Genomic DNA, 43,335 nt, shown 5'->3' on the forward strand with positions numbered 1-43,335 from the left:
GGGCCGGGACGGGCGCGTGCCCGCCGCCGGCGCCTCGGGCCCGCTCCCTCCCCGGCCCCGCCGCCTACGCCCCGCCACCCCCGAACTCGTACGCCTCCACCTCCGCCAGACACCTCTCCCGCCGCCCCTCGTCGTCCTCCAGGAACGACGCCAGGAAGGAGTTCCGGGCCAGCTCCCGGAGCTGGTCGTCCGTGAGGGCGAGCGCGGTGCGGACGCCGTCGTAGTTGTCGCCCGCGTAGCCGCCGAAGTAGGCGGGGTCGTCGGAGTTGACGGTGACGAGGAGGCCCGCCGCCATCATGGCGCGGAGCGGGTGGTCGGCGAGGGTGTCGATGACGCGGAGGCGGACGTTCGACAGGGGGCAGAGGGTGAGCGGGACCCGCTCGCGGGCGAGGCGGGCGACGAGGTCGGGGTCCTCCATGCAGCGCAGGCCGTGGTCGACGCGCTCGACGCCGAGGACGTCGAGGGCCTCGCGGACGTACGCCGCGGGCCCCTCCTCGCCCGCGTGGGCGACGCGGCGCAGACCGAGCCGGGCGGCCTCCTCGTACACCTCGCGGAACTTGGCCGGCGGGTGGCCGACCTCCGCCGAGTCGAGGCCGACGCCGGTGATCCGGTCCAGGTACGGCTTCGCGGCCTCCAGGGTGGCGAGGGCCGACTCGGCGGACTCGTCGCGCAGGAAGCACATGATGAGCCGGGTGGAGATCCCGTACCGCTCCTCGGCGCGGTCGAGGGAGGCGGTCAGGCCCTCGATCACGGTGCCGATCGGGACGCCGCGGGCGGTGTGCGCCTGCGGGTCGAAGAAGATCTCGGCGTGCCGGACGCCCTGGGCCGCGGCCCGCTCCAGATAGGCGTCGGCGAGCTCGGTGAAGTCCCCGGCGGTGCGCAGGACCGCCATCAGGCCGTAGTACAGGTCCAGGAAGGACTGGAGGTCGCTGAAGCGGTACGCCTCGCGCAGGGCGTCGGTGTCCGCGTACGGCAGGGTGACGCCGTTGCGCGCGGCGAGCGCGAAGGCCAGCTCGGGTTCGAGGGTGCCTTCGATGTGGAGGTGCAGTTCTGCCTTGGGTACGGGCATGTTCACGTTCGTTTCGGTACGGGGACCCTCATCAGGTCCTGGGCAATGCTCAGCTCGCCGTCGAACCCGGCCGCCCGCGCCTGCCGTTCGAACTCGGCGGGGTCGTGGTAGCGCTGCGAGAAGTGGGTGAGGACGAGGTGCCGCACGCCCGCGTCGCGGGCGACCGCGGCGGCCTGTCCGGCCGTGAGGTGGCCGTGGTCGGTGGCGAGGCGGACGTCCTCGTCGAGGAAGGTGGACTCGATGACGAGCATGTCGGCGCCTTCGGCGAGGGCGTGCACGCCGTCGCAGAGCCGGGTGTCCATGACGAAGGCGAAGCGCTGGCCGCGCCGGACCTCGCTGACCTGGTCGAGGGTGACGCCGTCCAGGACGCCGTCGCGCTGGATGCGGCCCACGTCGGGGCCCTCGATGCCGTGCGCGGCGAGCCGCTCGGGCAGGATGCGGCGCCCGTCGGGCTCGACGAGCCGGTAGCCGTACGACTCGACGGGGTGCGAGAGCCGGCGCGCTTCCAGGGTGTAGGCGTCGGTGACGGCGAACGGCCCGTCGGCGGAGACGGGCACCTCGACCAGCTCCACGGTCTCGCGGTAGGCCGTGGCGTACCGCAGCCGCTCGAAGAAGTGCCGCCCGCTCGCCGGGTAGTGGGCGGTGACCGGGTGCGGGACCTGGTCGAGGTTGATCCGCTGGATCACCCCGGCCAGGCCGAGCGAGTGGTCGCCGTGGAAGTGCGTGACGCAGATCCGGTCGAGGTCGTGCGCCGCGACCCCGGCCCGCAGCATCTGGCGCTGGGTGCCCTCGCCGGGGTCGAACATGATGCCCCGGCCGTCCCAGCGCAGCAGGTAGCCGTTGTGGTTGCGGTGCCGGGTCGGGACCTGGCTCGCGGTCCCGAGGACGACCAGTTCGCGTACGGACACGGCTTATCCGGGGGGCCAGGTGAGGCCGCGGCCGCCCAGGACGTGCGCGTGGGTGTGGAAGACGGTCTGGCCCGCGCCCTCGCCGGTGTTGAGGACGATCCGGTAGCCGGTGCCGTCGGTCTTCTCCTGGGCGGCGACCTCGCCGGCCTCGCGCAGCAGGTCGGCGGCGACGTCCGGCGCGCCTGCCGCGAGGGAGGCGGCGTCCGGGTAGTGCACGCGCGGGATCACCAGGACGTGGGTCGGCGCCTGCGGGTTGATGTCGCGGAACGCGACGGTCGTCTCCGTCTCGCGCACGATCGTCGCGGGCACCTCCCCCGAAACGATCTTGCAGAACAGGCAGTCGCTCTGCGGCTCTCCGGCCATGGTCCGGGCCTCCTCGCCTCCGTCGGTCAGTACACGCGCATGCTATCCGCCGCCGCCGACAAGATCGGATCCCGTTTTGCGGATCCCGTTTTGCGGATCCCGTTTTGCGGATCCCGTTTTCCGGAGGGGCCGGGGCAGTCCTTGGGCGCGCGCCGGGTCAGTCCTTGGGCGCGCGCCGGTTCAGGAACGAGCGGCTCACCCAGTACGTGATGATCACGCCCCAGAACAGCACTCCCCCGAGCACGCCGGGCACGCCCGTGTCGAAGGACCAGAGGGCCATGTTCAGGACCGAGTGGAGCCCGAGCAGTCCCACGGCCGTCGCCATGGCGATCACCGGCCGGCAGCCGCGGGCCACGAGCAGCAGCGGGCGGCGCAGCCGGGGCGGCAGCCTCCGGCTCATCCACAGCGCCCAGCCGCCCCAGGCGCCGACGAAGACGGCCGCGCCGATCAGGAACGGGACGACCGCCCCGGCCCCGGTCGCGTCGCCGCGGACGGGGGCGGTGCCGGCCCCGGAGGCGATGAAGCCGAGCAGGGCGACCCAGCGGGCCCCGGCGGCGGTGTTCCAGGCCATGGCCTCCAGGTTGTAGCGGGCCTTGCGGTCCTGGAGGTCGAGCGCGGCGGAGGCGACGAACCCCTCGGCGGCCTGCGTCCACGCCCCGCGCCGGAACCAGCGGCGCCGCAGCCGGAGCAGCGAGAGGTTGTTGTGGGCCTCGCTGCTCTGCGGGTTGAGCCGCAGCGCCGTCTCGTACGCGCGCCGGGCGGTGGCGTGGTCGCGCCGGCGCTGGGCGGTGAGGCCGACCAGGAAGTGGGCCGCGTCCTCCTCGGGCGCGAGGTTCACGGCGGTCCGCGCGGCCTCGTACGCCTCGACGGTACGCGCGGGCGTGCGGGCGCGTTCGCCGTGCTCCGCGAGGGCGGTGCCGAGGGCGTAGTGGGCGCCCCAGTAGTGCGGGGCGAGCGCGACGGCGTGCCGGGCGGTGGACTCGGCCTCCTGGAACCGCTTCTGCGAGAGGAGGATCTGGACGCGCATCAGCCAGGCCCCGAGCAGCTCGGGCTCGGCCCGCAGCGCCTGGTCCACGGCGGCCAGGGCGGCGGGGTGGTGGCCGCCCCGGTGGTGGCAGCGGGCGAGCAGGACGAGGGCCTCGGCGTCCTCGGGATCGGTCGCCAGGTGCTGGGCGACGAGCGCCCCGGCCCGCTCGTACCGTCCGGCCTCGTACAGCGCCTCGGCGCGCCGCAGCGCGGTGCCGTGGGCTCCCCGGGCCTCCGCCTCGCTCACAGCTTGCGCTTCCGCTTGAGGTGGGCGAGCAGGTCGTCGTAGAGGCCGCCCTCGTTGGCGAACATGGCGACGTTCCGGGCGGCGGCGAACCACGGTTCCGTGGACGGCTTGATCTGCTTGGCCGCGCCGAGCAGGTCCTTGGTGGTGATCAGGCGTACGGAGCCGCTGCGGGCGGAGTCGAGGAGCGCGGCCTCGGCGGCCGTCTCGCAGACGTGGGCGAGGTCGGCGCCGGAGAAGTCCTCGGTGGCCTTGACGAGCTTGCCGAGGTCGACGGCCTCGATGGGGCGCTCGCGCAGGTGGTAGCGGAGGATCGCCTCGCGGGCGGCGGCGTCGGGCGGCAGCACGAGCAGGGTGCGGTCGAGGCGGCCGGGGCGGCGCAGCGCGATGTCGACGTCCCAGGGGACGTTGGTGGCGGCGAGCACGAAGACGCCCTCGTTGCCGGCGCCGCTCGCGATGCCGTCGAGTTCGGTGAGGAGCTGGTTGACGACGTTGCGCAGGCCGCTGTGGTGGGTGCGGGAGCGCTTGGCGCCGAGGGCGTCCAGCTCGTCGAGGAAGACGACGCAGGGGGCCTGGCGGCGGGCGGTCTCGAAGATGTCGTGGATGTTCTTCTCGGAGGCGCCGATCCACATGTCGAGGACGTCGGAGAGCGAGACGGTGAGGAAGCTCGCGCCCAGCTCGCCCGCGACGGCGCGGGCGATGAAGGTCTTGCCGCAGCCGGGCGGGCCGTAGAGCAGCAGGCCGCCGCGCAGCGACTTGCCGTACAGCCTGCGCAGTTCGGGGTTGCGCATGGGGGCGAGGAAGGCGGCCTCCAGGCGGTCCTTGACCTCCTCCATGCCGCCGACGTCGGCGAGGCGCACGGAGCCGGGGGCGTCGACGTCCCAGGCGGCCGCGTCCCCGGCGGTCCCGTCGCCGTCGGCGGCCTGCGGGTCCTCCAGGAAGCGGGGTCCGACGAGGTCCTGGACCTGCTGCTCGGCGGCGTTCCAGTCGAAGGAGGGGGCGGGGGCGGGGGCGTTCGGCGCGGGCTCGTCCGGAGCCGGTTCCGGAGCCGGGGCCGGGGCCGGGGCCGGGGTCTCCGCGACGGTCGGTGCGGGCGCCGCGGGCAGCCCCATCGCGCGGACCATCAGGGCGCGGGCGTCCGTGTCCCCGGGCTCGTGCTGGAGGGCGACGGCCGCCTCCGCGACGGCCTCGTCGTTCCGCCCCTCCGCGAGGAGGAGGTCGGCGAAGTGGAGACGCAGGGGCACGTCGCCGGGGGCGGCGGCCACGGCGGCGCGGAGACTGCGGATCAGGGGGGACTCGTCGGCCATGCGGCCACCCTAAGGAGCCCCCGGGGGCGGCCGTCCACCGGGTTGGCCCCCGTCCCTTCGTACACTGCGCCGCATGAGACGGGACGGGGCCCTGCGCGGGCTGACGGTGGACGACGGGACGGTCTGGCTCTGGAACGTCCGGCACCGGCACCCCGACTGCCGGACCGTGCTCGCCCTGCGCCGCGCCGAGCGCCCGCACGCCCTGCTCCGGCTGGTCTTCCGGGAGGCGCCGGGCCGTGCGGTGGCCGGTTTCACCATGGGCCGGCACGAGGTGCTCGCCGTCGGGGGCGGTTGGCTCAACCTCGACGAGCCCGGGGTCGTGCGCCGGTTCCTCGACGCGGCGTTGGCCCGCGGCCTCGTCCCCACCGCGAACGGGACGCGCGAGGAGGACGGCTGGCCGCTCTTCGACGAGCTGACGGCCGACCCGCCCCGGCCTTCGGGGCCCTAGCTCCGGCGGGCCCTGGCTCCGTCGGGGCCCCGGCTCCGTCGGAGCCCCGGATCCGTCGGGGCCCTAGCTCCAGCGGCCCGTCCGCCCCAGGACCAGGGCCGTCGCCGCCGTGCCCGCCGTGGAGGTGCGCAGCACGCTGCGGCCCAGCCGGTACGGCTTCGCCCCGGCCGCCTCGAAGGCGGCGAGCTCCTCCGGGGAGACCCCGCCCTCGGGCCCGACGACGAGGACGACCGACCCCTTCGCGGGGAGGTCGGCGGTGGCGAGCGCGCCGCTGGGGTGGTCGCGGTCCTCGTGCAGGACGGCCGCGAAGCCGGCCCCCGCGAGGAGGGCGGCGACCTGCTTGGTCGTCATCGGGTCCGCGACCTCGGGGAAGCGGGTGCGGCGCGACTGCTTGCCGGCCTCGCGCGCGGTGGACCGCCACTTGGCGAGCGCCTTGAGGCCCCGGTCGCCCTTCCACTGGGTGATGCAGCGGGAGGCGGCCCACGGCACGATCGCGTCCACGCCGGTCTCCGTCATGGTCTCGACGGCCAGCTCGCCCCGGTCGCCCTTGGGGAGCGCCTGGACGACGGTGATCCGGGGCTCTTCCCCGGGGTCCTCGTGGACCTCGGCGACCCGCACGGTCAGCCGGTCCTTGCCCTCGGCGGCCAGCACCTCGCAGGCGGCCCAGCGGCCCCGGCCGTCGACCAGGACGAGCTCCTCGCCCTCCCTCAGCCGCTTCACGGAGACGGCGTGGCGGCCCTCGGGGCCGTCCAGGAGGAAGGTCCCGGCGCCGGGGACGGCGTCGACGACGAAGACGGGTGCGGTCACGAAGTGCTCCTGTGGGCCAGTTCCGAGAGGGCGGTGTCGAGTTCGGCGGCGAGGACCTCGACCAGCTGCCCGGCGGGGAGCGCGCGGGCGAGGCGGTGGCCCTGGCCGGCCCAGAGGGCCATGCCCTGGGCGTCGCCGGCGGTGGCGGCGGCCTTGCGCAGCGGGGCGGTGAGGTGGTGGACCTCGGGATAGGCGGCGGGGGCGTACGGGCCGTGCTCGCGCATGAAGCGGTTGACGAGGCCGCGCGCCGGGCGCCCCGAGAAGGCCCGGGTGAGGGCGGTGCGGGTGAACAGCGGGTCGGTCAGGGCCCGCTTGTGCAGCGGGTGGGCGCCCGACTCGGGGCAGCCGAGGAAGGCGGTGCCGAGCTGGGCGGCGTCGGCCCCGGCGGCGAGGACGGCGGCGATCTGGGCGCCGCGCATGATCCCGCCGGCGGCGACGATCGGGAGGCCGGTGCTCTCGCGGACCTGGGTGACGAGGGTGAGCAGGCCGGTGCCGGGCGCGCCGGGGCCGGGGCCGTCTGCGTCTGGGTCGTCGCGGTACGTCCCCTGGTGCCCGCCGGCCTCGACGCCCTGGACGCAGACGGCCCCGGCCCCGGCGCGCTCGGCGGCGAGGGCCTCCTCGGCGGAGGTGACGGTGACGATCGTGTACGTCCCGGCGCGGGCGAAGGAGGCGAGGGCGTCGGGCGCGGGGCAGCCGAAGGTGAAGGAGACGACGGGGACCGGGTCCTCCAGGAGGATGGCCAGCTTGGCGTCGTAGGCGTCGTCGCGGGAGTCGTCGGTCTCGCCGAGCGGGGTGTCGTACCAGCCGGCCTCTCCGGCGAGCTGGTGCCGGTAGACCTCGACGGCGGCCGGGTCGGCGGGCCGTCCGGTCTGCGGCATGAAGAGGTTGACGCCGAAGGGGCGTGCGGTGAGCCGGCGTACCTGCTTGATCTCCTGGTACAGGCCTCCGGCCGTCTTGTAGCCGCCGGCCAGGAAGCCGAGCGCCCCGGCCTCGCAGACGGCTCCGGCCAGCTCGGGACAGGAGGCGCCACCCGCCATGGGGGCCTGCACGATCGGGATCCGGGAGAGATCGTTCAGTGCGGTGGTGGACATATGGGCATCGTGTCATGCCGCGGAGAGGGGTATGGAAAGGGGCGGTATCCATGTATGGATACCGCCCCTCCCTCTGCGTACAGGCCGGGCTACCGCCCGTTGAACGCGTCCTTCAGACGGGAGAACAGCCCCTGCTGACCGGGCTGGAACTGCCCCGTGGGCCGCTCCTCGCCGCGCAGCTTGGCCAGCTCGCGCAGGAGGCGCTCCTGCTCCGCGTCGAGCTTGCCCGGGGTCTGGACCTCGACGTGCACGATGAGGTCGCCGCGCCCGTTGCCGCGCAGGTGGGTGACGCCGCGCCCGTGGAGCGGGATCGACTGGCCGGACTGGGTGCCGGGCCGGATGTCGATCTCCTCGACGCCGTCGAGGGTCTGCAGCGGCACCTTGGTGCCGAGGGCGCCCGCCGTCATCGGGATCGTCACCGTGCAGTGCAGGTCGTCGCCGCGCCGCTGGAACATCTCGTGCGGGGTCTCGTGGATCTCGACGTACAGGTCGCCGGCGGGGCCGCCGCCGGGGCCGACCTCGCCCTCGCCCGCGAGCTGGATGCGGGTGCCGTTGTCGACGCCGGCCGGGATCTTGACCGTGAGGGTGCGGCGGGAGCGGACCCGTCCGTCGCCCGCGCACTCGGGGCACGGGGTCGGGACGACGGTGCCGAAGCCCTGGCACTGCGGGCAGGGCCGGGAGGTCATGACCTGGCCCAGGAAGGACCGGGTGACCTGGGAGACCTCGCCGCGGCCGCGGCACATGTCACAGGTCTGCGCGGAGGTGCCGGGCGCGGCGCCCTCGCCGGAGCAGGTCGTGCAGACGACCGCCGTGTCGACCTGGATGTCCTTGGTGGTGCCGAAGGCCGCCTCGTCGAGGCTGATCTCCAGGCGGATCATGGCGTCCTGGCCGCGCCGGGTCCGCGAACGGGGCCCGCGCTGCGCGGCGTTGCCGAAGAAGGCGTCCATGATGTCGGAGAAGTTGCCGAAGCCACCGGCCCCGAAGCCGCCCGCGCCGCCTCCGCCGGAGGCCGAGAGCGGGTCGCCGCCGAGGTCGTAGACCTGCTTCTTCTGCGGGTCCGAGAGGACCTCGTAGGCGGCGTTGATCTCCTTGAAGCGTTCCTGCGTCTTCGGATCGGGGTTGACGTCCGGGTGCAGCTCGCGCGCGAGCCTCCGGAACGCCTTCTTGATCTCGTCCTGGGAAGCGTCGCGGCGCACGCCGAGTACGGCGTAGTAGTCCGTGGCCACTTACGACTCCGCCAGGATCTGTCCGACGTAACGTGCCACTGCGCGTACCGCTCCCATCGTTCCGGGGTAGTCCATGCGGGTCGGTCCGACCACGCCGAGTTTGGCGACTGCCTCGCCGCCCGAACCGTAGCCGACCGAGACGACGGACGTGGAGCTCAGCCCCTCGTGGGCGTTCTCGTGCCCGATCCGTACGGTCATGCCCGATTCCTTGGCCTCGCCGAGCAGCTTGAGGAGGACGACCTGCTCCTCCAGAGCCTCCAGGACGGGCCTGATCATCAGGGGGAAGTCGTGTCCGAAGCGGGTGAGGTTGGCGGTGCCGCCGATCATCAGCCGCTCCTCGTGCTCCTCCACGAGGGTTTCGAGGAGGGTCGCGAGCACGGTCGAGACCGTGGCCCGGTCCTCGGGCTCCTCGAAGGACTCGGGCAGGTCCTGCACCAGCTGCGGCACGTCGGCGAACCGGCGGCCGACGACCCGGCTGTTGAGCCGGGCCCGCAGGTCGGCGAGCGAGGTGTCGCCGAAGGGCGCGGGGCAGTCGACGACCCGCTGCTCGACCCGGCCGGTGTCCGTGATGAGGACGAGCATCAGGCGGGCCGGGGCCAGCGAGAGCAGTTCCACGTGCCGGACGGTCGAACGGGTCAGCGAGGGGTACTGCACGACGGCGACCTGCCGGGTCAGCTGCGCGAGCAGCCGGACCGTGCGGCCGACGACGTCGTCGAGGTCGACCGCGCCGTCGAGGAAGTTGTGGATGGCCCGCCGCTCGGGCGTCGACAGCGGCTTGACCCCCGCGAGCCGGTCGACGAACAGCCGGTAGCCCTTGTCCGTCGGAATGCGGCCCGCGCTGGTGTGGGGCTGGGCGATGTAGCCCTCCTCCTCGAGCACGGCCATGTCGTTGCGCACGGTGGCGGGCGACACGCCGAGCTTGTGGCGCTCCGTGAGCGCCTTGGAGCCGACGGGCTCCTCCGTCCCGACATAGTCCTGGACGATGGCGCGCAGCACCTCGAGTCTGCGTTCGCTGAGCATCGTGCGCACCTCCAGCTGTCGTCGGTCGTTCCGGTTGCTCCGCTTTTGGCACTCGCCCTGTTCGAGTGCCAGCGATCCCGGGCCAGTGTACGGCGGCACACGTCGCTCCTGGCAAGGAGGCGGCGCCCCAGCGGTTAGCGTCGGGGCATGGACGTCGACTGGGAAGCACGGGGATGGGAACGGCTCGCGGACGGGGTGGGCCGGCGGCGGCTGCCCGGCTGGGACGCCACGGTGGGGCTCGTCGTGGGCGAGCGGGCGGTGCTGCTGTACGACACGGGGTCGTCCCTCGCGGAGGGTGCGGAGCTGCGGGCGGAGGTGGCGGAACTCACGGGCGGCCGGAGGGTGACGCACATCGCACTGAGCCATCCGCACTTCGACCACGTGTTCGGCACGGCGGCCTTCGCGGGCGCTGAGGTCTTCGGCGCGGTCGGCACGGAGGAGCTGCTCACCCGGGGACGGGACCGGGAGGAGCTGCGGACGGACGGGGTGCGGCAGGGCCTGGACCCGGCGGCGGCCGCGGAGGCCGCGGACGTCCTCGTGGCCCCGCGGCACGTGGTCTCCGGCGAGTGGACGCTCGACCTGGGCGGCCGGCAGGTGCTCCTGGCGAACGTCGGCCCGGGGCACACGGGCCACGACCTGGCGCTCCTGGTGCCCGGCCCGCCGGAGGTGGTCTTCTGCGGGGACCTGGTGGAGGAGTCGGGCGAGCCGCAGGCGGGCCCGGACGCGATCCCGTCCCGCTGGCCGGACGCCCTGGACCGGCTCCTGTCGCTCGGCGGCGGGGACGCGGTGTACGTGCCGGGGCACGGGGCGGTGGTGGACGCCGCGTTCGTACGACGCCAGCGCGAGGAACTGGCGAGGCGCTTCTCCGTCGCATAACGTCGCCCGAATGCGCAGCTACAACCCGGACCTGACGCCCCCCTGGAAGAAGTCGGCGCCCGTCCCGGAGGTCCCGGCCGACCGCGACCTCGTCGTGGAGGAGGTGGCGACGGGCTTCTGCGGAGCGGTGATCCGCTGCGAGGCGGGCACGGTGACCCTGGAGGACCGCTTCGGCAAGCACCGGGTCTTCCCGCTGGAACCGCGCGGCTTCCTCCTGGAGGGGAAGGTCGTGACCCTGGTCCGCCCGGCCTCGGGACCGGCCCGCCCGACCCGCACGGCCTCCGGCTCGGTCGCGGTGCCGGGCGCACGCGCGCGCGTGGCGCGGGCGGGCCGGATCTACGTCGAGGGCCGCCACGACGCGGAGCTGGTCGAGCGGGTCTGGGGCGACGACCTGCGGATCGAGGGCGTGGTCGTGGAGTACCTGGAGGGCGTCGACGACCTGCCGGCGATCGTCGCGGAGTTCGGGCCGGCGCCCGACGCCCGCCTCGGCGTCCTGGTGGACCACCTGGTCCCGGGCTCCAAGGAGTCCCGGATCGCCGCACGGGTGACCTCGCCGGACGTGCTGGTCGTCGGCCACCCGTACATCGACGTCTGGGAGGCGGTGAAGCCGTCCTCGCTCGGCATCCCGGCCTGGCCGGCGGTCCCGCGCGGCCAGGACTGGAAGACGGGCGTCTGCCGCGCCCTGGGCTGGCCGGACAACACGGGCGCGGCCTGGCAGCACATCCTGTCGAGGGTGACGTCGTACAAGGACCTGGAGCCGGAGCTGCTGGGCCGGGTCGAGGAACTGATCGACTTCGTGACGGCGCCCTAGGACGCCGCCGGGCAGGCCCTAGGACACCCCCTAGTCCACCAGGTCCCGCACCACCGCGTCCGCGAGGAGCCGGCCCCGCAGGGTCAGGACCGCTCGGCCCGCCCCGTACGGGCCGGGGTCCAGGAGGCCGTCCTCCAGGGCCTTGCGGGAGGCGGCAAGGCCTGCCGGCTTGAGCAGGGCCAGCTCGACCCCGTCCCGGAGCCGCAGCTCCAGCAGGATCCGCTCCACCCGCCGGTCCTCCTCGGAGAGGAGCTCGCGGCCCGCGCCCGGCGTCTTCCCGGCCGCGAGGGCCGCCGCGTACGTCCCGGGGTGCTTCACGTTCCACCAGCGCACCCCGCCCACGTGGCTGTGCGCGCCGGGCCCCGCGCCCCACCAGTCGGCGCCGCGCCAGTACAGCTCGTTGTGGAGGCAGCGCCCGGCCTCCGAAGTGGCCCAGTTGGACACCTCGTACCACTCGAAACCGGCCCCGGAGAGCACCTCCTCGGTGATCAGGTACCGGTCGGCGTGCACGTCGTCGTCGGTCATCGGCACCTCGCCGCGCCGGATGCGGCGGGCCAGCTGGGTGCCCTCCTCGACGATCAGGGCGTAGGCGCTGACGTGGTCGGGTCCGGCGCCGATCGCCGCGTCGAGCGAGGCCCGCCAGTCGTCGTCGGACTCGCCGGGCGTGCCGTAGATCAGGTCGAGGTTGACGTGGTCGAACCCGGCGGCCCGCGCCTCGGCGACGCAGGCCTCGGGGCGGCCGGGGGTGTGGGTGCGGTCGAGGACCTTCAGGACGTGCTGCCGGGCGCTCTGCATGCCGAAGGAGATCCGGTTGAACCCGCCCTCGCGCAGCTCCGCCAGATAGGCCGGGTCCACCGACTCGGGGTTCGCCTCGGTCGTGACCTCGGCGTCGTCCGCGAGCCCGAACTCGTCGCGGATCGCCCCCAGCATCCGTACGAGGTCGCCGGCGGCGAGCAGCGTGGGCGTGCCGCCGCCGACGAAGACGGTCCGGACCGGCCGGGGGTCGTCGCCGAGGACCTTCCGGGCGAGCCGGATCTCCTCGGCGACCTGCTCGGCGTAGTTGTCCCGGGAGGCGAGCACGCCCCCCGTGCCGCGCAGCTCGCTCGCCGTGTAGGTGTTGAAGTCGCAGTAACCGCAGCGCGTCGCGCAGTAGGGCACGTGCAGGTAGAACCCGAGCGGGCGCTCCCCGGCCCCTTCCAGGGCGTGCGGGGGCAGCGCCCCGTCCTCGGGAACGGTCTCACCATCGGGCAGTACGGAAGGCATGAGCCCATTGTCCCGTACTGCCCGGGGTGGGCCGGCTGCCTGTGGACAACCGGCTCCCGTGCTGGTCGGGCCCCGTGCCGGGGCGCCGGTCAGACCTCGCGCGAGCCCGCGTACATCTCCTCGATGAGGTGCTTGTACTCGCGCTCGACGACCGGCCGCTTCAGCTTCAGGGACGGGGTCAGCTCGCCGTGCTCGATGTCGAGGTCGCGCGGCAGCAGACGGAACTTCTTGATCGTCTGCCAGCGCTGGAGGCCCTCGTTGAGCCGGTCCACGTACCCCTGGACGAGCTTCTCGGTCCGCGGGTCGGCGACGACCTCGGCGTACGACCTGCCCCCGAGGTCGTGCTCGGCGGCCCAGCCGAGGAGGGAGGGCTCGTCGAGGGCGATCAGGGCGGTGCAGAAGTTCCGGTCGGCGCCGTGGACCAGGATGTTCGAGACGAACGGGCAGACGGCCTTGAACTGGCCCTCGACCTCGGCCGGCGAGATGTACTTGCCGCCGGACGTCTTGATCAGGTCCTTCTTGCGGTCGGTGATCCGCAGGTAGCCGTCGGCGGACAGCTCGCCGATGTCACCGGTGTGGAACCAGCCGTCGGACTCCAGGACCTCGGCGGTCTTCTCCGGCAGGTTGTGGTAGCCCTCCATGATGCCGGGGCCGCGCATCAGGATCTCGCCGTCGTCGGCGATGCGGACCTCGGTGCCGGGCAGCGGCTTGCCGACGGTGCCGGTGCGGTAGGCCTCGCCGGGGTTGACGAAGGAGGCGGCGGAGGTCTCGGTGAGGCCGTACCCCTCCAGGACGTGGATGCCCGCGCCGGAGAAGAAGTAGCCGATCTCGGGGGCGAGGGCGGCGGAGCCGGAGACGCACGCGCGCAGGTTGCCGCCGAAGGCCTCGCGGATCTTGCCGTAGACGAGGGCGTCGGCGACCTTGTGCTTGGCGCTCAGGCCGAAGGGCGCGGAGGCGGTGCCGGTGCGGCGGAAGTTGTCCTGGGTGGTCTTCGCGTACTCGCGGGCGACCTCGGCCGCCCACTGGAAGATCTTGTACTTGGCGCCGCCGGCGGCGCGGGCCTTGGCGGCGACCCCGTTGTAGACCTTCTCGAAGATGCGGGGCACGGCCGCCATGTAGGTCGGCTGGACCACCGGCAGGTTCTCGATGATCTTGTCGACGCGGCCGTCGACGGCGGTGACGTGGCCGACCTCGATCTGGCCCGAGGTGAGGACCTTGCCGAAGACGTGGGCGAGCGGCAGCCACAGGTACTGGACGTCGTCCCGGGTGACGAGGCCGGTGGCGGCGATGGCCTTGGCCATGTACGACCAGTTGTCGTGCGGGAGGCGGACGCCCTTGGGGCGGCCGGTGGTGCCCGAGGTGTAGATGAGGGTGGCGAGCTGCGTGGAGGTGATCGCGGAGACCCGCTCCTTGACCGCCTCGGGGTGCGCCTCCAGGTACGCCCTGCCGCGCTCCTCCAGCTCCGCGAGGGTGAGGACCCAGTCGCCGTCGCTCTCGACGCCGGCGGCGTCGACGACGACCACGTGGCGGAGGTTCGGCAGGTCGGCGCGGCGCTCGACGGCCTTGGCGAGCTGGGCCGCGTCCTCCGCGATGAGGACCTTGGACTCGGAGTCCGAAAGGATGAACGCCGACTCCTCGGCGTTGGTCTGCGGGTAGACCGTGGTGGTCGCGGCGCCCGCGCACATCACGCCGAGGTCCGCGAGGATCCACTCGACCCGGGTGGAGGAGGCGAGGGCGACCCGCTCCTCGGACCGCACCCCGAGGTCGACGAGGCCGGCGGCGATCGCGTAGACCCGCTCGGCGGCCTGCCCCCAGCTGAGTGACTTCCAGTCGTCCGGGCCGCTGCCGGACGCGGCGGGGACCGGGTAGCGGTAGGCCTCCGCGTCGGGAGTCCGCTCGACTCGCTCAAGGAAGAGGGTCGCCACGGAGGGCGGCCGGTTCTCGATCTGGGTCTGTGTGTCGCTCACGACGTCCTCCGGGCGGCGGCGGTGCCTTCTGGTGGTTCGTAACTAACTGGCGAGTAACCTTCGAGCCGGGATCAGACTAAAGGGCCGGGGACCGGCGCGTAAGGCCTTGCAGTGCGTCGCTTCATAACGAACGGGTCCACGCGCGCTGCGCACGTGGACCCGTTCGTTGCATGGGGCAGCTACTTCGTCGGGCCCGGCGGCCGACCGCCGGCCCGGCTCCGGACCGCCTCCCGGCGGCTGGTTTCCGCCCCCGCCGCGGCTACTTCTTGCCCTTGCCGGAGGACTCGTCGCTCGACAGGACGGCGATGAAGGCCTCCTGCGGCACCTCCACCGAGCCGACCATCTTCATGCGCTTCTTGCCCTCCTTCTGCTTCTCCAGCAGCTTCCGCTTCCGGGAGATGTCACCGCCGTAGCACTTGGCGAGGACGTCCTTGCGGATGGCGCGGATGGTCTCGCGGGCGATCACCCGGGAGCCGATGGCTGCCTGGATCGGCACCTCGAAGGCCTGCCGGGGGATGAGCTCGCGCAGCTTGGCGACGAGCCGCACGCCGTAGGCGTACGCGGCGTCCTTGTGGGTGACGGCGGAGAAGGCGTCGACCTTGTCGCCGTGCAGCAGGATGTCGACCTTGACCAGGCTGGAGGCCTGCTCGCCCGTGGGCTCGTAGTCGAGGGAGGCGTACCCGCGCGTCTTGGACTTCAGCTGGTCGAAGAAGTCGAAGACGATCTCGGCGAGGGGCAGGGTGTAGCGGATCTCGACCCGGTCCTCGGAGAGGTAGTCCATGCCGATCAGGGTGCCGCGCCGGTTCTGGCAGAGCTCCATGATCGCGCCGATGAACTCGCTGGGCGCGAGGATCGTCGCGCGGACGACGGGCTCGTACACCTCGTCGATCTTGCCCTCGGGGAACTCGCTCGGGTTCGTGACCGTGTGCTCGCTGCCGTCCTCCATGACCACGCGGTAGACCACGTTGGGGGCGGTGGCGATCAGGTCGAGGCCGAACTCGCGCTCCAGGCGCTCGCGGATCACGTCCAGGTGGAGCAGGCCGAGGAAGCCGACGCGGAAGCCGAAGCCGAGCGCGGCGGAGGTCTCCGGCTCGTAGACGAGCGCGGCGTCGTTGAGCTGGAGCTTGTCGAGGGCCTCGCGCAGGTCGGGGTACTCCGAGCCGTCCAGCGGGTAGAGACCCGAGAAGACCATCGGCTTCGGGTCCTTGTAGCCGCCGAGCGCCTCGGTGGCGCCCTTGGCCTGCGAGGTGATCGTGTCACCGACCTTGGACTGGCGGACGTCCTTCACGCCGGTGATGAGGTAGCCCACCTCGCCGACGCCGAGGCCGTCGGACGGCGTCATCTCCGGGGAGGAGACGCCGATCTCCAGGAGCTCGTGGGTGGCGCCGGTCGACATCATCCTGATGCGCTCGCGCTTGTTGAGCTGTCCGTCGACGACACGCACGTACGTCACGACGCCCCGGTACGAGTCGTACACGGAGTCGAAGATCATCGCGCGGGCGGGGGCGTCGGCGACGCCGACCGGCGCCGGGACGTCCCGGACGACGCGGTCGAGCAGCGCCTCGACGCCCAGGCCGGTCTTCGCGGAGACCTTGAGCACGTCCTCCGGCTGGCAGCCGATGAGGTTGGCCAGCTCCTCGGCGAACTTCTCCGGCTGCGCGGCCGGCAGGTCGATCTTGTTGAGGACCGGGACGATGGTGAGGTCGTTCTCCATCGCCAGGTAGAGGTTGGCGAGGGTCTGCGCCTCGATGCCCTGCGCCGCGTCCACCAGGAGGACCGTGCCCTCGCAGGCCGCGAGGGACCGCGAGACCTCGTAGGTGAAGTCCACGTGCCCGGGGGTGTCGATCATGTTCAGGATGTGCGTGCGCCCCTGCTCCGGCCCCTCGGTGGGAGCCCACGGCAGACGAACGGCCTGGGACTTGATCGTGATGCCGCGCTCACGCTCGATGTCCATCCGGTCGAGGTACTGGGCGCGCATCTGCCGCTGGTCGACCACACCGGTGAGCTGGAGCATCCGGTCGGCGAGCGTGGACTTGCCGTGGTCGATGTGCGCGATGATGCAGAAGTTGCGGATCAGAGCCGGGGCGGTACGGCTCGGCTCGGGCACGTTGGTAGGAGTCGCGGGCACGCAGGGTTCTCGTCTCGGGCGATGTTCAGAACGGATACGTAGGCTCCATGGTCCCATGCCCGGCGGCCGACGCCCGGTTTGGGCGGTCGCGGGGGCGGCTGATACCGTGGACAGCTGTGCCTCGTGTGCCCTCTCAGCTCACGAGGCGCTTCCAGAAGGAACATCGAACCTGTAAAGGCTCTTTTCGTGGCGAACATCAAGTCCCAGATCAAGCGGAACAAGACGAACGAGAAGGCGCGCCTGCGCAACAAGGCCGTCAAGTCCTCGCTCAAGACCGCGATCCGCAAGGCCCGCGAGGCCGTCGCCGCCGGCGACTTCGAGAAGGCCACCGTCGCCACTCGTGCCGCCTCGCGTCAGCTCGACAAGGCTGTCTCGAAGGGTGTCATCCACAAGAACGCCGCCGCCAACAAGAAGTCGGCGCTGGCGATCAAGGTTGCCTCCCTCCAGGGCTGAGCTCTGATGTGAACGGCCGTACGGGATCCAGCGGGCCCTCTCTCCCGCTCCCGCCCGGCCACCCCGGACTCGCACGCGGACGCGTTCGCCACGCGGGTGCGAGCCCACTTGCTCGAACGTCGAAGGCCCCGTCGCCTCCTTCCCCAGGAGGCGACGGGGCCTTCGTCTGTCGTACGGGGGCTTCGTCGCACGGAGAGCCTCGTCGTGCAGGGGCTTCGTCGCACGGAGAGCCTCGTCGTACGGAGGGCCTGTGGGCGGGGCCGGTCTTCCGTACCCTCGCCCCGTGGACGACTGCCTGCCGCTGCGCGTGATCGGGGCCGCGCTCGCCGGGACCGTGGGCCTGCCGGCCCGGCTGGCGGTCGTGGTGCGCCGCCGGGGAACGGCGGGTGCGGCGATCGGCGCGGCGACGGCCGCGCGCGACGAGGCCTTCCGGGTCACGGCGCACGAGTCGTACCACGAGATCAGGGCCCAGGCGGAGCGGAAGGCGCCCGTGCTGTCCCCGGACGGCCCGTGGGGCGGCTCCGCGCCCCTCCCCCGGCACCGCGAGGGACACCGGCCGCACCGGAAGAACCGCCCCGGCCGCCGGTCCCGCTTCTCGGCACGGTTGCGACGCGGGTGAAGCGAGCGGGGCGGACGGGGCGGGGCTGCCCGGTCGTCGCCGGTTCGGTCGGGCGCCCCGAGCCGGTCGGGTTTTCCGGACCCCGTCCGGTCGGGCGCACCGAGCCGGTCGGGCTCCCCGGATCCCGTCCGGTCAGGCGCCCCGGTTCATCCTCGCCGCCCGGGCCACCGCGACGACCGCCTTCTCCAAGGCGTACTCGGGGTCGTCGCCCCCGCCCTTCACGCCCGCGTCCGCCTCGGCGACCGCGCGCAGGGCCAGCGAGACCCCGTCCGGGGTCCAGCCGCGCATCTGCTGCCGCACGCGGTCGATCTTCCAGGGCGGCATGCCCAGCTCCCGCGCGAGGTCGGCGGGGCGGCCGCCCCGGGCCGAGGAGAGCTTGCCGATGGCCCGCACGCCCTGGGCGAGCGCGCTGGTGATGAGCACGGGTGCGACCCCGGTCGAGAGCGACCAGCGCAGGGCCTCCAGGGCCTCGGCCGCCCGTCCCTCGACGGCGCGGTCGGCGACGTTGAAGGAGGAGGCCTCGGCGCGGCCCGTGTAGTACCGCCCGACGACGGCCTCGTCGATCGTCCCGTCCACGTCGGAGGTCAGCTGCGCGACGGCGGACGCGAGCTCCCGCAGATCGCTGCCGATCGAGTCGACCAGGGCCTGGCAGGCCTCCGGCGTGGCCGACCGGCCGAGCGCCCGGAACTCCTGCCGCACGAACGTCAGCCGCTCCGCCGGCTTGGTCGTCTTCGGGCAGGCCACCTCCCGCGCCCCCGCCTTGCGCGCGGCGTCGAGCAGGCCCTTGCCCTTGGCGCCGCCCGCGTGGAGCAGGACGAGGGAGATGTCCTCGACCGGGTCGCCGAGGTAGGCCTTGACGTCCTTGACCGTGTCGGCGGAGAGGTCCTGGGCGTTCCGCACGATCAGGACCTTGCGCTCGGCGAAGAGCGAGGGGCTGGTGAGCTCGACGAGCGTCCCGGGCTGGAGCTGGTCGGAGGTGAGGTCGCGCACGTCCGTGTCGGCGTCGGCGGCGCGGGCGGCCGCCACCACCTCCTGGACGGCGCGGTCGAGGAGCAGGTCCTCCTGCCCCACGGCGAGCGTCACGGGGCCGAGGAGGTCGTCGGGGGAAGTCTTTCTGGTGGCCATCGCGATCCAGCATCCCACGGGCCACCGACAGTCGTGCCCGTGCACGAGAATGGCGGGGTGAGTGAACGACACGTACTGGTGCTCCCCGACCGCGACGCCGCCGAGGAGGTCGCCGGGGAGCTTCCCGACCGCTTCGGCGTGGCCGAGGAACCGCAGCTCCTGCGGGACGCCCTGGCCGGGGAGGACGACGCCGAGGACGCGCAGTGGCTGGTGGTCGTCGAGGATCCGGACGGCCGGCTCGACCCGGCGGCCCTCGACGGCCTCGCCGCCGAGTACGAGGGCTGGCTGGAAGCCCCCTAGCTCCCGGCCCCCTTGGGCACGATCTGGACGTCCAGGTCGATGCTGATGCTGGACCCGACGGCCGCGATGCCGCGCGCGAGCAGCGTCTGCCAGGTGAGGGTGAAGTCCTCGCGGTGGAGCTCGGTGGTGGCACGGCAGGCACCCCGGGTCTCGCCCTCCAGTCCGCTCCCGAGGCCCAGGTACTGGGTGTCGAGGGTCACCGTGCGGCTCACCCCGTGGAGGGTGAGCGCCCCGGTGACGGCCCAGCGGCTGCCGCCCCGGTGGGTGAAGCGCTCGCTGTAGAACTCCAGCGTCGGGTACGCGCCGACGTCGAGGAAGTCGCCCGAGCGCAGGTGGTCGTCGCGCATCCGCACCCCGGTGTCGATGGAGGCGGCGTCGATGACGACGTGCATCGCGGAGTGCTCCATGCGGTCGGCGATCCGGACCGCGCCCGCGAAGTCGTTGAACCGGCCGTGGATCCGGGCCAGTCCGATGTGGCGCGCCGTGAACCCGATCTGCGAGTGCGTCGGATCGATCTCCCAGTCGCCCGGCTCCGGGAGCGGGGGCTGCGGGGCGACCTGGAGCAGGACGTCGCCGAGGCCGGTGTGGACGCCCTCGGTGACGACGGCGCCGCCGTGGTGCGGCGTGTAGCCCTCGGCGGTGACCGCGAGCCGGTACTCGCCGGCCGGTACGGTCGCGAGCGCGGTGCCGTACGGGTCGGTCTCCCCGGCCAGCACCTTGCGTCCCGCCGCGTCGCTGACGACGAACTCGGCCTGCCGGACGGGCTCGTGCACGGGGTCGAGCACCCGGCAGCTCAGCACTCCCGCCGAGGACGGGACGGTGAGACCGGCGAGCGGCCCGCCCCGCGCGACGTTCCCCCCGCGCTTCCCGAAGAGACGATCGAACATTCTTCACGCACCCCCGTGCGACTCGTTCACTATGCAACGAATTCGCATTCGATCACCATTGAGTCGTTCGAGGCAAACCGGAGCAAGTGTCGGCAAGTGTTACCGGGAGTCCGAATTGGCGCCCTCGTTCCGTACGGAGGGCTGCGCCACGACGGGCAGCGCGTCGAGTTCGATGCCGAACAGCTCCCGGTACGCCTCCCGCACCTCGTCGTCCCCGTCGAGGATCCGCTCGTCGCGCTCGCCGTGGGCGCGGGTGATCAGCTTGGCGCCGCTGAGGGTGATCCGGCCCTCTTCGGTGAGCCGGGAGCAGACGAGGGAGCGCGGGAAGTGCGAGTCGGGCGAGGTCCGGTGGTACCAGGCCCCGGCCGTGAAGTCGGCGAGTTCGCGCGGCCGGATCTCCATGCGGTACTGGGGCTTCCCGTCCCGCAGCACGTCCAGGTCGCCGTCGGCGGTCTCCGTGATCCGGAAGACACCGCCCGGGTCCTCCTGGTCGTCGCGCGCGTCGAAGGCCAGCGGGAAGTGGCTGTGGTCGCCGAACCCGACGTCGGCCAGCCACCGCTCCCCCTCCACCGTCTCCACCCGCAACGCCATGTGGTCGTACGGGATGCCCAGCTTCCCGCCCTCCCCGACGACCCGCGCCTGGAGCAGCTCGACCCCGTAACCGAGCCCCCTCAGCAGCACGGCGAACGCGGTGTTGATCTCGTAGCAGAAGCCGCCCCTGCGCGCGCCGACCACCTTGTCGAGGAGCGCCTTCTCGTCCAGGACGACGGGCTCGCCGAGGTGGATCGAGAGGTTCTCGAAGGGCACGGTCCGCAGGTGGAGCAGGTGCAGTTCGCGCAGCGCGGCGGCGTCCGCGCGCACCGGCCGCTCCGCCCCGATGCGCCGCAGATAGGCCTCGACCTCGGACGACGCGGGAACGAAGGGCGCGGGCGGGACGGAAGAACCCCGCGGCGCCGGGGACTCGGCCCCGACGGCGGGTGTCGGCTGTGTGGTCATACCGACAGTCTGCCGGGCCGCCGCCCTCCCTCCCGCCCCGACAATCACCGATTCCCCTTCCCCGACAAAGAGTTCACTCCCCCTTCGGTACGGCCACGAGCCCCCTACCCGCGCCCACCACCGCGATCGCCCCGTCCCGATCGGTCCGCAGCACCCGCGCCCCACCGCCCCGCAGCGCCTCCAGCGTCCGGGGCGAGGGATGCCCGTACAGGTTGTCCCGGCCCGCTGACACCAGCGCGAGCCTCGGCCGTACGGCCCGTATCAGCGCCGGATCCTGGTGCGCGGAACCGTGGTGGGCGACCTTGAGGACGTCCACCGGCGCGAGCCCCGGATGAACCCGTAACAGCGCCCGCTGCGCCGGCGGCTCCAGGTCCCCGAGCAACAGCAGACTCAGCCCTCCGGCGGCCCGGACGAGCAGCGTGACACTGGCGTCATTGGGCCCTTCGAACGACCCCCCGGCGTACGGGGCCCGCCCGGCCCTCGGCCACGGCCAGAGCACCCGCCACTCCAGGGTCCCGATCCTCCGCGTCTCCCCCGGCTCGGCGCGGACCATCGGCACCCGGGCAGCGGCCGCCGTCCGCCGCACGAACGCGGCCTGGCCGGGTGGCTCTTCGAGCCCCGTCGTCTGGATCGCCCCCACCGACCGCCCCCGAAGCACCCCCGGGAGCCCGGCCACGTGGTCCGCGTGGAAGTGGGTGAGGACCAGCAACGGCACCCGTCTCACCCCGAGTTCCCGCAGGCAGCGGTCCACCGGTACGGGGTCGGGGCCCGCGTCCACCACGACGGCGGAGTCCCCGCCCGCCGCGAGCACGGTCGCGTCGCCCTGGCCCACCTGGCACATCGCGAACACCCAGTCCGGCGGCGGCCATCCGGTGGCCCACCGGGTCAGCGGCGCCGGGCGCACCACGGCGAGCAGGAGCAGACCGGCGGCGAGCGCGCCGACCGCGCCCCGGTACGGCAGTCCGCGCACCCCGAGGACCACGGTCACGGTGAGCAGCGCGAGGGCAAGCCCGCCCCACCACCCGCCGGGCCAGGCCAGCTCCGCCCCCGGCAGCGCGCTCCCGGTGCGGGCCACCCACGCGATCCACCCGGCCGGCCATCCCGCCACCCACGCCAGGCCCTCCGCCGCCGGCATCCAGAGCGCCGCCAGGGCCAGTGCGGCGAACCCGCACACCGTCGCGGGCGCCACGGCGAGTTCCGCGAAGAGGTTCGCCGGGATCGCGACCAGGCTCACCCGGGCCGCGAAGACCGCCACGACCGGGGCACACACCGCCTGCGCCGCCAGGGCCGCGGCCAGCGCCTCCGCCAACCGGCCGGGCACCCGGCGCCGGCGCAGCGCGTCGCTCCACCGGGGAGCGATCGTCAGCAGCGCCCCGGTGGCCAGGACCGAGAGCAGGAACCCGTAACTCCGCGCGAGCCAGGGGTCGTAGAGCACCAGGACGAGGGCGGCGGCGGCCAACGCGGGGACCAGCGACCGCCTGCGCCCCGTGCCGATCGCGAGCAGCGCGACGAATCCGCAGGCGGCGGCACGCAGCACGCTCGGATCGGGCCGGCAGACGATCACGAAGACGAGCGTCAGACCTCCTCCGGCCACCGCGGTGGCCCGCAGCGACAGCCCGAGCCGGGGCGCGAGCCCACCCCGCTCCGCCCGGTGCGCCCGCCCGGGACGCCCGATCAGCAGAAGGAGCACGATGGTCAGGTTGCTGCCGGAGACTGCCAGCAGATGTGTGAGATCGGTGGCTTCGAAGGCGTCCCTCAGCTCGGGGCCGATCCGGGAGGTGTCCCCGACGACCAGGCCGGGCAGCAGGGCCCGCGCGTCGGGGTCCAGCCCCTCGGTCGCCCTCCGCAGGCCCTCGCGCAACTCCCCCGCCGTCCGTTGCGGCGCGTTCGGCCGGCCCACGATCCGGGGCGGGCCCGATCCGTCGACCTTGAGCACCGCCGCGAACGGTTCGCCCGGGCGCGACGGCGGTGCGAGCCGGCCCCCGACCCGCAGCCGGGTGGAGGGCAGGAGCCGCAGCCACTCCGCTCGCCCCTCCCCCGACGGAACGATCAGCAGGACCGGCGCCCGGGTCCGGTGGACCGAACCGTCCGACCGCTCGACCCGGGTCACCTCACCGTCCAGGACGACCGAGACCGGGGCCATGGCGTTGCCCCGCACCTTGGGCCGGGTGAGCCGCGGGTCGGAGGTCACCGCCACCTCAAGGCGCGCCCGCGCGTACTCCTCGGCCAGGACCGGCACGGGCCCGCGCCGCAGGTCCGCCGCGTGCAACCCCGCCGAGGCGGCCCCGGCCGCGGCACACAGCAGGACCCCGGCCCACGCGGTGGCCCGCAACCGCCGCCCTGCGGCGACCCCCGGCGGGGCCGCACCGTGCCTCCTTCGCCGGGCCGCCCCACGACTCCCCTCGGGGTCTCCGCGCCGCCGGACCGCGCCCCGCGCCAGCAGGACCGCCGCCCCCGCCAGACAGGCCGCGACACCGGTCGCCGTCCACCACCCGGTGACGCCCACGGCACAGGCCGCGGCCGCCCAGGCCGCCGCCGCGAGGGGAACGAGCCGCAGGTCGGTCGGCCCTTCCCGTCGGACCGGCCCCCGAGCCTCCGTCTCCATCTCCGTAGCGATCTCCCCGCCCACTCCCCCGTCCCGCCTCACGGCCGGACCAATGGTTCGAGGTCGGCGAACCGCCGCTCGCCGATGCCGCTGACCTCCCGCAGCTCGCCCACCGACCGGAAGCCGCCGTGTTCCGTGCGGTGGTCGATGATGTGCTGGGCGAGGACCGGCCCGACGCCCGGGAGGGTGTCGAGCTGCTCCACCGTGGCCGTGTTGAGGCTCACCGGCGCCCCCGGCACCCCTCCTGCCCCTGCGGTGCCTCCCGCACCTCCCCCGCCTCCGGGCACGGGCCCGCCCACCGGTGCCCCCGGCACGTCGACCAAGACCTGTTCGCCGTCGGACAGGACACGGGCCCGGTTGATTCCGGTGAGATCGGCGCCGGACCGCACCCCTCCCGCCGCCCGCAGGGCGTCCGCCACCCGCGAACCCGCGGGCAGGGTCAGCACCCCCGGCCTGCGCACCTTCCCGCCCACGTCGACGACGACCCCGGCACCGGAGGGAGCGGGCGACACGGGTGGGGCGGGCGGTGGCGGCCCCACTCCCCGCGGTTCCTGCCGGCCCTCCGGCTCCGCCCCGGCCCGCCCTGCGGGCACGGCCGTCGCGGGGGCGGCACGAACGAGTTCGGGAGCGCGTACCGGCTCCGGCCGCCCCGTCCAGAAGTAGCCGGCCGCGAGCCCCACGGCCACGACCAGGACCATGGCCAGCGCGGCCAGCGTCCTCGGTTCCAGCCCGCACCGGGTCTGCATCCACAGTGGTGTCCGATCCCGGATCCCCGCCACCAGCCGTTGCCGCGCCCCGGGCGGAGAGGCCGGCGAAGCGACCCGTTCCGACCCCTCCGGCGCCTCCTCCACCCCGGGCGCCGCCACCTCGGCGGACGGCTGCTCCGGTGGGGACGCCGTCGGGAACAGCGCGTCCCCCCGTCGCCGTACGACACCCCCGGGCCCTTCGGCGGGCCGCCCGCCGACCCGGGTGCGCCCCCGCCCCCGCCCGGGAGGCGAACCACGCCCTCCGGGGCGACCGCGCCCGTCCGAACCGGCCTCCCGGCCGGGCCCACCCGCCGGACCACCGGCCGCCCTCACGGCTCCGGCCGTCCTCAAAGAGCCAGCCGTCCCCACGGCCCCGGTCGTCCCCACGCTTCCGGTCGTCCCCACGATTCCGGGAACAACCGTGCCCGTGGTTCCGGCGACGGCGGTGGTCGATGCGATGCGTGTACGAAGCGTCATGCCTGTGACCGTAGAGATCACGGATGCCCCGTGCCGGTCTCCCTCACGGTCCGTGGACAGCGGTCCCGCTGTGGAAAACTCCGTCACCCTCACGGGGACGAACGGCACGTGACCAGCACGTAAGCGGTGGTCTCAGCGCGTAAGCGATGGTCTCAGCGCGGTGAGACGACGACCGCGAGGAGCCCGGGCCCCGTGTGGGCGCCGATGACCGCGCCCACCTCACTGACGTGAAACTCCCCGATCCCCGGGACGCGCTCCCGGAGCCGGTCCGCGAGCGTGGCGGCGCGCTCCGGCGCGGACAGGTGGTGCACGGCGATGTCGACCGGCCCGGAGCCGGCCCGCTCCACCGCGATCTCCTCCAGGCGCGCGATGGCCTTCGAGGCCGTCCGCACCTTCTCCTGCAGTTCGATCCGCCCGCCGTCGAGTTCGAGGAGGGGCTTCACCGCGAACGCGGAGCCCAGCAGCGCCTGCGCGGTGCCGATGCGCCCGCCCCGGCGCAGGTAGTCCAGGGTGTCGACGTAGAAGAAGGCGGAGATTCCGGCGGCGCGCTTCTCGGCCGCCGCCACGGCCTCGTCGAGCGAGCCTCCGGCCTCCACGGTCTGCGCCGCCGCCAGGGCGCAGAAGCCCAGCGCCATCCCCATCATGCGGGTGTCCACCACGCGCACGGGCACGGGGGCGTCCTTCGCGGCGAGCACGGCCGCGTCGTAGGTCCCGGAGACCTCTGCGGACAGGTGGAGCGAGACGACGCCCCGCGCACCGGCCTCGGCGGCCTCGCGGTAGGTCTCGGCGAAGACCTCGGGGCTGGGGCGGGAGGTGGTGACGGGCCGCCGCTTCTGGAGGGCCTGGGCGAGGGCTTCGGCCGAGATCTCCGTGCCCTCCTCCAGGGCGCGGTCGCCGATGACGACGGTCAGCGGGACCGTGGTGATCGCGTGCCGCTCCCTCGTCTGGCGTGGCAGGTAGGCCGTGGAATCGGTGACGATCGCGACATGCCGGGACATGAGCGGGAGGTTACCCGCCGGGACCCCCGCACGGCAGCCCGGCCCCCCACCGGATCACCGGGCGTCGGCGAGTACCGGCCCCTGTCCTGTCCCCCTTCCGCCCCCGTCCCGCCTCCGACCGGCCCCGGTCGGCCGTGCCGTCAGGTGGTGGTCTCCGGGCGGGCCGACTTCTCCCAGGGGTAGGCGGTCAGCCGGGGATCGGGCCCCGTGATGGCGGACGGCTCGCTCCCGGCCCCGGTGCCCGCCGCCCGGCCGCCGGCCCCGGCGGGGCGTCCCCGCTCCTCCGTGCCGGCGGTGGGGGCGCCCGGCGCGGGCTCCGCGTCGGTCCAGTGGCGCAGGGCTCCGGCCTCGACGTCGATCTGGGCGCTGAGCGTCGACAGGTCGTCCTCGGCGAACCGCGCGGCCCGGTCACGGGCCGCGCGGCGCAGCGCGTCGGCCGAGCCGGTGATCCGCTCGGTCCGCGCGGTGAGTTCGGGGAGCTGTCCGGCCACCCACGCCCGGTCGGGCTCCCGCTCCAGGCGCTTGAGGTCCGCGTCGAGTTCGAGGCCGTGTCCGCTGAGCCGGTTGAACAGGTCGAGCGACTCCTTCAGTGAAGCGTCCTGCCCGACGCCCGCCTGGAGCGCCTCCTGCGTGGCGCGCATCGAGGTGCGCAGCGAGAGCCGCAGCCGGGCCAGCTCGCCCGCCGCGCCGGCCTGTCCGAAGCTCTTGGCCCGCAGCGTGGTGTCCTCGACCGTGCGCCGGGCCTGGTCCAGGGTCCGGTCGACACCGCGTTTGGCGGCCTTGGTCACCTTCACGGTGGCGTACACCCCGAGCGCCACGAAGGCGACGAAGAGCAGCGCCAGGATCGTGAGAATCGCGGCTTCCATGGGCGCCCCTCCGGCATCGGTCGACTCACCACGCGGTTGTGGTTCTCCCACGGTAAACGGAAAGGGCAGGCCGAGGGTTCCATCGGAACCCCCAACCTGCCCGTAGGGGAAACCCCTATGCTCGGCCGCTCAGCGGCCGTGCGTCACCGGTCCGCTAGCCCGCGACGATGTTGACCAGCTTCGGCGCGCGCACGATCACCTTGCGGATCTCGGCACCGCCCAGCGCCGTGACCACGTGCGGGTCGGCCAGGGCCAGCGCCTCCAGGTCCGCGTCCGTGATCGACGGGGAGACCTCCAGGCGGGCCTTGACCTTGCCCTTGATCTGCACGACGCAGGTCACGGTCTCGTCGACGACGTACGCCGGGTCGGCGACCGGGAAGTCCTGGTGGACGACCGACTCGGTGTGGCCCAGCCTGCGCCACAGCTCCTCGGCGATGTGCGGCGCCAGCGGGGCGACCAGCAGCACCAGCTGCTCGGCGACCGTGCGGGAGAGCGCGCCACCGGACTTGGTCAGGTGGTTGTTCAGCTCGGTGATCTTGGCGATGGCGGTGTTGAAGCGCATCGCGGCCATGTCCTGAGCGACGCCGTCGATCGCCTTGTGCAGGGCGCGCAGCGTGTCCTCGTCGGGCGCGGCGTCGACGACGGTGACCTCACCGGTCGACTCGTCGACGACGTTGCGCCACAGCCGCTGCAGCAGTCGGTACTGGCCGACCACCGCGCGCGTGTCCCAGGGGCGCGACACGTCCAGCGGGCCCATCGCCATCTCGTACAGGCGCAGGGTGTCGGCGCCGTACTCGGCGCAGATCTCGTCCGGCGTCACGGCGTTCTTCAGGGACTTGCCCATCTTGCCCAGGACGCGGGAGACCTTCTCGCCCTGGTACCAGAAGCCGCCGTCGCGCTCCTCGACCTCGGCCGCCGGCACGGCGATCCCGCGCGCGTCCCGGTAGACGAAGGCCTGGATCATGCCCTGGTTGTACAGCTTGTGGAAGGGCTCGGCCGAGGAGACGTGGCCCAGGTCGAACAGGACCTTGGACCAGAAGCGCGCGTACAGCAGGTGCAGCACGGCGTGCTCGGCGCCGCCGACGTACAGGTCGACGCCACCGGTCGGCATGCCCTCGCGGGGGCCCATCCAGTACTGCTCGACGGCCGGGTCGACCAGCTTCTCGGAGTTGTGCGGGTCCAGGTAGCGCAGCTCGTACCAGCAGGAACCGGCCCAGTTGGGCATGGTGTTGGTCTCGCGGCGGTACTTCTTCGGCCCGTCGCCCAGGTCCAGGGTGACGTTCACCCAGTCCTCGTTGCGGGACAGCGGGGTCTCCGGGCGGGTGTCCGCGTCGTCCGGGTCGAAGGTGCGCGGCGAGTAGTCCTCGACCTCGGGCAGCTCCAGCGGCAGCATCGACTCGGGCAGGGAGTGCGCGACGCCGTCCTCGTCGTAGACGATCGGGAAGGGCTCGCCCCAGTACCGCTGGCGGCTGAACAGCCAGTCGCGCAGGCGGAAGTTGACGGTGCCCTCGCCGATGCCGCGGTCGGCCAGCCAGGCGGTGATCCTGGCCTTGGCGTCGACGACGCCCAGGCCGTCCAGGGACACCTCGTCGTTGGCGGAGTTGACCAGCTTGGCCTCGTAGGAGGCGAAGGCGTCGTCCCAGGTGGAGGGGTCGGTGCCGCGGTCGTCGGAGGGCTCGACGACGCAGCGCATCGGCAGCTCGAAGGCGCGCGCGAAGGCGAAGTCGCGGCTGTCGTGCGCCGGGACGGCCATGATGGCGCCGGTGCCGTAGCCCATCAGGACGTAGTCGGCGATGAAGACCGGGACCCGCTCGCCGCTGACCGGGTTGGTCGCGTACGCGCCGGTGAAGACGCCGGTCTTGTCCTTGGCCTCGGCCTGGCGCTCCACGTCGGACTTGGAGGCGGCCTGCTTGCGGTAGGCGCCGACGGCCTCGGCGGGGGTGGCGTGTCCGCCGGTCCACACGTCGTGGGTGCCCTCGGGCCAGGCGGCCGGGACGATCTTCTCGACCAGCTCGTGCTCGGGCGCCAGGACCATGTAGGTGGCGCCGAACAGGGTGTCCTGGCGGGTGGTGAAGACGGTGATGGCACCGGCGTCGCCGACCTGGAAGTCGACGCGGGCGCCCTCGGAGCGGCCGATCCAGTTCCGCTGCTGCAGCTTGATGGCCTCGGGCCAGTCCAGCGCGTCCAGGTCGTCCAGCAGGCGGTCCGCGTAGGCGGTGATCCGCATGTTCCACTGGCGCAGCTTGGACTTGAAGACGGGGAAGTTGCCGCGCTCGGAGCGTCCGTCGGCGGTGACCTCCTCGTTGGCCAGGACGGTGCCCAGGCCGGGACACCAGTTGACGGGCGCGTCGGAGGCGTACGCCAGGCGGTACTCGCCCAGGACGTCGGCGCGCTCGGTGGCGCTCAGCTCGCTCCACGCGCGCGTGGTGCCGGGGATCTCACGCGTGCCGTTCTCGAACCGCTCGATCAGCTCGGCGATCGGACGGGCCCTTCCGGCCTCGTCGTCGTACCAGGAGTCGAAGATCTGCAGGAAGATCCACTGGGTCCACTTGTAGTACTCCGGGTCGATCGTGGCGAACGACCGGCGCTTGTCGTGGCCCAGGCCCAGCCGGCGCAGCTGGACCTTCATGTTCTCCATGTTGGCCTCGGTGGACACGCGCGGGTGCGTGCCCGTCTGCACGGCGTACTGCTCGGCCGGCAGGCCGAAGGCGTCGAAGCCCAGGGTGTGCAGCACGTTGTGGCCGCTCATGCGCGCGTGGCGGGCGAAGACGTCCGTCGCGATGTAGCCCAGCGGGTGGCCGACGTGCAGTCCCGCGCCCGAGGGGTACGGGAACATGTCCATGATGAACTTCTTGGGGCGTGCGGCGACCGCGGGGTCGCCCGCCAGGTCACCGGTGGGGTTCGGGGCCTCGTACGTGCCCTCAGCGTCCCAGAAGTCCTGCCAGCGTGCCTCGATGTCGGCGGCCATGGCCGCCGTGTAGCGATGCGGAGCCGCCGTCTCGGCGGCCGTATTGATCTCGGTCATGGTCCTTGAAGCTCCATCGATCGTCTCTGCCCACGGCCACTGACTGCCCGAAATGAAAAATCCCCTCGCACAGGAGGGGATGCCGCGCCGACTCCGACGGAATGTCTGTCATCCGTCGGGACTGGTCAGCGCGGCTCGGTAAGCAGGAGGCGTACGGCACGCATGGCGCCAGGGTACCGCAGCGGCCCAGCGGGCCGCACCGGCGTTCCGGGGCCGGGACACGAGAAAGCGGGCCACCCGATCCGGGTGACCCGCTTTCCCCTCCACGATGCTTTCGTGGAGTTTCTGTGGAGCTAAGGAGAATTGAACTCCTGACCTCCTGCATGCCATGCAGGCGCTCTACCAACTGAGCTATAGCCCCTTGCTTTCCGTCCCCGCTGCGGTTTCCCTCGCGGCGACAGACAGAACATTAACCGGCTCCCCGGCAGATCTCCAAATCGATTCCCGGGGCCCTTCCGGGCCTCCGGGTAGGGTCGCCGACTGTGTCCGTCTCCGTGCTCTCGAAAACCCGTGCCCGACCGTGGCCCCTGGTCACCGCCGCGGCGGTCTGCCTGCTCTCGTTCGCGGCCTTCTGGGCGGCGCAACGCCTCGCCCACGTGAACATGCTCGACGTGATGGTCTACCGGGCCGAGGGCGAGACGGTCCGGGCGGGCGGCGACCTGTACGCGATGCGCGCCACCTCGGCGAACCTCGGCATGACCTACCCGCCCTTCGCCGCCCTGCTGTTCGTCCCGCTGACCCTGGTGGACGTCCCGCTGATGCGGACGCTCGCCACCGGGGGGAACCTGCTCCTGGTGGTCGCCCTGGTCCAGCTGTCGGTCCAGCTGGTGCGCCCGTCGCTGTCCCGCGCGGACCTGTGGCGCGCCACGTTCTGGATCGCCGCGGTCCTGGTCTGGTGCGAGCCGGTGTGGACGACCCTGCGGTACGGCCAGATCAACCTGCTCATAGCCGTGGCGGTGCTCTGGGACCTCACGCGGCGCGCGGGCAGCCGCTGGGCCGGCCTCGGCACCGGCCTGGCGACCGCGGTGAAACTCACACCGGGGCTCTTCGTGGTCCTGCTGGTCGTCGCGGGTCTGCTGCTGTGGCGCCGGGACCGGTCCTGGAACCAGTGGCTGCGCACGGCGGCGACGGCGACGGGCGTGTTCCTCGGGACGACGCTGGCCGTGGCTCTCGCGCTGCCCGCGGACTCGAAGAAGTTCTGGACGGAGACCCTGTTCGAGACGGGCCGGGTCGGCTTCGCCGAGGAGACCGCCAACCAGTCGATCCGCGGCGTCCTGGCCCGGCTGATGCACACCGACGACCCGGGCATGTGGTGGGCGGTGACGGCGGCCCTCCTGGGCGGCGTCGCGATGGTGGTGGCGGTACGGGCCGCGCTGCGCGGCGACAAGGCGGTGGCGGTGGTCGTCTGCGCGTTCACGGCGCTGATGATCAGCCCGATCTCGTGGTCCCACCACTGGGTGTGGTGCGTGCCGCTGCTGATCCTGCTCGCGGACCGCGCCACGCGCGCGTGGCGGGTGACGGGGCCGGTGGCCCTGGTGTTCGCGTCGTTCGCCCTGTGGTGGGTCCCGCACGACCCGGGCCGCCCCGAACTGGACCAGAACGCGGGCCAGATGCTGCTCTCCGCCGTCTATCCGCTGACGGCGACGGCGCTGCTGGCGGGGTACGTACTGACGCGGCGGCGGCTGCGCGGGGCGGACGCCGGCCACGGGGCGGGGGCCGGTACGACGGCGGTGGAACCGCTCCTGGAGGCCGTACCGGGGCAGGAGCGCCAGAGCGCGCCGACGCGGGAGCGTCAGGCCGTGGCGAAGGAGTAGAACCGCTTGAGGGTGCAGTGCTCGTCGAGGAGCCGGCCGTAGATCGGCTCCCCCTCCAGCTCGCGGTAGGTCTCGATCGGGTCGCCTTTTATGATCAGCGCCCGCGCGCACTCCTCGCACCAGTACTGGAACCCGGGGTTGACGGGGTCCATGTCGCGCACGATGGGCGTGCCGCTGCCGCACCAGTCGCACTTCCGCCTGTGTGCACCCATCAGTCAGCTCCAGCTGTGGCCGCAGGTCGCGCGCCCCGTCGTGCACCTGGTCGCGCACCGAGTCGCGCACCAACAGGACACCCTGCCGTTGTCGCCGAGCACGTGGGCCACCCTCCCGTCCGGATCCTGTCCCCCTCCGGCCGTCCGATTCTGCCATGGCCCCGCAAGGGGGTCGGCGCACTCGGCACAACGGGACGAAACGACGAATCCCGCCCCCTGGTGGGGACGGGATTCGGTGACTGTGGAGCTAAGGAGAATTGAACTCCTGACCTCCTGCATGCCATGCAGGCGCTCTACCAACTGAGCTATAGCCCCTCGTGTTCTTCGCGCTCCGCGCTGCGAACAAGAAGAACTCTAGCCTGTGACCTGCCGGAAAGTGAAATCCGGGTCCGGCGGGCCGGTCGCGGGGCTCAGTCGTCGTCGCCGAGGACCGGCTCGGGCAGCGTGCCCGCGTTGTGCTCCATCAGGCGCCAGCCGCGCGCGCCCTCGCCGAGGACGGACCAGCAGCAGTTCGAGAGCCCGCCCAGGCTCTCCCAGTGCCGGGACTCCAGGCCCAGGAGCCGGCCGATGGTGGTGCGGATGGTGCCGCCGTGGCTGACCACGACGAGCGTGCCGTTCTCGGGGAGCTTGTCGGCGTGCTCCAGGACCACGGGGGCGGCCCGGTCGGCCACCTCGGTCTCCAGCTCGCCGCCGCCCCGGCGCACGGGCTCGCCGCGCTTCCACGCGGCGTACTGCTCGCCGTACCGCGCCACGATCTCGCCGTGGGTCAGCCCCTGCCACTCCCCCGCGTACGTCTCGCGCAGCGCGGCGTCGTGGGCGACGTCGTGGCCGGTGAGCGCGGCGAGCTCGGCGGCGGTGGCCGCCGCCCGCTTCAGGTCGGAGGCCACGACGGCGTCCGGCTTGAGCGCGGCGAGCAGCCGTGCGGCCCGGCGCGCCTGGGCGACGCCGGTCTCCGTCAGCTCGATGTCGGTCGAGCCCTGGAAGCGACGCTCCAGGTTCCAGGAGGTCTGGCCGTGGCGCCAGAGGACGATGCGGCGGCCGGTGCCGCCCCTGGTGGCGCTCAGCTCAGCTCACCGTCCGGTCCGTCGGGCAGACCGGAGGCGTGGCCGGCGGTGTCGACGCCGGTCAGGGCGGCGTGCTCGGCTCCCTTGCCGCGGGTCTTCAGGGCGTCCTCGGGCAGCTCCAGTTCGGGGCAGTCCTTCCACAGCCGCTCCAGGGCGTAGAAGACCCGCTCCTCGCTGTGCTGGACGTGGACGACGATGTCGACGTAGTCCAGCAGGATCCAGCGCGCGTCGCGGTCGCCCTCACGGCGGACCGGCTTGGCGCCGAGCTCCTTGAGCAGCCGCTCCTCGATCTCGTCGACGATCGACTTGACCTGGCGGTCGTTGGGCGCGGAGGCGAGCAGGAAGGCGTCGGTGATCGACAGCACGTCGCTGACGTCGTACGCGATGATGTCGTGCGCGAGCCGGTCGGCGGCCGCCTGGGCGGCGGTCTTGACGAGCTCGATGGAACGGTCCGTAGCGGTCACAAGCAGGCTTTCGTCGGCGGTCCAGTACCCCTCCAGGGTCTCACGGACCGCCGACGACGCCGTCGGCCTTTTCCGGAGTGCCGCTAGCGGGCCCCCGGAACCTTGTAGTCGCCGCCCAGGACGACGGTGACGGCGGCCGCTCCCGCGGTCTCTCCCTTGCGGACCGAGCCGTCCGGCAGGCCCAGCGTCTTGGCCACCTCGGCGGCCGCCGCCTTCTGGGCGTCGTCGCCGTAGAGGACCTGCGACTTCTCCCGGGCCGGCGCCGTGGTGGCGCCCACCAGGGCGTAGCCGCCGTTGGCGAGCACGATCCGGGCCGCTTCGATCGCGTTCTTGCCGGAGCCGTCCCGCAGGGAGACCCGGGTGATCCCGTCCGCCTCGGGGGCGGTGACCTTGCCGCCGAGGATGTCCTTCACGACGCTGTCGCTCGCGCCGCCGGTCAGCGCGCCGTCCTCCTCCACCGGGAGCAGGGCCGTCTTGTAGGCGCCGAGCTTGGCGTGCTCCGCGAGCTTGGCCAGGGAGGCGCCGAGGTCCTTCTCCGGGAGCGAGGGGTCGAGGATCTGCTGGAGGGTCTCGATGGTGACCGTGGCGGCCGCGGGGTCGTCGGAGACCTTCCGCAGCACCCCGTACAGGACCTGGCCGAAGCGCTGGAGCTGCTTGGCGTCGGCCTCGCCGGGGGCCCGGTAGGTGGCGTAGGCGACGGCGGCGCGGCCGTTCAGCGTCTGCTTCTCGCCCTTCCTGACCAGCGGCTCGGCGCCGTTCCTGGGAGCGGGCACGTCGGTGTCGGTGTCGGTCTCGATGCCGCTGACGACCTCGACGAGGTTCTCCAGGTACGGGGTGTCCAGGCGCCAGGTCCCGGTGATCTTCGTTCCGAGGAGGTTGCCGATGGACTCCCGGGTGCCGCTGGAGCCGTCGTCCTCGACCGACTTGCCGAGGGTGGTCGCGGAGCCCTCGGCGTCGGCGACGACGACGGAGTTGGGGAGCAGGACCGTGGTGCCCTGGCGGGTGGTCGCGTTCTCCACGAGCAGGGCGGTGGAGGTGCCGCCGTTCGTGGTGTCGTGGAGGTGGACCACGATGGTGTCGCGCTTCTGGGGGCCGGTCGCGGTGGTCCCCTCGCGCTCCGGGGCGGACGTGCCGGGGAGCAGGCCGGCGGACCACAGGTAGCCGACGCCGCCGACGGCGGCGAGCGCGAGGACGACGACGAGCGCGACGATCCGGTTGCGGCCCCGGCGCCTGGCCTCCTCGCGCCGCTCCGAACGGCTCTCGGTGAACTTGAGCCAGTCGATGACGTCCTCGGAGTCCTCGTCGGGCTCCTCGATGAACGAGAACTGCTCGGTGCGGTACTCGCGCTCGTCGTCGCCCGCCCGGGACGGGGCGGGGCGCCCGGGAGCGGCCCGGTCGAAGGCGGACCGCTCGGAGGCGGGTCGCTGGCCGGGGACGCCGGGCGGGGCGGCGACGGGCGCTGCCGGGGCCTCGGGGACCGGTCGGACGGGCTCGGGCCGGGACTGCGGCTGGGCCTGGGGCTGTTGGGCCCGGGGCTGCTGGGTCCGGGGCTGGGCCGGGGCCTGCGGCTGGGCCTGGGCGGCCCACTGCTGCCCGGCGTCGTACTGCTGCCCCGTGTCGTACTGCTGACCGGTGTCGTAGGAGGGGTAGGCGTAGCCCTGCTGCCCGTACGGGTCGTAAGGGGGCTGCGACTGCGGCTGCTGCGCCTGCGGCGGCTGCTGGGCGTAGGGGTCGTAGCCGTACGCCTGCTGCGGCTGGGACGGCTGTTGCTGCTGCTGTCCGCCGTACGGGTCGTAGTGCTGCGCGGGCTGCTGCTGCGCCTGCGGCTGCTGGTACACCGGCTGCCCGTACTCGTCGTAGCCGATGATCTGCGGCTGCGGACGGTACGGATCGTACGGGTGCTGCTGATCGTTCACCGGTGCCCCTCCCCGAAGCTCACTCGCCGCGGTACAACTGGCGCTTGTCGATGTAGCGCACCACGCCGTCCGGGACCAGGTACCAGACGGGGTCCCCCTTCTCGACCCTCGCCCGGCAGTCGGTGGAGGAGATGGCGAGCGCGGGGATCTCGACGAGCGAGACCCCGCCCTTGGGCAGGCCGTCGTCGGTGAGGTCGTGGCCCGGACGGGTGACGCCGATGAAGTGGGCGAGCGAGAAGAGTTCCTCCGCGTCGCGCCAGGTGAGGATCTGCGACAGCGCGTCGGCCCCGGTGATGAAGAAGAGGTCCGAGTCGCCGTTGAGGGAGCTCAGGTCCCTCAGGGTGTCGATGGTGTAGGTCGCGCCGCCGCGGTCGATGTCGATCCGGCTGACCGAGAACTGCGGGTTGGACGCCGTCGCGATGACCGTCATCAGATAGCGGTCCTCGGGCGCGGACACGGCCTTGTCGCTCTTCTGCCACGGCTGCCCGGTCGGCACGAACACCACCTCGTCCAGGTGGAACAGGGCGGCGACCTCGCTGGCCGCCACCAGGTGTCCGTGGTGGATCGGGTCGAAGGTTCCGCCCATCACACCGAGTCGGCGCTTGCCGCGCCCGCCAGTAGGCACTTCCTGCTCTCCCATGCGTGCAGAGCCTACTGGCACGGCGGCGGCCGCCGGATCAGCGGTGTCGGTTCAGCGGTCGCGGTTGAAGCGGGTGGTGATCCACAGCAGCAGCATGAGGGCACCGAAGGCGCCGAAGCCGGTGAGGTAGGGGCTGAGGCTTTCGTGGTTGCCGCCGTGCTCGGCGCCCTCGGCGAGGGTGACCAGGTTGGCGGCGGCGCTGTGGAGGCTCATCTTCGGCAGACCTATCGATCGGGGATGGGAGCGGAGACTTCGCGCACATCGTATGCGGGCCGTCCGGAGGCGCTCACGCCGACTCAGGCGTTCGCGTCGCGCTCCGCGTTGCCGTCCGCCCGGCCGGTGTCGCCCTCACCGCTCGCACCGCGCGCACGGTCCGAGCCGTCTGCGTCGCTCGCACCGTCCACGCCGTCCGTGTCGCCCGTGTCGTCGGTGCGGTAGCCGCGCAGCAGGAACCAGGCGAGCAGGACCCCGCCCACGAGCGAGGCGAGCAGCACGATCCGGAGCGTGTCGCCGAGGCCCTGGCCCGCGGGGGCGGCGAGCAGGACGGCGGCTGCGTCGGCGGTGGCGGCGGTGTCCGGCATGTCGGTCGTGCCCTTCGGTCGTCCTCGGTGCCCGAGTTATCCACAGGCCCCGCCACACCGTAGCGCCAGCACCTAGGCTGGGTGCAGTCAGGGGGACGAGCACCGACTCGTACGAACAGGGGGCATCCATGACCGAGAACGACCACGGGAGCGCGCCGAGCAGGCAGCGGAAGCGGTTCTCCGGCATCTCCTCGCGGGCCTACGAGCATCCGGCCGACCGCTCGGCGCTGGTGGCGCTGCGCAAGCTCAGCGGCTTCGACACGGCCTTCAAGGCGCTCAGCGGGCTGCTGCCGGAGCGCAGTCTGCGACTCCTCTACCTCTCGGACTCCGTCCGGGTGAGCGACGCGCAGTTCAGCCACCTCAACGACATGCTGCGGGACGCCTGTTACATCCTGGACCTGGAGAAGGTCCCGCCGATGTACGTGACGCAGGACCCGAAGCCCAACGCGATGTGCATCGGCCTGGACGAGCCGATCATCGTGCTCACCACCGGTCTGGTGGAGCTCCTCGACGAGGAGGAGATGCGGGCGGTCGTCGGCCACGAGGTCGGACACGCGCTCTCCGGGCACGCCGTGTACCGCACGGTCCTGCTGTTCCTCACCAACCTGGCGCTCAAGATCGCCTGGATCCCGCTGGGGACGGTCGCGATCACGGCCGTCGTGACGGCGCTGCGCGAGTGGTTCCGCAAGTCGGAGCTCTCCGCCGACCGCGCCGGGCTGCTCGTCGGGCAGGACGTGCGGGCCTCGATGCGCGGTCTGATGAAGATCGCCGGCGGCAACCACCTGCACGAGATGAACGTGGACGCGTTCCTCGCCCAGGCCGACGAGTACGAGAAGGCCGGGGACCTGCGGGACTCGGTCCTGAAGATCCTCAACGTGCTGCCGCGCTCGCACCCCTTCACCGCCGTCCGCGCGGCGGAGCTGAAGAAGTGGTCGGAGAGCCGCGACTTCCAGCGGATCATGGACGGGCACTACCCGAAGCGCTCCGAGGACAAGGACACCTCGGTCTCGGACTCCTTCCGCGAGTCGGCCGGGCACTACGCCGAGACCGTACGGACCAGCAAGGATCCCCTCCTGAAGCTGGTCGGGGACATAGCCGGCGGCGCCGGTGACCTGGCGGGCGACCTGGGCGGCCGGCTGCGCAACCGGTTCGGCGGCCAGGGTTCCCCGAAGGCGGACGGCGGCGCGGCCGGGGACGGCAAGGACGCCGGGGGCAGGCCCTCGGCCGGGGGCGACGCACCGGGCGACGGCGGGGACGGTCAGAGCGAGGGCTGAGCCTTCGGCGCCAGCGCTCCGCACAGCGAGGGGGCGGCGGGCCGGTCGGTGGCGTACGGGTCGGTGACCGCCGGGCCGCCGTCCGCCCCCGGGGCCCGCGCTCCCGCCAGGAGCGGCTTCAGGGAGCCCGTGGTGTCCGCGCCGCAGGCCTGCGGTCCGGCCTCCGAGGTGCTGCTCAGGAGCTCGGCGCGGTGCGCCCGCAGGTCCTCGCGGTCGAAGCGGAAGTGCACCACGCGGTGGACGGTGAAGAGGGACGCCGCGGCGACCGGTCCGGTGCCCCGGACGGCCGGGCGGAGGGCGTAGGTGTACGTGTGGTCCGCCATGACGTCCAGGGTGTCGGGCCCGGTCTCCTCGAAGCGGAGGGTGCCCCGCACCCGGGCGGCGGGGTCCGCGAGGGCGACCTCCCGGGGGTCGAAGCGGACGAGCCAGGCGGCGGGGGCGTGCCGGCCGTCGTCGGCGGGCGACTCGACGCTCCGGTCGAACTGCGCCAGCTGGTCGGGGTCGAGCAGCAGGCGCGGGGGCCGCACGGTGGCCCCGGTCAGGACGTCGGGCTCCAGGGAGGAGGCCACCAGGTAGTCCTTGGCGATGCCGAGGGCGGCGACGACCTGGCTCTCGGCGAAGTGCATGGTGCGTCCGGCGACCGGGAGGTCGATGCCGGCGGCCCCGGTGCGGTGTTCGGCGGCCGGGCTGTGGGCGAGGAGCCGCGCGGGCTCGCCGCCGGGGACGGGGTCCCGGGGGGCGAGCCGGACCACGGTGGTCCGCAGGGGTTCGGCGCGCTGGTCGACGGGGGGCTGGTACGGGTTGCGGACGCCCAGGTAGACGGCGGTGCCGAAGGCGAGGAGGACCAGCAGGACCAGCAGGACGGCCTGGCGGGAGCCGCTCCGGCCCGTCGCGGAGGGGAGGCTGCGGACGGCCTGGGCGTGCTCGCCCATCCGCTCCCGGGCGGAGAACTCCTGGAGGCGGGCAGCACGGACGAACGCCTCGTCGAAGACGACGGATCGGTACTCGTCCTCACCACCGCCGGGGAACCCCTCGGGTGTCCCCTCAGGCGGGTCGCCACGCCCTGCCATACCTTCAGGGTAGGTCTGCGGGGGCTTCGGTAAACGCCCAGGTACACGACAAGTTCCGAAGAATTCCGCCATCGGGGTGGCCGGGGCCCGGCACGGGACAGGACCGGAACAGGCACGGGCCCGGCGCGGGTCCGATTCGGGCCCGGCGCGGATCCGGTTCGGGCCCGGCGCGGATCCGGGAGGTCCCTGGGGGCTATCCGGGGGACGCGGAGCGTGCGGCGGGGGCGTGGGCCGCGGGCGGGGCCGGGTTCGGGGGCGGCGCGTCGACCCCGGTAGTGGCCGGCGGGACCTGGTCCCGGCGGTTGGCGGAGGCGTTCTGGTAGACGGCGCTGAAGGCGAGGGCGACCATGCCGACCCCCATGACGAGGGCGAGGACCCAGGCGACGGGCCGGTGCCAGCGGGCGCTGCCCCGGTAGGGGCGCAGGGCTCCGCCGTGGGGGCCGTAGGGGCTGTCGTCGTCGCCGATGTCATCGGGCTCGTAGGTGAGGCCCAGCGGGTCGTGGCCGTCCCCGTAGGGGTCGTCGTCGGCCGGTCCGCCGCCCGCGCGGGCGCGGGCCGCCTCGGCCTCGGCACGGGCCTGGGCGGCGGCGAGGAGCCGCTCGATCGCGGTCGGCTCGTGGACGGTGGCGGCCCGGACGAACTCCTCGTCGAAGACCACGGCGGCGTGGACCTCGTCAGCGCCTCCGCGGTCGACAGAGTCCTCGGGGTCTCCGCCGTTCTGGAACGGCCTGCCCCCCACGTCGTCCGGCACGGATTCAGAGTAGACCCGGAAGGGGGTTTTGGGCAGGGAGAGTGCGAAGCCTCCGCACCCGTACCGAAAGCCCGCCCGTACCGGAAGGAGGTGTTACCGCACGTGACCGTCGCCGGTGACGATGTACTTGGTCGAGGTCAGCTCGGGAAGGCCCATGGGGCCCCTGGCGTGCAGCTTCTGGGTGGAGATGCCGATCTCGGCGCCGAAGCCGAACTGGCCGCCGTCCGTGAACCGGGTGGAGGCGTTCACGGCGACCGTGGTGGAGTCGACCAGCTGGGTGAAGCGGCGGGCCGCGGCCTGCGAGGTGGTGACGATCACCTCGGTGTGGCCGGAGGACCACGTTCGGATGTGCTCCACGGCCTTGTCGAGGGAGTCGACGACGGCGGCGGCGATGTCGTACGAGAGGTACTCGGTCTCCCAGTCCTCCGGCGTGGCCGGGACGACGGTGGCCTTGGTGCCCTCGGCGAGGGCGAGGGTCCGCTCGTCGGCGTGGACGGTGACGCCGGCCTCGGCGAGGGCGTCGAGGGCCCGGGGCAGGAAGGCCTCGGCGACGTCCCGGTGGACGAGGAGGGTCTCGGCGGCGTTGCAGACGCTGACCCGGTGGGCCTTGGAGTTGACCAGGACGTCCACGGCCATGTCGAGGTCGGTGTCGGCGTCGACGTAGACGTGGCAGTTGCCGGTGCCGGTCTCGATGACCGGGACGGTGGACTCCTCGACGACGGTCTTGATGAGGGAGGCGCCGCCGCGCGGGATGAGGACGTCGACGAGGCCGCGGGCGCGCATCAGCTCGCGGACCGACTCGCGGGACTCGCCGGGGACGAGCTGGATCGCGTCGGCGGGCAGGCCCGCGCCGCCGACGGCGTCGCGCAGCACGGTCACCAGGGCGGTGTTGGAGGCGTGGGCGGAGGAGGAGCCGCGGAGCAGGACGGCGTTGCCGGACTTGAGGCAGAGGGCGGCGGCGTCGACGGTGACGTTCGGGCGGGCCTCGTAGATGATGCCGACGACGCCGAGGGGGACGCGGACCTGGCGCAGGTCGATGCCGTTGGGGAGGGTCGAGCCGCGGACGACCTCGCCGACGGGGTCGGGCAGCGCGGCCACGTCGCGGACGTCGGCGGCGATGGCCCGGACGCGCTCGGGGGTGAGGGTGAGCCGGTCGACGATGGCCTCGCTGGTCCCGGCCTCGCGGGCCTTGGTGATGTCCACGGCGTTGGCCTCGACGATCTCGGCGGTGCGCACTTCGAGGGCGTCCGCGATCGCGAGGAGGGCCTCGTCCTTGACCGCGCGCGGGAGTGGCGCGATTTCGGCGGCGGCGCCACGGGCCCGGTAGGCGGCCCGGGTGACCGGGGAGAGGTTGTCGAGGGGCGTGAGCGAGGTCATGTCCGCAGGGTACTGGCACCCCTGCGGACATCCCTCACGTATCCCGCACTCCGAGACGTATCCCTGGACGCCTCCCGGGACGTATCCCTGGACGCGCCCCGGGACGTGCCCCGGGGCCGTGCCCCGGGCGCGTCCCCGGCGGGTCCGCCCCTCAGTAGGGGTGGACGCCGACCGGGGCGGCGGGCGGCGGGCCGTAGCCCTCCGCGATCCGCTGGTGGTAGGTCTCGCGGTCGATGACCTCCAGACCGACGATCTCCCAGGGCGGCAGCTTGGCGGTCTGCCGGTGCTCGCCCCACAGGCGCAGGGCGACGGCCGCCGCGTCGTGCAGGTCGCGGGCCTCCTCCCAGTACCGGATCTCGGCGTGATCGTTGGCGTAACGGCTGGTCAGCAAGAAGGGATGGTCGTGGGCCAGCTGTTCGAGCCCCCGTCGCACCTCCTTCAGCGGCGACTCCACGCCCGACACGCTGAGGGTGATGTGCCAGAGCTTGGACACGGGCCGCTCCTCGGCGCGTGCCTCACGTGTCTCGCGTACCTCGCGTGTGTCGGTGGTGGTCTCGGTCTTCCTGTCCGTGGACCTGTCCCGTGCCTCGTCGAAGTCGGCTCCGGCCTCGACACTGGTCAGGGCGCGTTCGGCAGTCCCACGGGGCGGCGCCCCTGGGCGCGCTCGTCTCACCGGCGGCCTCCTGTGTGATGCGTGTGGTGCTGTACCCCGCCTTGCTCTTAACCCCCGGGACAAAGTTGACCAGTCCGAGGCGGCACTTGGGGCGGTTTTGGGGAACGTCCCTTCCGGATGGCCGCAGTTTCAGCCGTTTCGGCGGAGGGCGTTCGACGGATGGCGTACGGTGCGCGCCGTCGGGCCGGCGACGCGTTCAACCGATGACGACGAGGTCGTCGCGGTGGACGATCTCGCGCTCGTACTCCGGGCCCAGTGCCTTGGCGAGCTCGTGGGTGGAGCGGCCGAGCATCCGGGGGATCTCCTTGGCGTCGAAGTTGACGAGGCCGCGGGCGACGGCCCGGCCGGCGGCGTCGCGCAGCTCGACGGGGTCACCGGCCACGAAGTCGCCCTCGACGGCCGCGAGCCCGGCCGCGAGCAGGGACTTCTTGCCCTCGACGACGGCGCGGACGGCCCCGTCGTCGAGGGTGAGGGAGCCCTGCGGGGTGGAGGCGTGGGCGAGCCAGAGGAGCCGGTCGGCGGAGCGGCGGCCGGTGCGGTGGAAGTACGTGCCGGTGTCCCGGCCGGCGAGGGCGTCGGCGGCGCGGCTCGCGGAGGTGAGGACGACGGGGATGCCGGCGGCGGCGGCGATCCTGGCCGCCTCGACCTTGGTGACCATGCCGCCGGTGCCGACGCCCGCCTTGCCGGCCGAGCCGATCTCGACGTGGGCGATGTCCTCGGGGCCCGCGACCTCGGCGATCCGCGACGTGCCGGGCTTGGACGGGTCGCCGTCGTAGAGCCCGTCGACGTCGGAGAGCAGCACGAGCAGGTCGGCGCGGACGAGGTGGGCGACGAGGGCGGCGAGCCGGTCGTTGTCGCCGAAGCGGATCTCGTCGGTGGCGACGGTGTCGTTCTCGTTGACGACGGGCAGCGCGCCCATGGTGAGGAGCTGGTCCAGGGTCCGGTACGCGTTGCGGTAGTGGGCGCGCCGGCTGGTGTCGTCGGTGGTGAGGAGGACCTGGCCGACGCGGACGCCGTAGCGGGCGAAGGAGGCGGTGTAGCGGGCGACGAGCAGGCCCTGGCCGACGCTGGCGGCGGCCTGCTGGCGGGCGAGGTCCTTGGGCCGGCGGGTGAGGCCGAGCGGGGCGAGGCCCGCGGCGATGGCGCCGGAGGAGACGAGGACGATCTCCTTCTCGCCGCCGCTGCGGACCTTGGCGAGCACGTCGACGAGGGCGTCGACCCGGTCGGCGTCGAGGCCTCCGGAGGCGGTGGTGAGGGAGGAGGAGCCGACCTTGACGACGATCCTGCGGGCCTCCGTCACGTACTGCCTCGCCCCGTCCGTCTGACCCGTCACCTGCGTCGTCACCTGCGTCGTCCTCACTCGGCCGTTGCTGCCCGCCGCACGCTCGACGCCGCGGCTGCCAGGCAATCTACGCGAGCCGGGAGGGCTGCCGCTCGTCCGTTTCGCTCCCCGGACCGGTCGTGCCGGGACCCCGGCCGGGGCCGCGGGGCACCAGGATCCGCTGGGAGATCAGATAGGTGAAGGGGATCGCGACGACGGCCGCCACGAGTGGCGCGATCCGGTCGTCCATTCCGGCCCAGGTGACGAGCGCGTACAGGCCGACGCTCTGCACCAGGTAGTTGGTGACGTTGGTGAGGGGGAAGAGGGCGAACTTCTTCCAGGTGGGGCGGGTGCGGTAGGTGAAGTAGGTGTTGAGGAAGAAGGAGCCGACCATGCTGAGGAGGAAGGCGAGGGAGTACGCGGCGAAGTACGGCATCCACGGGTGGAGGAGCAGGTAGCAGCCGAAGAACGTGCCGGTGTTGACGCCGCCGACCAGGGCGAAGCGGAAGATCTCCGCGAGCCGCGCC

The 43,335-nt window shown here is 73.1% G+C and carries 41 protein-coding genes and 2 tRNA genes; 8 read left to right on the forward strand and 35 right to left on the reverse strand.

Annotated elements, in window-relative coordinates; all coding sequences use genetic code 11:
• Positions 1 to 64 precede the first annotated feature (64 nt).
• From ADL08_RS26915 to ADL08_RS26935, 5 genes are all read right to left on the reverse strand, one after another.
• Positions 65 to 1,069 carry an adenosine deaminase gene (locus ADL08_RS26915; RefSeq protein ID WP_053647426.1) on the reverse strand — a complete coding sequence of 335 codons (1,005 nt, stop codon included), beginning with the start codon at positions 1,067 to 1,069 and terminating at the stop codon, positions 65 to 67.
• A gap of 2 nt (positions 1,070 to 1,071) precedes the next feature.
• Positions 1,072 to 1,977, reverse strand: a complete 906-nt coding sequence (locus ADL08_RS26920) for a ribonuclease Z (RefSeq protein ID WP_053647428.1) — start codon at positions 1,975 to 1,977, stop codon at positions 1,072 to 1,074.
• A 3-nt stretch (positions 1,978 to 1,980) separates the two neighbouring features.
• A complete protein-coding gene (locus ADL08_RS26925; protein ID WP_053647430.1) occupies positions 1,981 to 2,340 on the reverse strand; it encodes a histidine triad nucleotide-binding protein in 360 nt (119 codons plus the stop codon).
• 157 nt (positions 2,341 to 2,497) lie between these two features.
• The gene (locus ADL08_RS38835; RefSeq protein ID WP_053647432.1) at positions 2,498 to 3,613 is read right to left on the reverse strand and encodes a tetratricopeptide repeat protein; all 1,116 of its coding nucleotides are present in this window, start codon (positions 3,611 to 3,613) and stop codon (positions 2,498 to 2,500) included.
• Positions 3,610 to 4,917, reverse strand: coding sequence for a tetratricopeptide repeat protein (locus ADL08_RS26935; RefSeq protein WP_053647434.1), 1,308 nt, complete (start codon positions 4,915 to 4,917; stop codon positions 3,610 to 3,612). Before ADL08_RS26935 ends, ADL08_RS38835 begins: the two co-directional genes overlap by 4 nt.
• Positions 4,918 to 4,990: 73 nt before the next feature.
• On the opposite strand from ADL08_RS26935, the gene ADL08_RS26940 reads away from it, so the two are divergent.
• Entirely contained in the window at positions 4,991 to 5,365 is a 375-nt protein-coding gene (locus tag ADL08_RS26940; RefSeq protein WP_053647436.1) for a hypothetical protein, read from the forward strand.
• A gap of 63 nt (positions 5,366 to 5,428) precedes the next feature.
• On the opposite strand, the gene ADL08_RS26945 is transcribed toward ADL08_RS26940, so the two are convergent.
• The 4 genes from ADL08_RS26945 to hrcA form a co-directional block, all read right to left on the reverse strand.
• Entirely contained in the window at positions 5,429 to 6,172 is a 744-nt protein-coding gene (locus tag ADL08_RS26945; RefSeq protein WP_053647438.1) for a 16S rRNA (uracil(1498)-N(3))-methyltransferase, read from the reverse strand.
• Complete coding sequence (locus ADL08_RS26950; RefSeq protein WP_053647440.1) at positions 6,169 to 7,263, reverse strand: nitronate monooxygenase; 1,095 nt, start codon at positions 7,261 to 7,263, stop codon at positions 6,169 to 6,171. Before ADL08_RS26950 ends, ADL08_RS26945 begins: the two co-directional genes overlap by 4 nt.
• Positions 7,264 to 7,352: 89 nt before the next feature.
• The gene (gene dnaJ / locus ADL08_RS26955; RefSeq protein WP_053647442.1) at positions 7,353 to 8,489 is read right to left on the reverse strand and encodes a molecular chaperone DnaJ; all 1,137 of its coding nucleotides are present in this window, start codon (positions 8,487 to 8,489) and stop codon (positions 7,353 to 7,355) included.
• Positions 8,490 to 9,509: a heat-inducible transcriptional repressor HrcA gene (hrcA, locus tag ADL08_RS26960; protein ID WP_053647444.1), complete on the reverse strand. Its 1,020-nt coding sequence runs from the start codon at positions 9,507 to 9,509 to the stop codon at positions 8,490 to 8,492.
• Between the two features lie 147 nt (positions 9,510 to 9,656).
• Here hrcA and ADL08_RS26965 point away from each other — a divergent pair, with 147 nt between their 5' ends.
• On the forward strand, positions 9,657 to 10,385 hold the full coding sequence (locus ADL08_RS26965; RefSeq protein WP_053647446.1) for an MBL fold metallo-hydrolase: 729 nt from the start codon (positions 9,657 to 9,659) through the stop codon (positions 10,383 to 10,385).
• A 10-nt stretch (positions 10,386 to 10,395) separates the two neighbouring features.
• Entirely contained in the window at positions 10,396 to 11,196 is an 801-nt protein-coding gene (locus tag ADL08_RS26970) for a DUF3097 domain-containing protein (protein WP_053647449.1), read from the forward strand.
• Positions 11,197 to 11,226: 30 nt separating this feature from the next.
• On the opposite strand, the gene hemW is transcribed toward ADL08_RS26970, so the two are convergent.
• The 3 genes from hemW to lepA form a co-directional block, all read right to left on the reverse strand.
• Positions 11,227 to 12,459, reverse strand: coding sequence for a radical SAM family heme chaperone HemW (hemW, locus tag ADL08_RS26975; protein WP_053647451.1), 1,233 nt, complete (start codon positions 12,457 to 12,459; stop codon positions 11,227 to 11,229).
• An 89-nt stretch (positions 12,460 to 12,548) separates the two neighbouring features.
• Entirely contained in the window at positions 12,549 to 14,426 is a 1,878-nt protein-coding gene (locus ADL08_RS26980) for an AMP-dependent synthetase/ligase (protein WP_053647453.1), read from the reverse strand.
• Between the two features lie 259 nt (positions 14,427 to 14,685).
• Complete coding sequence (gene lepA / locus ADL08_RS26985) at positions 14,686 to 16,554, reverse strand: translation elongation factor 4 (RefSeq protein ID WP_078968429.1); 1,869 nt, start codon at positions 16,552 to 16,554, stop codon at positions 14,686 to 14,688.
• Between the two features lie 186 nt (positions 16,555 to 16,740).
• Here lepA and rpsT point away from each other — a divergent pair, with 186 nt between their 5' ends.
• Both rpsT and ADL08_RS35970 read left to right on the forward strand, forming a co-directional pair.
• Positions 16,741 to 17,007, forward strand: coding sequence for a 30S ribosomal protein S20 (gene rpsT / locus ADL08_RS26990; protein WP_053647457.1), 267 nt, complete (start codon positions 16,741 to 16,743; stop codon positions 17,005 to 17,007).
• 283 nt (positions 17,008 to 17,290) lie between these two features.
• Positions 17,291 to 17,626: a hypothetical protein gene (locus tag ADL08_RS35970; RefSeq protein WP_234352274.1), complete on the forward strand. Its 336-nt coding sequence runs from the start codon at positions 17,291 to 17,293 to the stop codon at positions 17,624 to 17,626.
• Positions 17,627 to 17,758: 132 nt separating this feature from the next.
• Here ADL08_RS35970 and holA read toward each other — a convergent pair whose 3' ends face one another.
• The gene (gene holA / locus ADL08_RS27000) at positions 17,759 to 18,751 is read right to left on the reverse strand and encodes a DNA polymerase III subunit delta (protein WP_053647459.1); all 993 of its coding nucleotides are present in this window, start codon (positions 18,749 to 18,751) and stop codon (positions 17,759 to 17,761) included.
• A 57-nt stretch (positions 18,752 to 18,808) separates the two neighbouring features.
• On the opposite strand from holA, the gene ADL08_RS27005 reads away from it, so the two are divergent.
• Positions 18,809 to 19,051: a hypothetical protein gene (locus tag ADL08_RS27005; RefSeq protein ID WP_053647461.1), complete on the forward strand. Its 243-nt coding sequence runs from the start codon at positions 18,809 to 18,811 to the stop codon at positions 19,049 to 19,051.
• On the opposite strand, the gene ADL08_RS27010 is transcribed toward ADL08_RS27005, so the two are convergent.
• The 8 genes from ADL08_RS27010 to ADL08_RS27045 form a co-directional block, all read right to left on the reverse strand.
• Entirely contained in the window at positions 19,048 to 19,938 is an 891-nt protein-coding gene (locus tag ADL08_RS27010) for a YceI family protein (protein ID WP_053647463.1), read from the reverse strand. The two genes, ADL08_RS27005 and ADL08_RS27010, sit on opposite strands and share 4 nt — an antisense overlap.
• 99 nt (positions 19,939 to 20,037) lie before the next feature.
• Positions 20,038 to 20,934 (reverse strand): arylamine N-acetyltransferase family protein, encoded by an 897-nt coding sequence (locus tag ADL08_RS27015; RefSeq protein WP_078968430.1) that lies wholly within the window; start codon positions 20,932 to 20,934, stop codon positions 20,038 to 20,040.
• Between the two features lie 73 nt (positions 20,935 to 21,007).
• A complete protein-coding gene (locus tag ADL08_RS27020; protein ID WP_053647495.1) occupies positions 21,008 to 23,539 on the reverse strand; it encodes a ComEC/Rec2 family competence protein in 2,532 nt (843 codons plus the stop codon).
• Between the two features lie 38 nt (positions 23,540 to 23,577).
• Positions 23,578 to 24,762: a ComEA family DNA-binding protein gene (locus ADL08_RS35975; protein WP_078968432.1), complete on the reverse strand. Its 1,185-nt coding sequence runs from the start codon at positions 24,760 to 24,762 to the stop codon at positions 23,578 to 23,580.
• A gap of 152 nt (positions 24,763 to 24,914) precedes the next feature.
• A complete protein-coding gene (locus ADL08_RS27030; protein WP_053647467.1) occupies positions 24,915 to 25,760 on the reverse strand; it encodes a DegV family protein in 846 nt (281 codons plus the stop codon).
• 140 nt (positions 25,761 to 25,900) lie between these two features.
• Positions 25,901 to 26,626 carry a hypothetical protein gene (locus ADL08_RS27035; protein WP_053647469.1) on the reverse strand — a complete coding sequence of 242 codons (726 nt, stop codon included), beginning with the start codon at positions 26,624 to 26,626 and terminating at the stop codon, positions 25,901 to 25,903.
• 154 nt (positions 26,627 to 26,780) lie between these two features.
• Complete coding sequence (leuS, locus tag ADL08_RS27040) at positions 26,781 to 29,651, reverse strand: leucine--tRNA ligase (RefSeq protein WP_053647471.1); 2,871 nt, start codon at positions 29,649 to 29,651, stop codon at positions 26,781 to 26,783.
• A 288-nt stretch (positions 29,652 to 29,939) separates the two neighbouring features.
• Positions 29,940 to 30,012 (reverse strand) — tRNA-Ala (locus ADL08_RS27045).
• Positions 30,013 to 30,133: 121 nt separating this feature from the next.
• Here ADL08_RS27045 and ADL08_RS27050 point away from each other — a divergent pair.
• Entirely contained in the window at positions 30,134 to 31,465 is a 1,332-nt protein-coding gene (locus tag ADL08_RS27050; RefSeq protein WP_078968431.1) for a glycosyltransferase 87 family protein, read from the forward strand.
• On the opposite strand, the gene ADL08_RS27055 is transcribed toward ADL08_RS27050, so the two are convergent.
• From ADL08_RS27055 to ADL08_RS27085, 8 genes are all read right to left on the reverse strand, one after another.
• Positions 31,444 to 31,677 (reverse strand): hypothetical protein, encoded by a 234-nt coding sequence (locus ADL08_RS27055; protein WP_015033559.1) that lies wholly within the window; start codon positions 31,675 to 31,677, stop codon positions 31,444 to 31,446. The two genes, ADL08_RS27050 and ADL08_RS27055, sit on opposite strands and share 22 nt — an antisense overlap.
• Positions 31,678 to 31,919: 242 nt before the next feature.
• A tRNA-Ala gene (locus ADL08_RS27060) sits at positions 31,920 to 31,992 on the reverse strand.
• 95 nt (positions 31,993 to 32,087) lie between these two features.
• Complete coding sequence (locus ADL08_RS27065; protein WP_053647473.1) at positions 32,088 to 32,741, reverse strand: histidine phosphatase family protein; 654 nt, start codon at positions 32,739 to 32,741, stop codon at positions 32,088 to 32,090.
• Positions 32,738 to 33,205 (reverse strand): ribosome silencing factor, encoded by a 468-nt coding sequence (rsfS, locus tag ADL08_RS27070; RefSeq protein WP_053647475.1) that lies wholly within the window; start codon positions 33,203 to 33,205, stop codon positions 32,738 to 32,740. Before rsfS ends, ADL08_RS27065 begins: the two co-directional genes overlap by 4 nt.
• A gap of 83 nt (positions 33,206 to 33,288) precedes the next feature.
• On the reverse strand, positions 33,289 to 35,121 hold the full coding sequence (locus ADL08_RS27075; protein ID WP_053647476.1) for an LCP family protein: 1,833 nt from the start codon (positions 35,119 to 35,121) through the stop codon (positions 33,289 to 33,291).
• Positions 35,122 to 35,140: 19 nt separating this feature from the next.
• Positions 35,141 to 35,761: a nicotinate-nucleotide adenylyltransferase gene (gene nadD, locus ADL08_RS27080; RefSeq protein WP_053647478.1), complete on the reverse strand. Its 621-nt coding sequence runs from the start codon at positions 35,759 to 35,761 to the stop codon at positions 35,141 to 35,143.
• A gap of 51 nt (positions 35,762 to 35,812) precedes the next feature.
• Positions 35,813 to 35,974, reverse strand: coding sequence for a hypothetical protein (locus ADL08_RS37700; RefSeq protein ID WP_199837097.1), 162 nt, complete (start codon positions 35,972 to 35,974; stop codon positions 35,813 to 35,815).
• An 83-nt stretch (positions 35,975 to 36,057) separates the two neighbouring features.
• On the reverse strand, positions 36,058 to 36,342 hold the full coding sequence (locus tag ADL08_RS27085; protein WP_053647480.1) for a hypothetical protein: 285 nt from the start codon (positions 36,340 to 36,342) through the stop codon (positions 36,058 to 36,060).
• Between the two features lie 128 nt (positions 36,343 to 36,470).
• On the opposite strand from ADL08_RS27085, the gene ADL08_RS27090 reads away from it, so the two are divergent.
• Positions 36,471 to 37,616 carry a M48 family metallopeptidase gene (locus tag ADL08_RS27090; RefSeq protein ID WP_053647482.1) on the forward strand — a complete coding sequence of 382 codons (1,146 nt, stop codon included), beginning with the start codon at positions 36,471 to 36,473 and terminating at the stop codon, positions 37,614 to 37,616.
• Here the strand turns inward: ADL08_RS27090 and ADL08_RS27095 are convergent.
• The 6 genes from ADL08_RS27095 to ADL08_RS27120 form a co-directional block, all read right to left on the reverse strand.
• Complete coding sequence (locus tag ADL08_RS27095; protein ID WP_053647484.1) at positions 37,601 to 38,686, reverse strand: hypothetical protein; 1,086 nt, start codon at positions 38,684 to 38,686, stop codon at positions 37,601 to 37,603. The genes ADL08_RS27090 and ADL08_RS27095 overlap by 16 nt on opposite strands.
• A 193-nt stretch (positions 38,687 to 38,879) precedes the next feature.
• Positions 38,880 to 39,437 carry a hypothetical protein gene (locus ADL08_RS27100; RefSeq protein ID WP_053647486.1) on the reverse strand — a complete coding sequence of 186 codons (558 nt, stop codon included), beginning with the start codon at positions 39,435 to 39,437 and terminating at the stop codon, positions 38,880 to 38,882.
• A 93-nt stretch (positions 39,438 to 39,530) separates the two neighbouring features.
• Positions 39,531 to 40,814: a glutamate-5-semialdehyde dehydrogenase gene (locus ADL08_RS27105; RefSeq protein WP_053647488.1), complete on the reverse strand. Its 1,284-nt coding sequence runs from the start codon at positions 40,812 to 40,814 to the stop codon at positions 39,531 to 39,533.
• 151 nt (positions 40,815 to 40,965) lie between these two features.
• A complete protein-coding gene (locus ADL08_RS27110) occupies positions 40,966 to 41,487 on the reverse strand; it encodes a hypothetical protein (RefSeq protein ID WP_053647490.1) in 522 nt (173 codons plus the stop codon).
• Between the two features lie 196 nt (positions 41,488 to 41,683).
• Positions 41,684 to 42,787, reverse strand: coding sequence for a glutamate 5-kinase (gene proB, locus ADL08_RS27115; protein ID WP_053647497.1), 1,104 nt, complete (start codon positions 42,785 to 42,787; stop codon positions 41,684 to 41,686).
• Between the two features lie 109 nt (positions 42,788 to 42,896).
• Positions 42,897 to 43,335, reverse strand: a 439-nt coding sequence (locus tag ADL08_RS27120; protein ID WP_053647492.1) for a GtrA family protein, incomplete at its 5' end; no start/stop codon positions are given.

Source organism: Streptomyces sp. NRRL F-6492 (assembly GCF_001280125.1).
In the GTDB taxonomy this organism is placed as follows: domain Bacteria; phylum Actinomycetota; class Actinomycetes; order Streptomycetales; family Streptomycetaceae; genus Streptomyces.

Coding starts and splice junctions, on each gene's coding strand:
- ADL08_RS26915 (WP_053647426.1), bottom strand. CDS start 1,069: ATGCCCGTACCCAAGGCAGAACTGCACCTCCACATCGAAGGCACCCTC.
- ADL08_RS26925 (WP_053647430.1), bottom strand. CDS start 2,340: ATGGCCGGAGAGCCGCAGAGCGACTGCCTGTTCTGCAAGATCGTTTCG.
- ADL08_RS26935 (WP_053647434.1), bottom strand. CDS start 4,917: ATGGCCGACGAGTCCCCCCTGATCCGCAGTCTCCGCGCCGCCGTGGCC.
- ADL08_RS26940 (WP_053647436.1), top strand. CDS start 4,991: ATGAGACGGGACGGGGCCCTGCGCGGGCTGACGGTGGACGACGGGACG.
- ADL08_RS26950 (WP_053647440.1), bottom strand. CDS start 7,263: ATGTCCACCACCGCACTGAACGATCTCTCCCGGATCCCGATCGTGCAG.
- hrcA (WP_053647444.1), bottom strand. CDS start 9,509: ATGCTCAGCGAACGCAGACTCGAGGTGCTGCGCGCCATCGTCCAGGAC.
- ADL08_RS26965 (WP_053647446.1), top strand. CDS start 9,657: ATGGACGTCGACTGGGAAGCACGGGGATGGGAACGGCTCGCGGACGGG.
- ADL08_RS26970 (WP_053647449.1), top strand. CDS start 10,396: ATGCGCAGCTACAACCCGGACCTGACGCCCCCCTGGAAGAAGTCGGCG.
- hemW (WP_053647451.1), bottom strand. CDS start 12,459: ATGCCTTCCGTACTGCCCGATGGTGAGACCGTTCCCGAGGACGGGGCG.
- holA (WP_053647459.1), bottom strand. CDS start 18,751: ATGGCCACCAGAAAGACTTCCCCCGACGACCTCCTCGGCCCCGTGACG.
- ADL08_RS27010 (WP_053647463.1), bottom strand. CDS start 19,938: ATGTTCGATCGTCTCTTCGGGAAGCGCGGGGGGAACGTCGCGCGGGGC.
- ADL08_RS27015 (WP_078968430.1), bottom strand. CDS start 20,934: ATGACCACACAGCCGACACCCGCCGTCGGGGCCGAGTCCCCGGCGCCG.
- ADL08_RS27020 (WP_053647495.1), bottom strand. CDS start 23,539: ATGGAGACGGAGGCTCGGGGGCCGGTCCGACGGGAAGGGCCGACCGAC.
- ADL08_RS35975 (WP_078968432.1), bottom strand. CDS start 24,762: ATGACGCTTCGTACACGCATCGCATCGACCACCGCCGTCGCCGGAACC.
- ADL08_RS27030 (WP_053647467.1), bottom strand. CDS start 25,760: ATGTCCCGGCATGTCGCGATCGTCACCGATTCCACGGCCTACCTGCCA.
- ADL08_RS27035 (WP_053647469.1), bottom strand. CDS start 26,626: ATGGAAGCCGCGATTCTCACGATCCTGGCGCTGCTCTTCGTCGCCTTC.
- leuS (WP_053647471.1), bottom strand. CDS start 29,651: ATGACCGAGATCAATACGGCCGCCGAGACGGCGGCTCCGCATCGCTAC.
- ADL08_RS27055 (WP_015033559.1), bottom strand. CDS start 31,677: ATGGGTGCACACAGGCGGAAGTGCGACTGGTGCGGCAGCGGCACGCCC.
- nadD (WP_053647478.1), bottom strand. CDS start 35,761: ATGGGAGAGCAGGAAGTGCCTACTGGCGGGCGCGGCAAGCGCCGACTC.
- ADL08_RS37700 (WP_199837097.1), bottom strand. CDS start 35,974: ATGAGCCTCCACAGCGCCGCCGCCAACCTGGTCACCCTCGCCGAGGGC.
- ADL08_RS27085 (WP_053647480.1), bottom strand. CDS start 36,342: ATGCCGGACACCGCCGCCACCGCCGACGCAGCCGCCGTCCTGCTCGCC.
- ADL08_RS27090 (WP_053647482.1), top strand. CDS start 36,471: ATGACCGAGAACGACCACGGGAGCGCGCCGAGCAGGCAGCGGAAGCGG.
- ADL08_RS27095 (WP_053647484.1), bottom strand. CDS start 38,686: ATGGCAGGGCGTGGCGACCCGCCTGAGGGGACACCCGAGGGGTTCCCC.
- ADL08_RS27105 (WP_053647488.1), bottom strand. CDS start 40,814: ATGACCTCGCTCACGCCCCTCGACAACCTCTCCCCGGTCACCCGGGCC.